Origin of the sequence: Streptomyces sp. NRRL B-24484 (assembly GCF_000717715.1) — a bacterium.
GTDB lineage: Bacteria > Actinomycetota > Actinomycetes > Streptomycetales > Streptomycetaceae > Kitasatospora.
The window spans coordinates 1-57671 of the sequence record NZ_JOAI01000020.1; the positions used below are offsets into that span (position 1 = coordinate 1).

The following is a 57671-nucleotide window of genomic DNA, read 5'->3' on the forward strand; positions in this document are numbered from 1 at the left end:
ACTGCAGGGGGGACCCTGTGGGAGAGTAGGACGCCGCCGAACAATTCTTCTGAGAAGCCCCGCCCGGGGACACCGGGCGGGGCTTCTCGCATTTCCGGGCCGGTTCTTCGCGTGCACGTGTGTGTCGGCGGTACGACAGGTTTCTTGCAGACCTGGAACATTCGTTGACCCGGGAACGGGCCGGCTGGAACGCTGAGAGCGTGAGCCAAGCCGAGAGCCTCGTAGGGCGTCTGCACGTCGATCTCCGACGTCATGCCAGCGCCATCTGTGCCGCCTGCCGTTGACGGGCAGGCCCGCCACCGCGCCATGACGGCGCGCCGCCTCGCCGGCCTCACCTGAGCCTCCTGCCGCACTCCGGCACACCCGGGCTCCGCTCGCCCGACCGTTCCTCCGGCCTTCGTGCCGGCCGTGGTCTTCCACTCGAACTCCCCGTGCCACCGCTCTCCCGTGACGGGCTCTTGCGCGCTGTCCTGCCGTTCGCCGGCGCCGTGCTGCCCGCTTCCCGGAGGAGGGTGTGCCGCCCTTCCCGCAAAGGACCTCCGCCATGCCCGCCACCTCCCGTCGCCAGTTCCTCGCGCTCGCCGCCGTGGGGGTCGCCGCCGCTGCCTGCGGCCGGGCCACCGCCTCCTCCGGTTCCGGATCCGAGACCAAGAAGCTCAGATACCAGGGCTGGGCGGGGCAGGTGACCCTGCCCGAACTCGCCGAGGACCTCGGCTACTTCGGCGATGTGAAGCTCGAATGGGTCGGCAACACCATCAGCGGCCCGCAGGACATCCAGTCCGCGGCGACCGGTCAGATCGACTTCGGCGGCGCCTTCAACGGCGCGGTGGTGAAGCTGATCGCGGCCGGTGCCCCGGTGAAGGCGGTGATCAGCTACTACGGCGTCGACGAGGCCGCGTACAACGGCTTCTACGTGTTGCAGGACAGTCCGATCCGCTCCGCCCGCGACCTGATCGGCAAGAAGGTCGGGATGAACACCCTGGGCGCGCACAGCGAGGCGATCCTCGACATCTACCTGCAGCGCAACGGGCTCTCGCCGGCGGAGATCGCCAAGGTCGAGCCGATCGTGGTGCCGCCGGTGAACACCGACCAGTCCGTGCGCCAGAAGCAGATCGAGGTCGGCGTGCTGGGCGGCGTCCTGCGCGACAAGGCCCTGGCGGCCGGCGGGATCCGCCCGCTGTTCAGCGACTACGACCTGCTGGGCAGGTTCAGCGCCGGAACGTACGTCGTCACCGACCGCTTCCTCAAGCAGAACCCGAACACCGCGCGGACCTTCGTCACCGGTGTGGCCAAGGCGATCGAGTGGACGAGGACCACGCCCCGGGAGGAGGTCGTGGCCCGCAGCGTCGAGATCGTGAAGAAGCGCGGCCGCAACGAGGACACCGCGGCCCTGAAGTACTGGAAGTCCGCGGGCGTGGCGGAGACCGGCGGCCGGATCACCGACGAGGAGTTCAAGATCTGGATCGACTGGCTGGTGGCGCACGGCGACATCAAGGCCGGCCAGGTGAAGCCCGGCGACCTCTACACCAACGAGTTCAACGGCTACCCCGCGACCGCAGCGACGGCCGTGAGCCCCTCCCCGAGCAGGAGTTGAGCGATGAGCGCCGACATCTCCTTCCGTTCCGTCAGCAAGGTCTTCCAGGTCCGAGGCGAGGGCGCCTTCACCGCCGTGGACGGGGTGGACCTCGACATCGCCGCCGGTGAGTTCGCCGTGCTCGTCGGGCCCAGCGGCTGCGGCAAGTCCACCCTGCTCGACCTGCTGGGCGGGCTCACCGAGCCCACCTCCGGCGAGATCCTGCTGAACGGCCGCCCCGTCGCCGGGCCCGGCCCCGACCGCTCCACCGTCTTCCAGCAGTACGCGCTGCTGCCCTGGCGCACCGCGCAGGGCAACGTCGAGTTCGGCCTGGAGTCGATCGGCGTGCCGAGACGCCAACGTGCCGCCCGCGCACGGGAGTACCTGGCGCTGGTGGGCCTCACCGGCTTCGAGGACCGGCACCCGCACGAGCTGTCCGGCGGCATGAAGCAGCGGGTCGCGATCGCCCGCAGCCTCGCGTACGACCCCGAGGTGCTGCTGATGGACGAGCCGTTCGCGGCGCTCGACGCGCAGACCCGCGAGTCGCTGCAGGACGAGCTGCGGCGGATCTGGCAGCGGACCGGCAAGACCGTCGTCTTCATCACCCACGGCATCGAGGAGGCGGTCTACCTCGGCGGGCGGGTGGCCGTGCTCACCTCCCGCCCGGGCCGGGTCAAGCAGGTCGTCCCGATCGACCTCGGCGACCGGAGCGCCGCCCAGGACCTGCGCTCCAGCCCGGAGTTCGCCCGCTACCGGCACGAGATCTGGAGCCTGCTGCACGACGAGGTCAGCCGCGCCCAGCAGTTGGAGAGAGAGGTCAGCGCCGCATGAGCACCGACGTCCGCCCGTCCGCCCCGCCCGTCCTCACCACGCCCAGGCCGTCGGCCGCCGGGACGCCCGCCGCACGGCCCCGGGATGCCGGTCGAAGTACGCGCCGCCCGTCCCGGCTGCCCCGCCTGCTGCTGACCGGTCTCACCAAGACCGTCGCGATCGCCGCCCTGCTCGCGGTGTGGGAGGCCGCCCCGCGGCTGGACCTCGTCGACCCGACCTTCCTGCCGCCGTTCAGCCAGGTCGTCGACGCCTGGTTCGGGCTGCTCGACAGCGGCCAGCTCGCCACCAACACCCAGGCCAGCCTGACCCGTTCGCTCAGCGGCTTCGGTCTCGCCGTCGCCCTCGGGGTGCCGCTCGGCCTGCTGATCGGCTGGTACCGGCCGATCGCCAACCTGCTCGGCCCGGTGCTCGAACTCTTCCGGAACACCGCCGCGTTGGCGCTGCTGCCGGTGTTCGTGCTGATCCTCGGGATCGGGGAGACGTCCAAGATCTCCATCGTGCTGTACGCGTGCATCTGGCCCGTGCTGCTGAACACCATCAGCGCCGTCCGCACCGTCGACCCGACCCTGCTGCGGCTCGCCCGTTCACTCGACCTGTCGCCGTTCCGGCTCTTCCAGAAGGTGATCCTGCCGGCCTCCGTGCCGACCGTGTTCACCGGGATCCGGCTGGCCGGCGCGGTCTCCATCCTCGTCCTGGTCGCCGCCGAGATGGTCGGCGCCAAGGCCGGACTCGGCTACCTGATCAACGCCTCGCAGTTCAACTTCGCCATCCCGCAGATGTACGCGGGCATCGTCACCATCTCCGTGATCGGCGTGCTCTTCAACCAGCTGCTGGTCGTCCTGGAGCGCCGCTTCACCGCCTGGCGCGCACCGGTGGGGGGCTGACGGATGGACGAGACCCTCGAACTGACCACGGACGTCCTGGTGGTGGGCGGCGGCCCGGCCGCCACCTGGGCCGCGCTCGACGCGGCCCGGGCCGGCGCCGATGTCGTCCTCGCCGACAAGGGCTACTGCGGCACCAGCGGCGCAACCGCCGCCGGTGGCACCGGAGTCTGGTACGTGCAGCCCGACCCGGCAGCCCGGGAGGCCGCCATGGCGAGCCGCGAGGGCCTCGGCGGCCACCTCGCCGACCGCGGCTGGATGGCCCGTGTCCTCGACCGCACCTACGCCAACATCAACGAGCTGGCGGAGACCGGCGGATACCCCTTCCCGACCGCGCCCGACGGCCGGCAGCCGCGCAACGGACTGCAGGGCCCGGAGTACATGCGCCGGATGCGGATCAGGAGCCGTCGCGCCGGGGTCCGGATCCTCGACCACAGCCCGGTCACCGAACTCCTCACCGCCGCCGACGGCTCGGTCGCCGGAGCGGCCGGCCACCGCCGGCAGGCCGGGCACCCCTACCGGGTGCGGGCCGGCGCGGTCGTCCTCGCCACCGGCGGCTGCGCCTTCCTCAGCGGGGCCCTCGGCACCGACACCGACACCGGCGACGGCGCCCTCTACGCGGCCGAGGTCGGCGCCGAACTCTCCGGCATGGAGTTCTCCAACGCGTACGGCATCGCGCCCGAGCACACCTCCGTCACCAAGACCGCCTTCTACTCCTTCGCCACCTTCTACCGGGAGGACGGCAGCGTGCTGGAGTGCGCCGCCAGCCAGGGCGGCCGCTCGGTGATCGCCCGCGAACTGCTCGGCGCCAAGGTGTACTGCACCCTCGACCGGGCCGACCCCGCCGCCTGGCAGGCGATGCGGCTCGCCCAGCCGAACTTCTTCCTCACCTTCGACCGGCTCGGCATCGACCCGTTCACCCAGCGGTTCGCGATCACCCTGCTCGCCGAGGGCACCGTCCGCGGCACCGGCGGCATCCGGATCGCCGGCGAGGACTGCCGCACCACCGTGCCCGGCCTGTACGCGGCCGGCGACGCCGCCACCCGCGAGGAGATCTGCGGCGGCTTCACCGGCGGCGGCAGCCACAACGCGGCCTGGGCGATGTCCTCGGGCAGCTGGGCCGGCACCGGCGCCGCGCGGTACGCCCTCGGGCCCGGCCGCGCCGCCCGCACCGGGCCGGTGCGGGCCGCGGGCGGCGCCGGACTGCGGCCGACCGGCGGCGGCAGCGCCGACCACCGCGAGGTGATCGCCGCCGTCCAGGGCGAGGTCCTGCCATACGACAAGAACTACCTGCGGCAGGGCGACACCCTCGGCAGTTCGCTCCGGGTGCTCGACGACGCCTGGCGGCAGCTGCGCGCGGGCCTGCGCGGCGAGGGCCGCGACGCGATCCGAGCCCGGCAGGCCGCCGCGCTCGCCGCCAACGCCCGCTGGATGTACCGCTCGGCGCTCGCCCGCACCGAGAGCCGCGGCATGGCCCGCCGACTTGACTTCCCCGACCAGGACCCGGCCCAGCACCACCGGATCGCGACCGGCGGCCTGGACGAGGTCTGGACCCGCCCCGTGAAGGAGCCCGCGTGAAGGAGCCCGTGTGATCGAACTCGTCTCCGCCGCCCGCTGCATCGCCTGCGACAAGTGCATCAAGGTCTGTCCCACCGACGTCTTCGACCGGGGCGCGGACGGCGTCCCCGTGATCGCCCGGCAGGGCGACTGCCAGACCTGCTTCCACTGCGAGGCCAACTGCCCCGTCGACGCCCTGTACGTCGACCCGCGCACCCGGCCGCAGCCCGTCCCGCACGACGAGGACGACCTCGCCGACGCCGGACTGCTCGGCAGCTACCGGGCCCGGATCGGCTGGGGCCACGGCCGGACCCCCGGGGCGCTGCAGGCCATCGGTCCCGCCTTCGGGACCGCCCCCATCACCTCCTGAACTCCCGACCCGCACCACGAAGAGGAGCACACCCATGACCGCGTTCGAGCTCCACAAGGTCGGCGGCCGGATCGGCGCCGAGATCAGCGGCATCGACCTGTCGCAGCCGCTCGACGAGCCGACCGTCACCGCCCTCAACGACGCCCTCGTCGCCCACAAGGCGCTGTTCTTCCGCGGACAGCACCTCGACGACCCGGGCCAGACCCGGTTCGCCGGCCACTTCGGCCCGCTCACCACCGCCCACCCGACCGTGCCCTCGCTGGACGGCCAGCCCAGCGTCCTCGCCGTCGACAGCGAGGACGGCGGCCGCGCCAACCAGTGGCACACCGACGTCACCTTCGTCCGCACCCCGCCCAAGGCGTCCACGCTGCGCAGCCTGGTCGTCCCGCCCTACGGCGGCAACACCCTGATCGCCGACACCCAGGCCGCCTACCGGGACCTCCCCGAGCAGCTGCGGGAGTTCGCCGACCGGCTGTGGGCCGTCCACACCAACGACTACGACTACGCGCAGGGCAAGGAGCTCGACGACGCCGAGGCCGAGCGTCGCGCCGTCTTCACCTCGCGCACCTACCGCACCGCCCACCCCGTGGTCCGCGTCCACCCCGAGTCCGGCGAACGCGGCCTGTTCGTCGGCGGGTTCGCCGAGCGCATCCTCGGCCTGCCCACCGGTGCCTCGCACGACCTGCTGCGCACCCTGCAGTCGTACGTCACCCGGCCGGAGAACGTGGTGCGCTGGCGCTGGTCGGTCGGCGACGTCGTGCTCTTCGACAACCGCTCCACCCAGCACTACGCGCCGGACGACTACGACGACCTGCCGCGCCGCCTGCACCGCGTCACCGTCGCCGGTGACGTCCCGGTCGGTGTCAGCGGCGAGCCCAGCTACATCGTGGAGGGCGACGACGCCGCGCACTACACCGGCTGAGCCGGGGCACCGAGCGGCACCGCACCGGCCGCGCCGCGGGCACACCGCCCGCGGCGCGGCCGGGTGCGTTCACTTCCCCCAGACCTCCGCGACCTGTCCGGCGATCCGGCGGCCCTGGGCGAGGCCGGCCTCCGCGGCGGGCGTGCGGACGCCGGGGTCGAGCGGGTTCACACCGAACGCGGCCACGGACGCCTCGTCCGGGGTCACCGACAGCACCGCCGCGCCGCGCGCCTCCAAGGCGGCGACCTGCGCGGTCAGCGCCTCGTCCGGCAGGGGCGCCAGCACCAGCACCCGGCCGCCCTCGGCGAGATCGGCATTGGCCGAGCTGCGGACGCCGCCGTCCACGTACCGGGAGCCGCCCACCGAGACCGGCGGCCAGATCCCCGGGACGGCGCAGCTCGCCGCGACCGCATCGACCAGGCCCACCCCGGCCGTCCGGTCGATCAGCACCTCCTCGGCCGTGCCGGCGTCCACCGCCACCAGGGTGAGCGACCAGACCGGCCAGTCGTGCTGCGGCAGCCGCGCGGCGATCACCTCGCGGCGGGCGGGCTCGGAGACCGTCTCGGCGGCCAGTGCCATCTCGCAGACGGAGCGGCGGAGTTCCGCCGGGTCGACGGTCTCCTCGACGAGCTTCCCCCAGGCCGCGGTCAGCGCGGCGACGGCCGCCGGGTCAGGGGTCAACTCGGCGTTCTGCAGGGCGGATTCACTCTGCCTACGGTAGAGCTCGGTGAGCGGCAGCCCGCTCGCCAGCTGACCCGCCACGGTGGAGCCCGCCGACGTCCCCACCACCTGGTCCGCCGTGCCGGCCACGGCGACGCCCTCCGCCTCGAACCCGGCCAACAACCCGGTCAGCCAGGCGATCCCCGCCACACCGCCCCCGCCGAGCACCAATGACTTCCGGTCCGTCATCCCCGCCTCCTCGTCCGTGGGAGCGGGGCATGGGTGCCGCACTCCGAGGATGCCAACGGGCGGAAGTGGGCGGGGTGTTCCGTACCGGGAGCACGCGCCGTGCCGGAGGTGGTCATACCGCAGGGGCACGTGGGGGTACCCCACGTGCCCCTGGGTTCCTCCCCGCGCGGGGGCGGGGTCAGGCCGCGGTGGACCAGCGGCCGGTGGGGCGGGGGAGGCCGTAGTGCTCGCGGAGGGTGCGGCCCGCGTAGCCCTCGCGGAAGAGGCCGCGCTTGCGGAGGATCGGCAGCACCTGCTCGACGAAGTCGGTGAGGCCGTCGGGCAGGATCGGCGGCATCACGTTGAAGCCGTCCGCGGCGCCCCGGGTGAACCAGGTCTCGATGTGGTCGGCGATCTGTTCGGGGGTGCCGACGGCGACCTGGTGGCCGCGGCCGCCGCCGAGCCGGCCGATCAGCTGCCGCAGGGTGAGGCCGTCCCGTTCGGCGAGGTCGCGGACGAGCTCGAAGCGGCTCTTGGCGCCGTTGATCGCCTGAACCGGCGGCAGCGGCGGCAGCGGGGCGTCCAGCGGGTGGTCGGTGAGGTCGACGCCGAGGACGCCGGAGAGCACGGAGACGGCCCGGGCGGGGCTGATCAGGGCGTCGAGCTCCTCGTCGAGGCGGCGGGCCTCGGCCTCGGTGGAGCCGATCACGGGGACGACACCGGGCAGGACCTTCACGTGCTGCGGGTCGCGTCCCGCGGCGGCGGCCCGCCGCTTGAGGTCGGCGTAGAAGGACTGCCCCTCCTCCAGGGTCTGCTGCGCCGTGAAGACGGCCTCCGCCCGGCGGGCGGCGAAGGCGCGGCCGCTGCCGGACGAGCCGGCCTGCACGAGCAGCGGGTGGCCCTGCGGGCTGCGCGGGATGTTGAGCGGCCCGCGGACGCGGAAGTGGGTGCCGGTGTGGTCGATCTCGTGCACCCGGTCGGGATCGGCGAAGGCGCCGGTGGAGCGGTCGAGCAGGAGGGCGCCGTCCTCCCAGCTGTCCCAGAGCGCGGTGACGACGTCGAGGAACTCGTCGGCCCGTTCGTAGCGGAGGGCGTGCTCCTGGTTGGCGTCGCGTCCGAAGTTCTGGGCGGCGCGGTCGCCGGCCGAGGTGACGATGTTCCAGCCGGCCCGGCCCCGGCTGATGTGGTCGAGCGAGGCGAACTGCCGGGCGAGGTTGTAGGGCTCGGAGAATCCGGTGGAGACCGTGCCGATGAGGCCGATCCGCTCGGTGACCACCGCGAGCGCGGTGAGCAGGGTGAACGGTTCGAAGTGGCTGATCAGGCCCCAGCCGCCGTCCGAGCGGGCCTCGACACCGTCGGCGAGGAAGACGGAGTCGAAGGAGGCCGCCTCGGCCTGCCGGGCGAGGTCCTGGAAGTGGCCGATGTCGGCGGCCTGCGCCGGGTCGGTCCGGGGGTGGCGCCAGGCGGCCTCGTGGTGGCCGACGCCCATGAGGAAGAGGTTGAAGTGCAGCTGGCGGTCGTTCTCGGGCATGGCGGAGGGCTCCGGCTCGGAGAAGGGGACGAGGGGTCACCGCCATCCTCGGGGCGGCCCGGCGGGCGGACAACGATTCGTCGGCCCGGCGGAATTAATGCCCCGTTGACGGCCCGTTCGTACGGGTGGGAACGCTGGTCGGGCACTGGTCACGGCCCCGGGCGGAGCCGCCCGGCAGGGGTCAGGACGCCCGGGCGGTGCGCAGTTCCATCGGCCGCCGGTACGCGCTGTCGAGGACGCCCGCGCAGGCGGCGACGGCCAGCAGGTCCAGGCCGAAGGAGCCCGCGGCGACCAGCTGTCCGGGTTCCGGCCGGGCGCGGGCGAGCACCTGCTCGTGCAGGACGCCCGCGAGGTGCGGGGAGACGGCGAGTCCGGCCTCGCTGACCACCAGCACCTCCGGGTTGAGCACGTCGAGCAGCAGGGCGGCGGCGGGGGCGATCAGCCGCAGCCGTTCCTCGAAGAGCTCCAGGGCGTCGGCCCGGCCGGCGGCGGCGCGGGTGAGCAGCAGGTCGAGGTCGGGCTGCGGGACGATGCCGAGCCGGTGGGCGCGACGGACCAGGGCGCGGTCGGAGACGGTCGCCTGGAGGCAACCGGTGCGGCCGCAGGGGCAGGGCTCGGCGGAGCCGGGGACCGGCAGGTGTCCGATGTCGCCGGCCCGGGAGCGCCGCCCCTGCAGGACGCCGCCGCCGGTGGCGATCGCGGCGTCGACGACGTTGCCGACGAAGAGCTGGACGAGGTCGGTGGCGTCGCGGCCGGCGCCGAAGAGGAGTTCGGCCCGGGCGAGGGCGCGGGCGTGCCCGTCGACGTGCACGGGCAGCCGGGTGACTCCGGCGAGCAGGTCGCGGACGGGGACGTCCTGCCAGCCGAGCGGGGCGTGCTCGACGACGACGCCGCGTTCGGAGTCGACCCAGCCGCCGGTGACCACGCCCACGCCGAGCAGGGAGCGTCCGGCGGCGCGGCGGGCGGTGAAGGAGGGCAGGTGGGTGCGGATCGCGCGCAGGACGGCGGTGGCGTCGCCGTGGCGGGGGAGGCGTTCGTGGGCGACGACCCGGCCGCGCAGGTCGAGCAGGGCGAAGGTGATCCACGGCACGCCGATGTGGACGCCGCAGGCGAGGTGGTGGCGGGTGTCGATGTCGAGCGGCAGCCGGGGTCTGCCGGCCCGCGGCGGTCCGTCGGCCGGCGGCAGTTCGCGCAGCAGGCCGAGGGAGACGAGGTCGGTGGTGTGCCGGGAGACGGCGGCGGCGCTGAGGCCGGTGGCCCGCCCGAGCGCCGGGCGGGTCAGTGCGCCGCGCGCCAGGACGGTGCGCAGCACGGCCCCGGCACCGCCGCCCTCGGCGGGCTGGGGGGCTCGGCCGAACGCGGGGGAGGCGACCAGGGAGAGCATGCGGTCGATGGTCGCAGCGGGGTGTTGCACGGGCGTGGCGGCGACGTGAAGCGGTGGCCGGGCCGCCGTCCTGCGGGTGCACCGGCGCGCACGGCAGCGCGGCGCCGACCGGATGCGCCGGAACCGCGCTCGCCGACCACCGGTCGCCGGTCCCGGTCGGTCCCGGTCGGTCCCGGGTGGCCGCGGACCGGCCGTTCCGCCGGTGCGGCGGTCCGGTGTGACCTGCGGCCCTGCCGCAGGGGCCCCGCCACCCGGTAGCCTTTCCGACATGAGTGGTGACATCCGCAGCGACCAGCCGCAGGGCCGCTTCCGACGCATGCTCAACCGGCTGACCTCCTCCACCGAGGAACTGGAGGCCGAGGAGCTGCGCCAGGACACCGCAGAGTCGGGATGCACCCCGATCGCCAGCTGCGGGGACCGTGAAGTGGTCACCGTGGCCGGGACCCTGCGCACCGTGACGATCCGCCCGCGGGCGGGCGTGCCGGCCCTGGAGGCCGAACTCTTCGACGGCAGTGACGCGCTGGACGTGGTCTGGCTCGGCCGCCGCTCGATCGTGGGCATAGAACCGGGCCGGCGGCTCATCGCCTCCGGCCGGGTCAGCCATGCACGCGGGCGCCGCGTGCTGTTCAACCCCCGCTACGAGCTGCGTCCGGTCGGACACGGGAGCGAATCAGCGTGAGCAACCTTCCCGGCGGCGAGTCCGCCGCCCGCACCGCCGACCTGCCCACCGGGATCGAGCCCGCCGTGGCGCACGACCCGGTGCCCGCACCCGGCACGGCGGCGCACGACGCGGCGGCCTCCAAGGAGGCCGCCGAGACGGTGATCAAGGCCTTCGGCGGCGTCCGTGGCATGATCGACATGACCCTGCCGGGCCTGGTCTTCATCGTCGTCTTCAACCTGACGCACCAGGTCGCCCCCGCCGCGTGGTCGGCGCTCGGCCTGAGCGGGCTCTTCGTGGTCGTCCGGCTGGCGAAGCGGGAGACCATCCAGCACGCGTTCAGCGGCGTCTTCGGCGTCGCGATCGGTGCCTGGATCTCGATGAAGACCGGCAAGGCGGAGAACTTCTACCTGCCCGGCCTGCTCTACAGCGTGGGCTACTGCGTGGCGCTGGCGGTGTCCGCGCTGGTCCGCTGGCCGCTGATCGGTGTGATGCTCGGCCCGATCACCGGCGAGATGTTCACCTGGCGCACCCGGAACCCGGGCCGGCTCGCCGCGTACACCAAGGCGACCTGGGCCTGGGTGGTGATCATGGGCATCAAGCCGGTGATCCTCTTCCCGCTGTACTTCACCGGGAACGTCAACCTGCTCGGCTGGATGAAGGTCGCGCTCGGCATCCCGCCGATGCTGCTGGCGATGTACGTGACCTGGCAGATCCTGCTGAAGGCGCCGCCGCCGATCAAGGCGGAGACGGACACGGAGTGACGAGAAGGGGCCGCACCCGCCGGGTGCGGCCCCTTCTCCTCGCCCGGGTGTGCGCTACTGGGCGCCGGAGCCCGCGGACAGCAGGTTCTCCAGCTCCTCCTCGCGCTCCTGGGCGGCCACGAACAGCAGCTCGTCGCCGGCCTCCAGGGTGTCCTGCTTGCCCGGCACCAGCACCCGGCCCTCGCGGATGATCGTGACCAGGGCGGTGTCCACCGGCCAGGGCACCTCCGCGACCCGGGTGCCGACCAGCTCGGTGTCGGCGGCGAGGGTCAGCTCGACCAGGTTGGCGTTGCCCTGGCTGAAGCGCATCAGCCGGACGAGGTCGCCGACGCTGACGGCCTCCTCGACCAGGGCCGACATCAGGCGCGGGGTGGAGACGGCGACGTCAACGCCCCACGACTCGTTGAAGAGCCACTCGTTCTTCGGGTTGTTGACCCGGGCGACCACCCGCGGCACGCCGTACTCGGTCTTCGCGAGCAGCGACACGACCAGGTTCACCTTGTCGTCGCCGGTGGCGGCGATCACCACGTGGCAGCGCTGCAGGGCGGCCTCGTCCAGCGAGGTGATCTCGCAGGCGTCGGCGAGCAGCCACTCGGCCATCGGCACGCGCTCGACCGAGATGGAGTTCGGGTTCTTGTCGATGAGGAGGACGTCGTGACCGTTCTCCAGCAGCTCGCCCGCGATCGAGCGGCCGACCGCACCGGCCCCGGCAATGGCGACGCGCATCAGTGACCACCCTCCTCGGGGCCCTTCGCGAACGCGGCCTCGACCGCGTCCAGCTCGCTCCGGCGCAGGGTGACGTGCACCAGGTCGCCCTCCTGGACGACCATCTGCGGCTCGGGCAGCACGCCCTCGCCGAGCCGGGTGACGAACGCCACCCGGACGCCCGCTGCCTCCTCCATGGCGCTCAGCCGGTGCCCGACCCAGCTCGGGGCGTAGGCGATCTCGGCGAGCTGGATGCTGCCGCTCGGGTCCTGCCACAGCGGCTCGGCGCCGCTCGGCAGCAGCCGGCGCAGCATCTGGTCGGCCGTCCAGCGGACGGTGGCCACGGTCGGGATGCCGAGCCGCTGGTAGACCTCGGCACGGCGGGGGTCGTAGATCCGGGCGGCGACGTGCTCGACGCCGAAGTTCTCGCGGGCGACCCGCGCCGCGATGATGTTGGAGTTGTCACCGCTGGAGACGGCGGCGAAGGCGCCCGCCTCCTCGATGCCCGCCTCCCGCAGGGTGTCCTGGTCGAAGCCGACGCCCGTCACCCTCCGGCCGTTGAACCCGGCGCCGAGACGGCGGAACGCCGTCGGGTCCTGATCCACCACGGCCACCGAGTGACCCTGTTTCTCCAGGGCTCTCGCGAGGGCCGAGCCCACGCGTCCGCAGCCCATGATGACGATGTGCACGGGACGCTACCTCACCCGGTCCGTTGGGGTCATGACCTGCGCAAACACCGCTCATCATCCTTCCACACCCCCGCATTCCGGGGGTGGATCGTCGTCGGCGCCTTCGACCTCGGCACCTGGGGCAACCAGGGTGTTGCCCGCAATCCCTTCATCCGACACGCTAGCCGGTCCGCCGAACACAGTCTCGACGGAGGGGGCACCGGTCGTCGGAGCACATGTCGGCAGCCCCTACGATTCCTTGATGTGCCTATGCCTGCCGATCTCCCGAAACGCATCCTGATCGGGCGAGCGCTCCGCAGCGACAAGCTGGGGGAGACGCTCCTGCCCAAGCGGATCGCGCTGCCCGTGTTCGCCTCGGACGCGCTGTCCTCCGTCGCCTACGCCCCCGAGGAGATCCTCCTCACGCTCTCCATCGCCGGGGCCTCGGCGATCCACTTCTCCTGGCAGATCGGCCTCGTCGTGGCCATCGTGATGCTCGCGGTGGTCGCCTCGTACCGGCAGAACGTGCACGCCTACCCGAGCGGCGGCGGCGACTACGAGGTCGCCACCGTCAACCACGGCCCGAACTCCGGCCTGGTCGTGGCGAGCGCCCTGCTCGTCGACTACGTGCTGACCGTCGCCGTGTCCACCACCTCCGGCGTCGCCAACGTGGTCTCCGCCGTCCCCGCGCTGCGCGGCCACGAACTGCCGCTGTCGGTCCTCGTGGTCATCCTGCTCATGGGCATGAACCTGCGCGGCGTCCGCGAGTCCGGCAGCGCCTTCGCCGTGCCCACCTACGCCTTCATGGCCGGTGTGATGGGCATGGTCGTCTGGGGCGCGATCCGCTCCGGCCTCGGCCAGACGATGAACGCCGAGAGCTCCGGCTTCCACCTGCAGGCCACCCCCGGCAACGACTCGCTGGCCGGCTTCGCGATGGTCTTCCTGCTGCTGAAGGCCTTCTCCTCCGGCTGTGCCGCGCTGACCGGTGTCGAGGCCATCTCCAACGGCGTCCCGGCCTTCCGCAAGCCCAAGAGCAAGAACGCCGCCACCACCCTGCTGATGATGGCCTCCGTCGCCGTCGTGATGTTCATGGGCATCATCTGGCTGGCCCGCCTCACCCACGTGCAGATGGCCGAGGACCCGGCCGAGCAGCTCGTCGGCGCCGGCGCCGGCTACCACCAGAAGACCGCGCTGGCCCAGATCAGCGAGGCCGTGTTCTCCAACTTCACGCCCGGCTTCTACTTCGTCGCCACCGTGACCGGCCTGATCCTGGTGCTCGCCGCCAACACCGCCTTCAACGGCTTCCCGGTGCTCGGCTCGATCCTCGCCCAGGACCGCTACCTGCCCCGCCAGCTGCACACCCGCGGCGACCGCCTGGCCTTCTCCAACGGCATCATCCTGCTGGCCGGCGTGGCGATCCTCTTCATCATCGCCTTCGACGCCGACCCGACCCGGCTGATCCAGCTCTACATCGTCGGCGTTTTCGTCTCCTTCAACATGAGCCAGTCCGGCATGATCCGGCACTGGACCCGCCTGCTGCGCACCGAGACCGACCCGAAGAAGCGCTCGCACATGCAGCGCAGCCGGGCCATCAACACCTTCGGCCTGGTGATGACCATGGCCGTGCTGATCGTCGTCCTCGCCACCAAGATCAGCCACGCCTGGATCGCCATCGCGACCATGGTCGTGCTCTTCGTGATGATGAAGGCGATCCGCCGCCACTACGAGCGGGTCTCCGCCGAGCTCGTCGCCGCCGAGGAGCCCGAGGACGTCGCCCCGCCGACCCGGGTGCACGCCATCGTCCTGGTCTCCAAGCTGCACAAGCCCGCCCTGCGCGCGCTCGCCTACGCCCGGCTGGCCCGGGCGCAGACCCTGGAGGCCGTCACCGTCAACGTCGACCCGGCCGACACCGAGGCGCTGCGCAAGGACTGGGACGCCCGCGGCATCGAGGTGCCGCTGAAGGTCCTCGACTCGCCGTTCCGCGAGATCACCGGCCCCGTCCTCGACTACGTCAAGAACCTGCGCCGCAGCAGCCCCCGCGACGTCGTCTCCGTCTACATCCCGGAGTACGTGGTCGGCCACTGGTACGAGCACCTGCTGCACAACCAGAGCGCGCTGCGCCTCAAGGGCCGCCTGCTGTTCAAGCCCGGCGTGATGGTGACGTCCGTACCCTGGCAGTTGGAGTCCTCCGAGCGGCGCAAGCCGCAGAAGGCCTGGTCGGCGCCGGGCGCCGTCCGCCGCGGCGAGCCCCGCCACCAGAGCGGGCGGCCGTTCGAGACCTCCGACACCACCCGGACCGGCAACAAGGACGGATCATCGTGACCCGCAACAACCCGCCCCGATCGGGCGGCTCCGCAGGCCGCTCCGGCCGCTCCGGCGGCCGCCCGGGCCAGGTGGCCCACCCCAAGTGGAGCAACCGCTCCGCCCGGCCGGCCGCCACCGACCGCGAGGGCTACACCGCCCAGACCGCGCCCCTCGCCCCGCGCGAGGAGGCGCCCGCGGACGAGCGGACCGCCCGCCAGGGCCGCGGCGCGGGCGCGAAGGACCAGCCCGCGGGAGCCAAGGGCCGCGGGCCGGCCAAGCAGGGCGTCCGCCCGCCGAAGGCGCTGCGCACCGGCGAACCGAAGTCCGGCGCGGCGCCGAAGCGGGCGTCCAAGCCGTCGTCCAAGCCGTCGTCCGCGCCCAAGGCCGAGCAGAAGCCCAGGGTGCCGAGCGGCGACCCGCTGGTCGGCGAGCGCTACGAGGTCGAGGTCGGCCCGGTAGCGCACGGCGGCGGCCACTGCGTCGCCCGGCACGAGGGCCGGGTGCTGTTCGTCCGGCACACCCTGCCCGGCGAGCGCGTGATCGCGGAGATCACCGAGGGCACCACCACGTCCCGCTTCCTGCGCGCCGACGCGGTGGAGGTCCTGGAGCCCGCCAAGGAGCGCATCGAGGCGCCCTGCCCGTTCTCCGGCCCCGGCAAGTGCGGCGGCTGCGACTGGCAGCACGTCACGCCGGGCGGCCAGCGCAAGCTGAAGGGCCAGGTGCTCACCGAGCAGCTCGCCAAGCTCGCCGGGCTGACCCCGGCGGAGGCCGGCTGGGACGGCTCGGTGGAGCCGGTCGGCGGCAAGCTCCCGGCGGGCGAGGTCCCGGCCTGGCGCACCCGGGTCCAGTACACCGTCGACCCGGAGACCGGGCGGGCCGGGCTGCGCCGGCACCGCTCGCACGACGTCCAGCCGATCGACCGCTGCCTGATCGCCGCCGAGGGCGTCACCGAACTCGGCGTCGAGGCCCGGGAGTGGGACGGCGTGGCCGCCGTCGAGGCGGTCGCCGCGACCGGCTCCTCGGACCGCCAGGTCATCCTGCGGCCGCGTCCCGGCGAGCAGCTGCCGCTGGTCGAGCTCGACCGGCCGGTGTCCATCTCCCGGGTCGACGAGCAGGGCCTCTTCCACCGGGTGCACGGCCGCACCTTCGTCCGCGAGCGGGCGGTCGGCCGCACCTGGCGGGTCTCCGAGGGCGGCTTCTGGCAGATCCACCCGGAGGCGCCGGAGACCCTGGTCGAGGCGGTGCTGGAGGGCCTGGACCCGCAGTGGGGCGAGATGGCCCTCGACCTGTACTGCGGCGTCGGCCTGTTCGCCGGCGCGCTGGCCGACCGGGTCGGCGAGGAGGGCGCGGTGCTCGGCATCGAGTCCTCCAAGCAGTCCGTGGCCGACGCCCGGCACAACCTGGCCGCCCTGGAGAACGTACGGATCGAGTGCGACCGGGTCGAGACGCTGCTGCCGCGCACCGGCATCACCGCCACCGACCTGATCGTGCTCGACCCGCCGCGCTCCGGCGCCGGCCGCGAGACCGTCGCGCACCTGGTCGGCCTGGAGGCCCGCCGGATCGCGTACGTCGCCTGCGACCCGGCGGCGCTCGCCCGGGACCTGGCGTTCTTCCGCGCGGGCGGCTACCGGCCGGTCTCGCTGCGGGCCTTCGACCTGTTCCCGATGACCCATCACTTCGAGTGCGTGGCGATCCTGGAGCCGGTCGGCGAGGGCCACGGCGGGAACGAGTAGCCGCTGCCGCGGGCAGGAACCGCTGCGATCGGCGGTCCGGGGGCGGAGGGGCCCCCTCCTGCGGGGCGGGGCGGGGGGTCGCCCGGCACAACCTGGCCGCCCTGGAGAACGTACGGACGCGCCGGGCTGGTTTCCGGTGGGGCGCGAACGGACATCTGAGGGGGGCGGGCACGGCGAGGCGGCCGGAATGCGCCCTTGCTGTGCTAGCACCCCAGCGCTAGCTTGAATTCATGGCCAAGAAACAACTCAACGTCCGGGTGGACGCCACCACCGCCGAGATGGCCCGGGAACGGGCCGAGCAGCAGGGGATCAGCATGAACCAGTACATCGAACGGCTCGTCCAGCAGGACATGGGCGAGGCCGGACGCCTCTTCGTGGACACCGCGGCGCAGTTCATGAAGGAGTACGAGACGGCCTTCCTGGCCGAGTTCGGGGAGCCGGGCGCCCAGGATGTGCGCCGTTGAAGCTCGAGGTCGACCTCTCGTGGCTGCTCATGACCGCTGAGCAGTACACCCCGGGCGACCCCCAGGTCACCGACTACGGGTCGCTGCTGGCCGCGGTCGCCCGGCACCAGGCCGAGATCTTCGACATCGCCGTCTACCCCGAACCGCACGACCGGGCCGCGGCCCTGATGCACCAGCTGATCCGCATCCCCTCGCTGGAGCGGAACAACGAACTGTTCGCCACCGCCGTCGCCTACGCCTACCTGGTCGCCAGCGGCTGCAGCGTCGCCACCACCGCGCGCGAGGTCCGCAGCCTCGCCCGCGGCATCCGCGAGGGCAAGATCGGCGTCAGCGGGGTCGCCGAACGGCTCTCCGCCTGGGTCGTCGACGAGCCCGAGGAGGAGGAGGTCAGCGGCGAGGACGACGAGGACGACACCGACTGACACCTCGGGCGCCACCGACTGACGCGCCGGGCGCCACCGGCCGACTCGTTAGGCTTGGGCCCCACCCCCGAGCCCGACGAGGAACGCCACGTTGCTGCAGGACATCGAGCCCCACCTGGCCTGCCCGCACTGCGCGCAGCACCTCGCCCTCGACGGCCGGACCCTGCGCTGCCCCGCCGGGCACAGCTTCGACCAGGCCCGGCAGGGCTACGTCAGCCTGCTCCCCGGCGACGCGCACACCGGCACCGGCGACACCGCCGAGATGGTCGCCGCCCGCAGCGACTTCCTCGCCGCCGGCCACTACCTGCCCGTCGCCGAGGCGCTCGCCGACGCCGCCGCGGCCGCCCCCGGGGACCTCTCCGACGGCCTGGTCGCCGACCTCGGCGCCGGCACCGGCCACTACCTCGCGCACGTCCTCGACCGCCTCGACGGCCCGGCCGGCGCCGCCCTCGACATCTCCAAGTACGCCCTGCGCCGCGCCGCCAAGGCCCACCCCCGGATCGGCGCCGTGGTCTGCGACGCCTGGCGCCCGCTGCCCCTGCTGGACGGCTGCGCCGACCTCGTCCTCAACGTCTTCGCCCCGCGCAACGGCCCCGAGATCCGCCGCGTGCTGCGCCCCGGCGGACGCCTGCTGCTGGTCGCACCGACCCCCCGCCACCTGCGCGAACTCGTCTCCGGGCTCGGCCTGCTGTCGGTGGACGAGGAGAAGGAGCGCCGCATCGACGAGAAGCTCAGCCCCTGGCTGGGCCTGGTCGACCGCACCGAGGTGGAGTTCACCCTGCACCTGTCCCGCGCGGACGCCGCCGCGGTCGTCGGCATGGGCCCCAACGCCTGGCACACCGACCCCGCCCGGCTCGCCGCCGCACTCGCCGACCTGCCCGAGCCGGTCGAGGTCACCGGCTCCGTGCTGCTCGCGGTGTACGGCTGACGCACCGTCGGGGTGGGGCGGCTCGGTTGTTCGGGCGGGTGGTGCTCGGCGGTGGTTCGGTCGTGAGGGGTGGTGTTCGGCGGTCGTTCGAGCGGGGCCGGGGTGGCCCGGCCGGGCGGTGCGCGTGGACCCGCCGAGGAGGCGGTGGGGGCGGTGTGCGAATGCTGAGCCGTTCGTGTGAACCGGCCCGAGCAGGGACGTTTCGTCTGGCCCCCCGGCCGCTAAGGTCCCCCGGGTGACCAGCGAAGCCGCCGCTCCCGCAGCCCCGATCGCCCGTCCCACCCGCCGTCCCGCGGTCGAGGAACTCCGGCTGACCTCCTTCAAGTCGTACCGCCGCACCACCCTGCCGCTCTCCCCGCTGACCGTGCTGCACGGCCCGTCCGGCGTCGGCAAGTCGAACGCGCTGGACGCCCTGGCGGTGCTCTCCCGGCTGGCGATCGGCGAGGAGATCGGGCCGTCCCTGGACGGCGTCGGCGGGACCGTCGGCCCGCTCGCCGGGCCGGTGCGCGGCGGCCTGATGGGCTGCGTCCCGCACGGCCGCAACGCGATCATCCTCGGCTGCACCGTCCGCTCCTGCGCCGGACCGATCCGGCTGGAGCTGGTCGTCCGCACCGACGGCCGCGTCCGGGTCGCCCGGGAGTGGCTGACCCTCGCGGGCGAGACCCTGGTCGAGACCGGCGAACAGGACATCGCCCAGGGCCGGGTCAACGTCACCTGGCACAACGACACCCGGCAGGGCGACATCCGCGCGCCCTTCCCCAGCGACAGCCTGATCACCGCTCAGATCCCGCTCCGGGTGGCCGGCTCCTCGCCGGGCGAACGCAAGGTGCTCGCCGCCACCGAACAGCTGCTCACCGCCCTGCGCGAGGTCTTCCCGCTGCACCCGGTGCCCGCCGCGATGCGCAGCTGGACCAGGCCCGAACCGCAGGCCAGACTGGTCGGCACCGCCTCCAACATCTCCGCCGTGCTCGCCCGGCTGGAGAACGAGTGCAGCCGCCGCTACGGGCGTCTGCTCAAGGCCGTCCAGGCCGCGGCACCCCACCCGCTGCTCGGGCTGGAGGTCGCCCGCCGCGGCGACGACGCCCAGCAGCGGCTGATGGCCGTCTTCGACGAGGGCGTGCTCGGCCGCACCGGCGCCGACCAGGCCTCCGACGGGATGCTGCGGCTGCTCGCGTTCGCGGCGGTGCTGCTCACCGGGGCCGGTGTGCTGGACGTGGACGCCGCGGCCGAGGTGCCCTCCGCCCACCGGCAGCTGACCGTCCTCGCCGAGGACCTGGGCGCCGGGCTGGGCACCGAGCAGGTCGCCTCGCTGCTGCGGGTCGCCCGCGAGGTCTGCGACAAGGGGGACGTCCGGCTGCTGGCGGCACTGCAGGAGCCGGCCGCCACCGCCGAGGTGGAGGGACTGGACCTGGTCGAGTGCCGGCGCGACCCGGCCACCGGCCACAGCGTGCTCGTCCTGCCGGACCGGACGCCGCGGGTCCCGCAACAGGCCGGGAGGGGCGACGCCGATGGGGTAGACCTGGGGGCGTGAGCGACAACGACGACCACGCCCGCGGCCTCTCGGCCGACCTTCCCGTGGACCTCCCCGTAGACCTCCCCGCGGACGGCCCTGTGGAGCCTCCCGCCGACCGTGCGGCTCCCGGCCGCGGCGGGTCCGGCCGGCCTGCGCCCGACCGCGGACCGGCGGCGGGCGAGGACGCGCTGGTCCGGCTGACCCGGCGTCTCGACGCGTTCGCGGCGGCGCGGAGCTGGCAGCCGTACCACACGCCGAAGAACCTGGCCGCGGCGCTCAGCGTGGAGGCCGGCGAGCTGCTGGAGATCTTCCAGTGGCTGACGCCGGAACAGGCGGACGCGGTGATGACCGACCCGGACCGGGCCCACCGGGTCCGGGACGAGGTGGCCGACGTGCTGGCGTACCTGCTGCAGTTCTGCAGCGTGCTGGGCGTGGACCCGGCCGAGGCACTGGCGGCCAAGATCGAGCGGAATGAGGAGCGGTTCCCGGTGCCCGGGCGGGGGACGGGTGCGGGCGGGGAGGCGGACCCGGGCGGGGGTGCGGCTGTGGATCAGTCCGTGGATTCGTCGGACGATCGGACCGGCTGAGTCCCCTGTTCGGGGTGATTCGTCCCCCGTGCGGGTGAGGCCGGTTGTCCACAGGGGCGGGTTGTCCACAGGTTCGCGGTGGGTGGCCGAGGCGGACGGGGCCGGCCAGCACGCTTGCGTCGAGACACACCGTCGGCAACGGCGGTCCGATGCGAGCGAGGGGAGCGGCGGTCATGGACGCGCTGCGACTGATCAAGACGACCCGGCACGCGCTGGCCGAGGCCAGGACGGCACAGGACGTGCTGCTGGAGGCCCGTCAGGCCGGGCTGCTCACCGAGGCCGTCGGCGCGCGGATCGCGGAGCAGGACTCGGGTGAGATCGGTGCCCTCGGCCAACTGCTCTGCGACGCGGGCTCGCACGCGGCGGGCTGCCTCGACGATCCGCCGACCGTGCCCGACACCCTCGACTCCCTGGACGCATTCGGCCCGCCCGGCACGGACTGGTCCGGCGGCCGGGCGCGGCGCCTGGACGACCTCGGCGAGCTCGACCCCGTCCTCTGCGAACTCTGCTTCCTGCTGCACGAGGTGGCCGAGGCGCTCGTCGTGCTCGCCTGCGGGGCCGACGCGGAGAGCGTCTACTGGCGCTGCATCGACGGGGTGGACGCCGGCGCCGACTGCAAGGAGGTGGCGGCCGACCTGCTCCGCGCCGTCCGCCGGGAGAACGGGCTCCCGCCGCCCGAGGAGGACGGACCGGAGTACCTCGACGAGGGCGTCCCGGAGGCTCTGCCGGCGCGTCCGGCGGCCCCGACGGCCGACCCGCTGTCGGTCGACGCACTGTCGGTCGACGCACTGCCGGGCCCGCTGCCGGTGACGTCGGGTCCGAGCGCTGCTCCTGAGGACCCGGCGGAGCGGATCGGTCCGCTGCTCTCCGTCCGCCTCGGCCCGCCGGTCGCTGCCGGTGCCGCTGCCGCTGCCGGTGTCGGTGTCGGGGTCGGCGCGGGTGCCGGAGCGGTGGGTCAGCCGTGAGCGTCCGGCAGGCCGGCCTCGTCGTCCGACGCGTCGTCCCGGCCGGCGGAGGAGCGCAGATCGGCGCCGAGCCCGGCCAGGCTGGCGCTCACGGTCGCCAGCAACTCCTCCATCTGCTGCAGCAGGTCCTTCGAGGCCTCGGCCGCGGGCAGATCGTGCGCGAGGTGCTCGGACGCGTTGCCGGACGCGTCGTCGGACGCGTCGCGGATCGACTCGGGCAGGGAGTCGGACAGGGGATCGGACATGGGGGTGCCCTTCCAGCTCGACGGTGCGGAGTGCGGCGTCCGGTACCGGCGCCGCCCGTCCAACGACCCCCGCCCGCGGGCGGTCACCGGGGACCACCCGTTGAGGTCCAAGAGCGCCGCCGGGTCAGCCCCGCGGGTGAGCGCGGCTTGCGGCCCGGGTCCGGCCTCGGCCAGGCCCGATGCCGACGCAGCCCTCGAACGCCGGCGGGCCCGGGCCGCGTACGCAGAGGTACGCCGCCCGGGCCCGCCCGGAGCACAGGGGATCAGTTGTGCGCGTGCAGCTCCGCGTTCAGGCCGCCCCACGAGCCGGACCGCGCGATGACCTCGACGGCGCCGCTCTGCGAGTTGCGGCGGAACAGCAGGTTGTCCTGGCCGGACAGCTCGACCGCCTTGGCGATCTTGCCGTCCGGGGTGGTCACCCGGGTGCCGGCGGTCACGTACAGACCGGCCTCCACCACGCAGTCGTTGCCCAGCGCGATGCCGATGCCGGCGTTGGCACCGAGCAGGCAGCGCTCGCCGACCGACACGACCTGCTTGCCGCCGCCGGACAGCGTGCCCATGATCGAGGCGCCGCCACCGATGTCGCTGTGGTCGCCGACCACGACACCGGCGCTGATCCGGCCCTCCACCATCGAGGTGCCCAGCGTGCCGGCGTTGAAGTTGACGAAGCCCTCGTGCATCACGGTGGTGCCCTCGGCGAGGTGCGCGCCGAGCCGGACGCGGTCCGCGTGGGCGATCCGCACGCCGGTGGGGACGACGTAGTCGGTCATCCGCGGGAACTTATCCACGCCGTAGACGGCCAGCTGACCGCCCTGCGCGCGGACCGCCAGGCGGGCCTGCTCCACGTTGGCCACCGGCACCGGGCCGATGCTCGTCCAGGCGACGTTGGCGAGCAGACCGAAGATGCCGTCCAGGCTCTGCCCGTGCGGCTCGACCAGACGGTGGCTCAGCAGGTGCAGACGCAGGTAGGCGTCGTGCGCGTCGAGCGGCTTGTCGTCCAGGGAGGAGACGGTGGTGCGCACGGCGACGACCTCGACGCCGCGGCGGGCGTCGCTGCGCAGCGCCTCGGCCGCGCCGGCACCGAGCGCGGCCTCGGCCTGCTCGGCGGTCAGCCGGACGGTGCCCGCCGGGCCGGGCTCGGCCGTCAGCTCGGGCGCGGGGAACCAGGTGTCCAGGACGGTGCCGTCGGCGGCGATGGTCGCCAGGCCGGCCGCGACGGCGCCACGTGCGGGGGAGGAGGTTTCAGCAGTCACATCGTGCACGTTAACGAATCGGGGGTGGCCGTGCCGAACGCGCTCACCGAGCGGACATCGCGACAGGGCGGCCGCGCGCCCCCTCCGAGGCACGTGCCCGGCCCGGCCCGCGCCCCGCCGATGCCGCGGACCCCCGCCACGGCGGGCCGTCACCGAGCCGCCCAGGACTTGCTCACCAGCGCAAAATCCGGTGACCGGCCGATCATCCGTCGGCGATACTCGACCGGGTGTTCATCTCGATCTCCACCACCGCCACAGCCGAACGCCCGGCCACTGACCTGGGCTTCCTGCTGCACAAGCACCCGGAGAAGGTGCAGCGCTTCTCCACCTCCCACGGGGTGGCGCACGTCTTCTACCCGGAGGCCACCGAGCAGCAGTGCACGGCGGCCCTGCTCCTCGACATCGACCCCGTCGCCCTGGTCCGCCAGGGCCGCGGCCGGGGCAAGTCCGGCTCGCCCGACCTCGCCCTCGCCCAGTACGTGAACGACCGGCCGTACGCCGCGTCCTCGTTGCTGGCGGTGGCACTGCGGACGGTCTTCCGGTCGGCGATGAAGGGCTCCTGCGAGAAGCTGCCCGGACGGGCCGACCTGGCCATGCCGCTGCGCATCGCGCTCCCCGCCGTCCCCGCGACGGGGGCGGGCGAAGGCGGCGGCCCGGCGATGGTGCGGCGGCTCTTCGAGCCGCTCGGCTGGCAGGTCGACGCGGTGGCGGTGCCGCTGGACGAGGTCTTCCCCGAGTGGGGCGAGTCCCGCTACGTCCGGGTGGAACTGACCGGTGAACTGCGTCTGGCCGACGCCCTGCAGCACCTCTACGTGCTGCTGCCGGTGCTCGACGGCGCCAAGCACTACTGGGTGGCGCCCGACGAGGTCGACAAGCTGCTCGCCGCGGGCGAGGGCTGGCTGGCCGACCACCCCGAGCTCGCCGTGATCACCCGCCGCTACCTGGCCCGCCGCTGGTCGCTGACCCGGCTCGCCATGGAACGGCTGGCCCTGGCCCGGCTCGCCGAGGCGGACGACCGCGAGGCGGAGGAGCTGGACAACGCCGTCGACGACGACCAGTCCGCCGAGGACGGTGCCACCGGCGCCGCTGTCTCGGACACCCCTGCCGACGACACCCCTGTCAGCGACACTGCCGCCGCCCCCGCTCCGGCCGGCAGCCCGTCGAACGGCAACGCCCGGGCGGTCGAGACACCGGACACCGAAAAGCCGGACGCCGGGAAGCCGGACGCCGACGGTCGGCCGGTCCCGCTCGCGGTGCAGCGGCGCACGGCCGTCCTGGCCGCGCTCGCCGAGACCGGCGCCGCCCGGGTGCTCGACCTCGGCTGCGGCCAGGGCGAGCTGGTGGGTGACCTGCTGAAGGACGCCCGGGTCACGGAGGTGCTCGGCGTCGACGTCTCCTCGCGGGCGCTGGCCGCGGCCGAGCGCAAGCTGCGGCTCGACCGCATGAGCGAGCGGCAGGCCGCCCGGGTCCGCCTCGTCCAGGGCGCACTCACCTACACCGACGCCCGGCTCAAGGGCTACGACGCCGCGGTGCTGTCCGAGGTGATCGAGCACCTCGACCTGCCCCGGCTGCCCGCCCTCGAATACGCCGTCTTCGGCGCGGCCCGTCCGCAGACCGTCGTCGTCACCACCCCGAACGTCGAGTACAACGTCCGCTGGGAGACCCTCCCGGCCGGCCACGTCCGGCACTCCGACCACCGGTTCGAGTGGAACCGGGCCGAGTTCGCCGCGTGGGCCGAGCGGGTCGCCCGCACCTACGGCTACACGGTCGCGCTCCGGCCGGTCGGCCCGGTCGACGAGGAGGTCGGCGCGCCGACCCAGCTCGCCCTGTTCCGCACGGCCACCACCGACAATGCCCCTGAAGGGAGCGTGACCCGATGACCTCCGACGTCCGGCCCACCGGCGGCACCGCCGACGACGGCCTGCCCGCCGACACCACTGACACCGCCGGCACCGGCGGCATCGGCGGCATCGCCGGCGCGGCTGCCCACGCAGCCGCCGCCGAGGCCGCGCAGCCCGCCCGCCGACTGCCCGTCACCGACGTGTCCCTGGTCGTCCTGGTCGGCACCAGCGGCTCCGGCAAGTCCACCTTCGCCCGCCGGCACTTCCTGCCCACCCAGGTCGTCTCCTCCGACTACTGCCGGGGCCTGGTCGCCGACGACGAGAACGACCAGTCGGCGTCCACCGACGCCTTCGACGTGCTCCACTACATCGTCGGCAAGCGCCTCGCGGCCGGCCGGCTCACCGTCGTCGACGCGACCAATGTGCAGCCGGAGTCCCGCAAGGCGCTGATCAAGCTGGCCCGGGAGCACGACGTGCTGCCGATCGCGATCGTGCTGGACGTGCCGACCTCGGTCTGCGCCGAGCGCAACAGCCACCGGCCGGACCGGCAGCTGCCCGCCCACGTCCTGCCGCGCCAACAGCGCGAGCTGCGCCGCTCGCTCAAGGGGCTGGAGCGCGAGGGCTTCCGCAAGGTGCACGTCCTGCGCGGCGAGGCCGAGGTCGCCGCCGCCGAGATCGTGCCGGAGAAGCGGTACAACGACCTGCGGCACCTCACCGGCCCGTTCGACATCGTCGGCGACATCCACGGCTGCCGTTCCGAGCTGGAGACGCTGCTCGTCCGACTCGGCTACCGGATCGACCGCGACGACCGCGGCCGCGCCGTCGACGCCGCCCACCCCGAGGGCCGCACCGCGGTCTTCGTCGGCGACCTCGTCGACCGCGGCCCCGACACCCCGGGCGTGCTGCGCCTGGTGATGGGCATGGTCGCGGCCGGCCACGCCCTCTGCGTGCCCGGCAACCACGAGAACAAGCTCGGCCGCCACATGGACGGCCGCAAGGTCACCGTCTCGCACGGCCTGCAGGAGTCGATCGACCAGCTCGCCGCCGAGCCGGAGGAGTTCCGGGCCGAGGTCCGGGCGTTCATGCGCGACCTGGTCAGCCACTACCTGCTGGACGGCGGAGCCCTGGTGGTCTGCCACGCCGGCCTGCCCGAGAAGTACCACGGCCGCAACTCCGGCCGGGTCCGCTCGCACGCGCTCTACGGCGACACCACCGGCGAGACGGACGAGTACGGCCTGCCGGTCCGCTACCCGTGGGCCGAGGAGTACCGGGGCCGGGCGCTCGTCGTCTACGGCCACACCCCCACGCCCACGGCGAGCTTCGTCAACAACACCATCTGCCTGGACACCGGCTGCGTCTTCGGCGGCCACCTCACCGCGCTGCGCTACCCGGAGCGCGAGCTCGTCACCGTCCCGGCCGAGCAGGAGTGGTACGCCCCGGTGCGTCCGCTGCACACCGACGCGCCCGGCGGCCGCGAGGGCCGTCCGCTGGACCTCGCCGACGTGGCCGGCCGCCGGATCGTCGAGACGGCGCACCACGGCCGGGTCTCCGTCCGCGAGGAGAACGCCGCCGCGGCGCTCGAAGTGATGAGCCGCTTCGCGCTCGACCCGCGGCTGCTCGCCTACCTGCCGCCGACCATGGCGCCCTCCGCCACCTCCCGGCGCGAGGGGTACCTGGAGCACCCGGAGGAGGCGTTCTTCGCCTACCGCCACGACGGCGTGCAGCAGGTGGTCTGCGAGGAGAAGCACATGGGCTCCCGCGCGGTCGTCCTGGTCGCCCGGGACGCCTCGGCGCTGGAGAAGCGGTTCGGCCTGGCCGGCCCGGGCGCGATCTGGACGCGCACCGGCCGCGCCTTCCTCGGCGACGAGGAGCTGACCGGCGCCGTCCTGGAGCGGCTGCGGGCCGCCGCCGAGCGGGCCGGCCTGTTCGACGAGCTGGCCACCGACTGGCTGCTGCTGGACGCCGAGCTGATGCCGTGGTCGCTGAAGGCCGCCGAGCTGCTGCGCCGTCAGTACGCGGCGGTCGGTGCGGCCGCGGGCGCCGCCCTGCCCCAGGTGCTCGACGCCCTCGACCGGGCCGCCGAGCGCGGGCTGGACGTCGCCGACCTGACGGCCCGGCAGCGGCAGCGCGCGCTCGACGCCGAGGCCTTCACCGCGGCGTACCGGCGCTACTGCTGGCCGACCGAGGGTCTCAGCGGCATCAGGCTCGCCCCGTTCCAGCTGCTGGCCGCCGAGGGCGCCAACCTCGCCGTGCTGACGCACGACCGGCACCTCGCCTGGATCGACCGGCTGGTCGAGGCCGACGACCCCGACGAGCCGATCCTGCAGCGCACCGGCCGGCTGGTCGTCGACACCACCGACGAGGCCTCCGTCGCGGCGGGCATCGCCTGGTGGGAGGAGCTCACCGCGGCCGGCGGCGAGGGCATGGTGGTCAAGCCGCTGGCCTCGCTGGTCCGCGACGCCGGCGGGCGGCTGGTGCAGCCCGGCGTGAAGGTCCGCGGCCGGGAGTACCTGCGGATCATCTACGGCCCGGACTACACCGAGTACCTGGACCAGCTGCGCCAGCGCTTCCTCGGCCACAAGCGCTCGCTGGCGCTGCGCGAGTACGCGCTCGGCCTGGAGGCGCTGGACCGGCTGGCCGCCGGCGAGCCGCTCTGGCGGGTGCACGAGCCGGTCTTCGCGGTGCTCGCGCTGGAGTCCGAGCCGGTCGACCCGCGGCTGTGACCTGCCCGTGCGTGCGACCGCCGTCCCCGTGACGCCGTCCGGCCCGCCCCCGCGCCACCCGCGGGGGCGGGCCGGGTCGCCCGCATCACACCGCCGACCCTGCATACAAATTCCGGTGGTCGTATACACTTCCCGTCTCGACATCGGACGACCCAGGAGCCCGGCATGGCGTTCAACCTCCGGAACAGGCACTTCCTCAAGGAGCTCGACTTCACTCCCCAGGAGTTCCGCTTCCTGGTGGACCTCGCCGCCCAGCTCAAGGCCGCCAAGTACGCCGGCACCGAGCAGCCCCGGCTGCGCGGCAAGAACATCGCCCTGATCTTCGAGAAGACCTCCACCCGGACGCGCTGCGCCTTCGAGGTGGCCGCCCACGACCAGGGCGCCGCCACCACCTACCTCGACCCGGCGGGCTCCCAGATCGGCCACAAGGAGTCGATCCGGGACTCGGCCCGGGTGCTGGGCCGGATGTTCGACGGCATCGAGTACCGCGGCCACGGCCAGGAGATCGTCGAGGAGCTGGCCGCCCACGCCGGCGTCCCGGTGTGGAACGGACTGACCGACGAGTGGCACCCGACCCAGATGCTCGCGGACGTGCTCACCGTCCGCGAGCACTGCGCCAAGCCGCTCGGCGACGTCGCCCTCGCTTACCTCGGCGACGCCCGCAACAACATGGGCAACTCGCTGCTCGTCACCGGCGCCCTGCTCGGCATGGACGTGCGGATCGTCGCCCCGCGGCAGCTCTGGCCGGCCGACGACGTGCAGAAGGCCGCCCAGGACCTCGCCGCGACCACCGGCGCCCGGATCACCGTCACCGAGTCGGTGGCGGAGGGTGTGGCCGGCGCCGACTTCCTCTACACCGACGTCTGGGTCTCCATGGGCGAGCCCAAGGAGGTGTGGGCCGAGCGGATCGCCCTGCTCAAGCCGTACCAGGTCTCCATGGACACCGTCCGGCTGACCGGCAACCCGGCCGTCAAGTTCCTGCACTGCCTGCCCGCGTACCACGACCTCGGCACCGCGATCGGCCGCCAGATGTACGAGGAGACCGGCCTGACCGAGCTGGAGTGCACCGACGAGCTCTTCGAGTCCGCGCACTCGGTGGTCTTCGACCAGGCGGAGAACCGGCTGCACACCATCAAGGCCGTCCTGGTCGCCACCCTCGGCGACTGACCGCACACCCGAGGACCGGGCCGGGCCGGACGCACCGCCGTCCGGGGCCCGCCCGCCCGGGACGCTCAGAAGTCGACGTTCACGCACGCCACCCGGGCGCCCGCAGCGCGGGCGCCCTCGGCGTGCACGGTGTGCAGCACCAGTGACCTCGCCCCGTCCGGCCGGAACCGCCACGGCACCGCGGCCCGGGCCGCCGCGTCCCCGTGCGCGTCGGTGCGCAGGGCGAGCCGCAGCTCGTTGCGGTCGTTGGCGTAGGCCGGGTCGGTGGAGGGCTGCACCGGGTCCACGGCGTCCTGGTAGTGCGGGCCGGAGGCCGCCGGGTCGGCTCCGCAGCGGGCGGTGTGCACGTGGGCGGCCAGTTCGGTGGCGGGCGCGACCCCGGTGAGCTCCACGGTGACGGCCGTCCCGGCGCCGCTCCGGGCCTCGGTGACGCGGACGTGCGCCCCGTACGGCACCACGTCCGGGGCGTGGCTGATCGCCGCCGGCGGGACGAAGGCCGAGGCCGGCGCGAAGTCCGCCTCGACCACCGTGCCGGGCCCGCCGAGGGCGGGCAGCAGCAGGAGGGCGGGCAGCGCGGCGGTGAACGGGACGGGCATCGGCGCACCTCTCGACGGGCCGCGGCGCAGGGGCGCCGGGCGGGGACAGCACCCCACCGTGGCGGCCCGCGGCGCCCGGTGCACGGCGCCGTGCCGTCGGGTCACCCGGACGAGCGGTCGCCCCCGGTCGCGCCGTCCCCGGCCGCGGGGCCGGGCCGGATGCCGCGGATCTCGCAGCGCGGCCCGCTCGCCCGCATCAGCCGCAGGTCCGCGGTGACCAGGGGCGCCCCGAGCTGCTCGGCGAGGGCGACGTACGCGGCGTCGTCCGGGGTGAGGTTGTCCTTGAGCGCCCAGACCCGCCCGAGCAGGGGCGTCACGTCGATCCGCCGGAGGGCCAGGGACGGCAGCCGGTCGGCGATCCCGGTGACCTGCTCGGCGGTGAGCTCGCGCGCGAGGTAGAGCCCGCGCAGCGACTGCATCACTTCGATCAGCACGTGGTCGGGTGCGGCCCAGTCGTCGTCCCGGGCCAGTTCGGCCCGTGCGGCCCGGCCGCGGTCCCCCTCGTCGGCCAGCGCCAGCACCAACGCGGACGCGTCCACCACGATCATTCCGTCTTCCCCCGGCCGTCGTTCCGTCCGGTCGGCCCGTCGTGCCGCCGGATCGGTTCCACGGTAGCCGCCCGGTCGTGCACCGGGCTCCGGACCTGCGGTGCCCCCGGCCCGGTTCAGCGGGCCGCCAGCAGCCCCACCAGGACGGAGCTCGCATTGGCGGTGAGCGCGGCGGCGCCCAGCAGCGGCCGGGGGAGCGGGGTCAGGCGGGGGCGGCCGCCGGGGCCGACGGCGGGTCCGGTCCGGCGCGCCGTCAGCAGCCCGGTCACCGCGGCCTCGACGAGGCAGACCGAGGCCTCGGCGAACGCGAAGGCCGTCCAGTAGGCTGCGGCGGGCCCGGCGGCGGCATGCCGGAGCGACCACCAGAGCACCGGATGCGTCAGACCGTTCACCGCGGCTCCCGCCAGCGCGGCCCGGGCGGGGCGGACGCGGCCGAGGCCGGCGAGCGCCGCGGTGTACAGCGGTACTTCGACGAGCAGGGTGAGCGCGAGGGCGAGCGGATACGGCACGGGCGTGATGGTGCCACGGGCGGGACGGCGGGGGAGGCCGGGCATGGCGGTGGGTGCGGTGCCGGCGGCGCCGGCGGTGTCGACGGCGCGGACGCCGGGCACAGCGCTGCCGACGGCCGGGTTCGTGCTGGCGGCCGCGGTCGCCCTGGCGTTCGCGCTGCGGGCCCCCGCCGGTCTGGCGGTGCTCGGCCTCGCGACCTTCGGCATCCTGCACAACGTGCTCGAACTGCGCTACGTCTCGGGCCGCTTCGAGCAGGTGCTGGCCGGGCGGTTCCTTCGGCTGCTGCTGGTGCTGATCACCGGGATCGTGGTCTGCCGGCTGCTGCCGCCCGGGCCGCTGTCGCACACCGCGGAGATCCTGCTCGCGTACGGGCTGCTGGCGGCCGCCTGTCTGCAGGCGCTGCGCGGGCGGCCGGTTGCGCTGGCCGTGGCCGCGGCGGTGCTCGGGTCCGCCGCAGCGCTCTCGCTGGCCTTCCCCGCGTACCACTTCGTGGTGCTGGCGCACCTGCACAACCTGGTGCCGCTGGTGTTCCTGTGGGAGTGGTCGCGCCGGCTGCCGCGCGGCCGGGCGGCGTTCCTGGCGGTGCAGTGCGGCTGGGTGCTGGCGGTGCCGGCGCTGCTGCTGCTCGGCGCGCTGGACGGCGTGCTGGCCCCGGCCGACGGGGGAGTGGCGCGGCTGGCGGCCGCGTACACGCCGCCGGCCTGGCTGCACACCGCGGCGGGGCTGCGCTTCGTCGCGGTGTTCGCCTTCCTGCAGACCATGCACTACGTGGTGTGGGTGTGGTTCCTGCCGCGGTACGCGCCGGACGCGTCCGCGGCCTTCGAGCGGCGGGTGCCGCTGCTGCGCGGCCGCCGCGCCTGGCTGCTCGGTGCGGGGGCGGGGGCGGCGCTCGCCGTGCTCTTCGCCACCGACTGGACTCAGGGCAAGGCGCTGTACGCGGCGGTGGCGAGCTACCACGCCTACCTGGAGTTCCCCGTCCTCCTGCTGCTGGTGGCGGGGCTCGCCCCGGCGGCGTCCGACCGTCGAAAGGACCTCTCGTGAACGCAACGGCCGTGCTGCTGGCGGACATCGCCCCGGACCCGGCGGACTCCGCCGGGCCGCTGGTGATCGTGGTGGTGGGGGCCCTGGTGGTGGCCGGTGTGCTGGCCCTGGTGTGGTTCGCGCGATCGCGCCGCAGGGGCTGACCTGCTGCGGTTGCGCAGGGGCATCGCCGGGTGAAGTTTGGACGCAGCCATGCACTATGGTTTATCTCGACATCGAGATAACTACGCACTATGATTTATCTTGACGTCAAGATATCTGCCGAGAGGCGCACGCCTTCCATCATCGGCGCGGTGAGCTTAGCTAAGGCTTACCTTACCACCGGGTGGACCCAGAAGGAGTCAGTCGTGTCCGCGAACAGCTTCGACGCCCGCAGCCCGCTGCAGGTGGGCGACGAGTCGTACGAGATCTTCAAGCTCTCCGCCGTCGAGGGTTCCGAGCGGCTGCCGTACAGCCTCAAGGTCCTGCTGGAGAACCTCCTCCGCACCGAGGACGGCGCGAACATCACCGCCGACCACATCCGTGCCCTGGGCAACTGGGACGCGACGGCCGAGCCGTCCGAGGAGATCCAGTTCACCCCGGCCCGCGTGATCATGCAGGACTTCACCGGTGTGCCGTGCGTCGTCGACCTCGCCACCATGCGCGAGGCCGTGAAGGAGCTGGGCGGCGACCCCTCCAAGATCAACCCGCTGGCGCCGGCCGAGCTGGTCATCGACCACTCCGTCATCGCCGACAAGTTCGGCACCCCGGACGCCTTCGTCCAGAACGTCGAGATCGAGTACGGCCGCAACAAGGAGCGCTACCAGTTCCTGCGCTGGGGCCAGACCGCCTTCGACGAGTTCAAGGTCGTCCCGCCCGGCACCGGCATCGTGCACCAGGTGAACATCGAGCACCTGGCCCGCACCGTCATGGTCCGCAACGGCCAGGCGTACCCCGACACCTGCGTCGGCACCGACTCGCACACCACCATGGTCAACGGCCTCGGCGTGCTCGGCTGGGGCGTCGGCGGCATCGAGGCCGAGGCCGCGATGCTCGGCCAGCCGGTCTCCATGCTGATCCCGCGCGTGGTCGGCTTCAAGCTCAACGGCCAGCTCCCGGCCGGCACCACCGCCACCGACCTGGTGCTCACCATCACCGAGATGCTGCGCAAGCACGGTGTGGTCGGCAAGTTCGTCGAGTTCTACGGCGAGGGCGTCTCCGCCATCCCGCTGGCGAACCGTGCCACCATCGGCAACATGTCGCCGGAGTTCGGCTCGACCTGCGCGATCTTCCCGATCGACGCCGAGACCATCAACTACCTCAAGCTCACCGGCCGCGACGAGCAGCAGCTCGCCCTGGTCGAGGCGTACGCCAAGGAGCAGGGCCTCTGGCACGACCCGTCGGTCGAGCCGGTCTACTCCGAGTACCTGGAGCTGGACGTCTCCACCGTCGTCCCGTCGATCTCCGGCCCGAAGCGCCCGCAGGACCGCGTGGTCCTGGCCGAGGCCGCCGCCAAGTTCGCCGAGGCGCTGCCGACCTACTCCGCCGAGGCCTCGAAGCCGACCGCCGTCACCGCCCCCGACGGCTCGTCCTACGAGATCGACAACGGCGCGGTCGTGATCGCCTCGATCACCTCCTGCACCAACACCTCCAACCCCTCCGTCATGCTGGGTGCCGCCCTGCTGGCGAAGAAGGCCGTGGAGAAGGGCCTGCACGTCAAGCCCTGGGTCAAGACCACCCTGGCGCCCGGCTCCAAGGTCGTCATGGACTACTACGAGAAGGCCGGCCTGCTCCCGTACATGGAGAAGCTGGGCTTCAACCTGGTCGGCTACGGCTGTGTCACCTGCATCGGCAACTCGGGCCCGCTGCCCGAGGAGGTCTCCGCCGCGGTGAACGAGTCGGACCTGGCGGTCGTCTCGGTGCTCTCCGGCAACCGCAACTTCGAGGGCCGGATCAACCCGGACGTCAAGATGAACTACCTGGCCTCCCCGCCGCTGGTGGTCGCCTACGCCCTCGCCGGCAACATGAACGTCGACATCGCCCGTGACGCCCTGGGCCAGGACGCCGACGGCAACGACGTCTTCCTCGCCGACATCTGGCCGTCCGAGCAGGAGGTCGCCGACGTCGTCGCCAGCTCCATCGACGAGGCCATGTTCGACAAGGGCTACCAGGACGTCTTCGCCGGCGACCACCGCTGGCAGTCCCTGCCCGTGCCGACCGGCAACACCTTCGAGTGGGACGCCGAGTCCACCTACGTCCGCAAGCCCCCGTACTTCGAGGGCATGGCCCAGACCCCGAGCCCGGTGACCGACATCGCCGGCGCCCGCGTCCTGGCCAAGCTGGGCGACTCGGTCACCACCGACCACATCTCCCCGGCCGGCAACATCAAGCCGGGCACCCCGGCGGCGCAGTACCTCACCGAGCACGGTGTGGAGAAGCGTGACTTCAACTCCTACGGCTCGCGCCGCGGCAACCACGAGGTCATGATCCGCGGCACCTTCGCCAACATCCGCCTGCGCAACCAGATCGCGCCGGGCACCGAGGGCGGCTACACCCGCGACTTCACCCAGGCCGACGGCCCGGTGTCGTTCATCTACGACGCCTCGCAGAACTACCAGGCCGCCGGCACCCCGCTGGTCGTCCTGGCCGGCAAGGAGTACGGCTCCGGTTCGTCCCGCGACTGGGCCGCCAAGGGCACCGCGCTGCTCGGCGTGAAGGCCGTCGTCGCCGAGTCCTACGAGCGCATCCACCGCTCCAACCTGATCGGCATGGGCGTCCTGCCGCTGCAGTTCCCCGAGGGCCAGACCGCCGACACGCTGGGCCTGACCGGCGAGGAGACCTTCTCCATCACCGGCGTCACCGAGCTCAACGAGGGCCGCACCCCGAAGACCGTCAAGGTCAAGGCCGGCGATGTCGAGTTCGACGCGGTCGTCCGCATCGACACCCCCGGTGAGGCGGACTACTACCGCAACGGCGGCATCCTGCAGTACGTGCTGCGCAGCCTGATCGGCTGAGTCCCGCAGTAGAGCACGAGCGGCCGGGCCGCACCCCCTGCGCGGGGGTGCGGCCCGGCCGTCGCCGTAGTAGCACGGAAGCATGGCGGCGCGATCGGACGTGTGGGACCTCGTCCACACCGAACGGCGGGCCCTGCTGGCGGACGTCCGGGGCCTGACCGCCGAGCAGTGGGCGGTGGAGCCGCTGTGCGCGGGACGGACCGTCCGCGACACGCTGGCGCACATGGCGGCGACGGCCCGGATCACCCCGCCGCTGTTCTTCCTCAAGACGGCCCGGGCCGGCTTCCGCTTCGAGGTGATGGCCGCCCGGGAGATCGCCGCACTGACCGTCGGGGAACCGGCCGCCACCGTGGCCGCCTTCGAGGCGGAGCTCGACTCGGTCCGCCACCCGCCCGGCCCGGTGGACACCTGGCTCGGCGAGACGGCGGTGCACGCCGAGGACATCCGCCGCCCGCTCGGCATCACCCGCGCCTACCCGCCGCGGGCACCGACCCGCTGCGCCGACCTCTACCTCCGCTCCGACGTCCTGATCGGGGGCAGGCGCCGGGCCGCCGGACTGCGGCTGCGGGCCGCCGGCACCGCCTGGATCGCCGGGGACGGGCCGGAGGTGGTCGGCCCGACGCTCTCCCTGCTGCCGCCCGTCACGGGCCGCCCCGCCGGCCTCGCCGGGCTCTCCGGGGACGGCCTGCCGGTGCTCGCCTCCCGGCTCTGAGACCCGTTCCGGCGCGAGGTCGCGGCGCACCGCGCCAACGCCCTTGCACGACCGCCCCCTTGTGCGCACCGGCCCCAGTGGACTAAACCTCTGTCTCGGCTTGGTTCAGACCAATTGACGCCGACTCAGAGAAGGCCACGGCATGCCCAGACGCACCTCCGCAGTCCTCGCGATGGCAGTCGCCGCCGCACTTGCCGCACCCACCGCCGCACAGGCCCACGACCACGGCCCCCGCCTCAAGGGCGAGCGGGTCGGCTACTTCACCCAGTGGGGCATCTACGGCGGCTACTCCGCCAAGAAGGTGCAGGACTCCGGCCAGGCCGGGAAGCTCACCGTCCTCAACTACGCCTTCGGCAACGTCTCCGCCGACGGCACCTGCTTCGAGGCCAACGCCGCCGGTGTCGGCGACGCCTGGGCCGACTACCAGCGCCCGGTCGGCGCCGAGGAGTCGGTGGACGGCGTCGCCGACACCGCCGAGCAGCCGCTGAAGGGCAACTTCAACCAGCTGCGCAAGCTCAGGGCGAAGAACCCGCAGCTGCGCCCGGTGATCTCGCTCGGCGGCTGGACCTGGTCCAAGTACTTCTCGGACGCCGCCGCGACCGACGCCGCCCGCAAGAAGTTCGTCTCCTCCTGCATCGACCTGTACCTCAAGGGCGACCTGCCGCAGCTCGGCTCCGCCGAGGGCGGCGCGGGTGCGGCCGCCGGGGTCTTCGACGGCATCGACATCGACTGGGAGTACCCCGGCGGCGGGGGCGACGCCGGCAACGTCGTCCGCCCGGAGGACGGCCGCAACTACACCCTGCTGATGCAGGAGTTCCGCCGCCAGCTGGACGCGCTCGGCCGGCAGCGGCACAAGCACTTCCTGCTGACCGCCGCCGTGCCGGCCGGCGAGGAGAAGGCCGACCGGCTGGAGGTCGGCAAGGTCGCCAGGTCGGTGGACTGGCTCAATCTCATGACGTACGACCTGCACGGCCCCTGGGAGGCGCAGGGACCGACCAACCACCAGGCCAACCTCTACTCGGACCCGGCCGACCCGTCCCCGGCGAACGCCGGCTACAGCGCGGACCGGGTGGTGCGGCACTACCTCGCGAAGGGCCTGCCGGCGGCCAAGGCGGTGCTCGGCGTGCCGTTCTACGGCTACGGCTGGACGGGCGTGCCGGACGGCCGCCGGGCCGGCCTGTACCAGAGCGCCACCGGCCTCGCCCAGGGCGGCAACCTGCCCTGGAACCGGATCAAGGACCTGCCGGGCACCGTCCACGAGGACCGGCGGCACGGCGCGACCTGGAAGTACGACGGCACCGAGTTCTGGACGTACGACACACCCGATCTGCTGACCCGCAAGGCGCGCTACGTCGCCGTGAACGGCCTCGGTGGTGTGATGGCGTGGTCGCTCGACAACGACGACAGCCGGGGGACGCTGGTCGCCGCCCTGGACGCCGGCCTGCGGAGGTGACGGGCGGGCCGCCCGCGGGTAGTGGTCCGCGGGCGGCGCCGCGGAGGTGACGACCGGAGGTCACGGTCGGAGGTCACGGTCGGAGGTCACGGTCGGGGGTGGCGGCCGGCTTCCGGCCGTGACGGACGCGCAGTTTCGGGCATCACGATTTCGGTTCGTTGATGCGCGAAGCTGCGCGTTTCCATGTTCAAACGCGCAAGAACGCGCTACCTTCTCGGTACCGGCCGGACGGCCGCAATGGGCAGGCTCCCTGCGCATTGCACATGCTGCACCGCCCGCAACGCTTTGACTCCCAACCTGACCCATCCGGCGGCCCGACTATTGCCGGAGGGTGAACAGTGGACTATACCTGTGCGCATCGACCGCACGCCTCTGACCGGCGCAGTTGCCGCTAGGCGGGCCTGAAAGACCGGGAATTGACATCTCGTCATACCCCGCGGCATCACCATCTTCTTGGACATCGAGGGGCTAGGGGCACACTTCATGGGCTCTGCAACCGAGTACAACCGCCGGGACATCTTCAAGCGCGCCGCCGGCATCGCCGTGCTCGCTGCGACCGGCGGCTCCCTGCTCACCGCGTGTGCCGGCGGCACCGGCGGCAGCAGCGACAAGGGCGCCAAGGGCGCCGCGGGCTACAACCTGACCGACGCGAAGAACCCGTTCGGCGTCAAGGACGGTGAGGCCCTCGAGGTCTTCATCTTCGACGGCGGCTACGGCAACGAGTACGCCAAGCGGTTCGAGGAGATCTACTCCAAGAGCTACCCCGGCGCGAAGATCAACCACCAGGCCGACAAGGACGTCACCGGCAAGCTCCAGCCGCGCTTCAACGCCGGCTCCCCGCCGGACGTCATCGACGACTCGGGCGCCAAGCAGATGAAGCTCGACGTCCTCGCCGACTCCGGCCAGCTCACCGACCTCGCCCCGCTGCTGGACGCGCCCTACATCGACGACCCGTCGAAGAAGATCCGTGACGTCCTGATGCCCGGCACCATCGAGTCCGGCACCGTCAAGGGCAAGGTCTACAACCTGTCCTACGTCTACACCGTCTGGGGCTTCTGGTACTCCGGCAAGCTCTTCAAGGACAACGGCTGGACGGCGCCGAAGACCTGGGCCGAGTTCATCGACCTCTGCGGCAAGATCAAGGCCAAGGGCATCGCCCCGCTCGCCCACCAGGGCAAGTACCCGTACTACATCAACGTCGTCATGATGGACATGATCGCCAAGCAGGGCGGCCTGGACCTCATGAAGCGGATCGACAGCCTCGACGCCGCCGCCTGGGACGACCCGGCCGTGAAGACCGCCGTCGAGTCGTTCTTCCAGGTCGTCGACAAGGACTTCCTGCTGCCCGGCACCAACGGCATGACCCACACCGAGTCGCAGACCGCCTGGAACCAGTACAAGGCCGCGTTCATCCCCTCCGGCTCCTGGCTGGAGAACGAGCAGCTGCCGACCACCCCGGCCGACTTCGACATGAAGTTCCTGCCGATCCCGTCGCTGCCCGGCGACAAGCTGCCCTTCGAGGCGATCCGCGCCGGCGCCGGCGAGCCCTTCATCGTCCCGGCCAAGGCCAAGAACGTGGCCGGCGGCCTGGAGCTGCTGCGCATCATGCTGACCAAGGAGGCCTCGGGCAAGTTCGCCCAGACCGCCAACAGCCTCACCTGCCTCAAGGACGGCGTCGGCCCCGAGGTGCAGCTCAAGCCCGGCACCGCGTCGACCGTGGTCGCGCTGAAGGCGGCCGCCGCCAACACCTTCAACTTCCAGTACCCGAACACCGCCTCCAAGTTCGACGAGGACCTGCAGAACGCCTCGGGCGAACTCATGGCCAAGCGCATCACTCCCGCGGAGTGGATCAAGCGCGCCAAGGAGTCGGCCACCAAGAACAAGACCGCCTGACCGGTCGGACTCGAACAGCGCACCGGGGGCCCCGAACCGCCCCCGGTGCGCCCGCCTGACGGACAGGAGAAGTGACCGCATGCGTCACGGCAAGTACCCCTTCATCGTGGGGTTCCTCTTCCTCCCGATCGTGCTGTACGTCGGCCTGGTGCTCTGGCCGTACGCACAGACCTTCGGATACTCCCTGACCGACTGGTCCGGGGCGAGCCAGGAGATGAATTTCATCGGCCTGGACAACTACACGAGACTCCTCGATGACGAGGTCTTCGGCGGGGCGCTGTGGCACAACCTGCTGCTGCTGGTCCTGCTGCCGATCGTGACGATACTGATCGCGCTCTTCTTCGCCTTCATGCTCAACGTCGGCGGGAAGACCGGCACCGGCGGCGTGCAGGGCGTCCGCGGCGCCGGCTTCTACAAGGTGGTCTTCTTCTTCCCGCAGGTCCTGTCGATCGCGATCCTCGCCGTGCTGTGGGGCGCGGTCTACCGCACCGACGAGAGCGGCCTCGCCAACGGCATCCTGATCAAGATCGGCCTGGCCTCGGCGAACGACCCGGTGCAGTTCCTGTCCAACCCGGACATGGTGCTCTGGTGCGTGCTCGCCGTCCTCGTCTGGTCCGGCGTCGGCTTCTACCTGGTGCTCTTCTCGGCCGCCATGCAGTCGATCCCCAAGGACATCTACGAGGCGGCCCTGCTGGACGGCGCCAAGCGCGCCCAGACCTTCTTCCGAATCACCCTGCCGCTGCTCTGGGAGACCGTGCAGACCGCCTGGGTGTACCTGGCGATCGTCGCGATGGACGCCTTCGCGCTCGTCTCCAGCATCACCCCGGGCGCCTACTTCGGCGGCGGCCCCGACCACCACAGCGAGCTGATCTCCACCTACCTGATGCGCAGCTTCCTGCGCAACGGCGAGGCGGGCTACGCCTGCGCCATGGGCGTGGTGATCTTCTTCTTCACGCTGATCCTGACCATCGTCTCGCTCTGGGTCACCAAGCGCGACAAGATCGAGTACTGAGCGGGGACGGCGACATGAGCACTCTCGACAAGGCCGCGAGCCTCCCTGGCCAGCGCACCGGCAGCCGGCCCGGCGACCGCCCGCAGCGCTTCGCCGAAGGCGGCGGCGTGCTGAACGTCTTCTCGCACGGCTTCCTCGCCCTGTGGGCCGCGATGATCGTCCTGCCGCTGGCCTGGGTCGTCCTCGGCTCCTTCAAGACCGACTCCCAGATCAACGGCTCCGCCTGGAGCTGGCCCGACACCTTCAAGTTCGACGCCTTCGGCCGCGCCTGGGAGAAGGGCATCGGCGGATTCTTCGTCAACACCCTGATCGTCCTGTCGGGCTCGCTGACGCTGACGATGCTGCTCGGCTCGATGGCCGCCTACGTACTGGCCCGCTACGAGTTCAAGGGCAACAGGGTCATCTACTACCTGTTCGTCGCCGGCGCGATGTTCCCGGTGTACCTGGCCCTCGTCCCGCTGTTCTTCATGGTCCGCAACCTGGGCGAGGTCAGCCCGCTGCTCGGCCTCAACAGCTACCTCGGCCTGATCCTGGTGTACGTGGCGTTCTCGCTGCCGTTCACCGTCTTCTTCATGTACTCGTTCTTCCGCACCCTGCCGACCGCCGTGCACGAGGCGGCCATGCTGGACGGCTGTTCGCACACCCGGGCGTTCTTCCGGATCATGGTGCCGATGGCCAAGCCCGGCCTGATCAGCGTCGGCATCTTCAACGTGCTCGGCCAGTGGAACCAGTACATCCTGCCGGTGACGCTGATGCAGCCCACCACCGCCGGCGAGGCCGACCACTCGATGCTCGCCCAGGGCCTGGTCAACCTCGCCTTCCAGTCCGGCTACAAGAGCGACGCCCCGGCCCTGTTCGCCGGCATGACGATCGCCATGCTGCCCGTGCTGGTCGTCTACCTCTCCTTCCAGCGCCAGGTCCAGGCCGGCCTCACCTCGGCCACGCTCAAGTAGCGGGGACCGGGCAGGAGGACGGGCGCGCGCGGGGGAGCCCCGCGCGCGCCCGTCGGCGTTCCGTCAGCCCCGGTCGCAGGCCTGCGCCCGCAGGGCCCGGGCCAGGTCGTCACGGCACTCGATCACCAGGCGCCGCAGCGCCGGCGCGGCGTCCTTGTGCTCCGACAGCCAGGCGTCCGCCGCGTCCAGGGTCGGCTGCCCGGTCTGGTACTTCGGGAAGAAGCCGCCGACGATCCGCATCGCGATCTCGATCGAGCGCTGCTCCCAGACGTCCTCCAGCATCGCGAAGTACGGCTCGGTGTACGGCGCCGTCAGCTCCCGCTGACCGGCCTGCGCGAAGCCCGCGATCTGGGCCTCCACCAGGGCGTTCGGTAGCTCGTCGGAGTCCACGACGGCCGTCCAGGCGGCGGCCTTCGCCCCGGGCGTGGGCAGCGCGGCCAGGCACTGGGTGAGCTGGCGGCGGCCGCTCGCGGTGTTGTCCCGCTGCAGCTCCTGCTCCATCTCCTCACCGGTCGCCGCGCCCGCCGCGGCCAGCGCCAGCCAGAGCGACCACCGCAGCTCCTGGTCGACGTCCAGGCCGTCGATCCGGGCGGTGCCCTCCAGCAGGCCGCGGACCAGCCGCAGCTGCTCGGGGCCGTGCGCCGCGGCGGCGGTGAACCGGGCCCAGGCCAGCTGGTGGTCGCTGCCCGGCAGCGCCGCGCGCAGCTCCCGGACGGCGCACTCGGCGAGCAGCCGGCCGCCCTCCTCGCACCACTCGGGGTCGGCGTACAGGTCCAGCGCGGTCTGCGCCTGCAGGTGCAGCGACTGCAGCACCCCGATCTCGGACTCCCGGCCGGCGAAGTCCAGCACCAGCGCCAGGTAGTCGCGGGCCGGCATCAGCCCGTCCCGGGTCAGGTTCCACACCGCGGACCAGGCCAGCGCCCGGGCCAGGTCGTCCCGGACGTCGCCGAGCGCGGCGCGAAGCGTCGCCAGCGACACCTCGTCGAAGCGGACCTTGCAGTACGTCAGGTCGTCGTCGTTGACCAGCACCAGCGCCGGCCGGTGCAGCCCGACGGCGTCGGCGACCACCGTGCGGCCGCCGGTCACGTCGAGTTCGATCCGCGCGGTGCGCACCAGCGCCCCGGTCTCGTCCCGGTCGTACAGGCCGACGGCGATCCGGTGCGGGCGCAGCACACCGCCGTCCTGGACGACCGCGAGCTCGGTGATCCGGCCCTCGGCGTCCACGGTGAGCTGCGGGGCCAGGGTGTTCACCCCGGAGGTCTGCAGCCAGGCGGCCGACCAGGCGGTCAGGTCGCGGCCGCTGGTCTCCTCCAGCGCGTCCAGTAGGTCGGTGAGCACGGTGTTCCCGTACGCGTGCCGCTTGAAGTAGGTGCGGGCGCCGGCCAGGAAGGGCTCGCGGCCGACGTACGCCACCAGCTGCTTGAGCACCGAGGCGCCCTTGGCGTAGGTGATGCCGTCGAAGTTGAGCTTGGCGTCCTCCAGGTCCCGGATGTCCGCCGTGATCGGGTGGGTGGTCGGGAACTGGTCCTGCCGGTACGCCCAGGCCTTGCGGCGGTTCGCGAAGGTGATCCACACCGCCCGGTACCTGGTCGCCTCGACCTGCGAGAACGAGCCCATGAAGTCCGCGAAGGACTCCTTCAGCCACAGGTCGTCCCACCACTTCATGGTGACCAGGTCACCGAACCACATGTGGGCCATCTCGTGCAGCACCACGTTGGCCCGGCCCTCGTACGCGGCCTCGGTGACCTTCGAGCGGAAGACGAACTCCTCGCGGAAGGTCACGCAGCCCGGGTTCTCCATCGCACCGATGTTGTACTCCGGGACGAAGCACTGGTCGTACTTGCCGAAGGGGTACGGGTAGTCGAACTCGTCGTGGAAGAAGTCCAGGCCCTGCTTGGTGACGGTGAAGATCTCGTCCGAGTCGAAGTACGGCGCCAGCGAGCGGCGGCAGGTCGCGGCCAGCGGGATCTCCAGCACGGTGCCGTCCGGCAGCGTGCGGCTGTAGTGGTCCCGGGCCACGTGGTACGGGCCGGCCACCACCGCGGTCAGGTACGTCGAGATCGGCTTCGTCGGGGCGAACCGCCACGTCCGGGTGCCGCTGCCGTCCGCGGTGACCTCCTCGTGCACCGCGTTCGCGTACACGTCCCAGGCCGCCGGGGCGGTCACCGCGAAGGAGAACGGGGCCTTGAGGTCCGGCTGCTCGAAGTTCGCGAACACCCGGCGGGCGTCGGCCGGCTCGAAGTGGGTGTACAGGTAGGTCTCGCCGTCCGCCGGGTCGACGAACCGGTGCAGGCCCTCGCCCGTGCGGCTGTACGCGCAGTCCGCCTCGACGACCAGCTCGTTCTGCTCGGCCAGGCCCGGCACCGCCACCCGGGCGCCGTCGAACACCTCGGCCGGGTCCAGCGCGAGGCCGTTCAGCACCACCGAGCGGACCGCAGGCGCGAGCAGGTCCACGAAGGTGTCCGCGCCGGGCGCGGAGCAGCGGAAGACGACGGTCGTGGTGGAGCGGAAGACGTCGACCGCCGGGTCGGCCGCGGAGGAGACGTCCAGCTGGACGCGGTAGCCCTCCACCTCGATCAACTCGGCCCGTTGCTGGGCTTCTTCGCGGCTCAGGTTCTTGCCCGGCACGGCGGTACTCCTTTGTCCGGATCGCACGCTGTGTGGAGATCTGCACGGCCGCGCCGGTGGGCCCGGCCGGGGGCATCCTTTCACGCGCGACCCGCGCCACCCCGGCACGGCACCGGGCGGTGCGCACGGAATCAACCGGGCCGCCGCACGGTTGGCACCGCGGGGTGCACCCTGCACCGCACCCCTGCACCACACCCTGCATCCGAACGCCGACCGAAGGACGCCGTCCGTGACGACTGCCGACTCCCGCAAGATCGCCGACTTCTGGTTCGACCCGATCTGCCCCTGGGCCTGGATGACCTCCCGCTGGATGCTGGAGGTCGAGCAGCTGCGCCCGGTGGACACCCGCTGGCACGTGATGAGCCTGTCCGTGCTCAACGAGGGCCGCGACGAGCTGCCCGAGAAGTACAAGGAACTGCTCGCCAAGGGCTGGGGCCCGGTGCGCGTTCTGATCGCCGCCGCCCAGGCGCACGGCGACAAGGTGCTCGGCCCGCTCTACACCGAGCTCGGCCTGCGCTTCCACAACCAGGGCCTGCCGAACGAGCGGGCCACCATCGAGGCCGCCCTGGAGGCCGCCGGCCTGCCGGTCGAGCTCGCCGACGCCGCCGACACCGACGCCCACGACGACGCCCTGCGCGCCTCCCACCGCGAGGGCATCTCGCTGGTCGGCGAGGACGTCGGCACCCCGGTGATCGCCGTCGACGGCCCGGACGGCGACCGGATCGCCTTCTTCGGCCCGGTGGTCACCCCCACCCCGCGCGGCGAGGCCGCCGCCCGCCTCTGGGACGGCACCCTGCTCGTCGCCGCCACCCCCGGCTTCTACGAGATCAAGCGCACCCGCACCGCCGGCCCGTCCTTCGAGTAGGACCCCGGCCGGGAAGCCCCCGGAACACCGAAGGGCGCGGGGAGCCGCGCGGTCGGTGGGACACCGTACGTGTCCCACCACCACGCGGCTCCCCGCGCCCTTCGCAGTGCCGGCAGGGGCGCGCCTGCTACTGGGCCGTCACGGCCCGCCTCTGCTTCATCCAGCCGGCCACGGCCAGCGCGACCGCCAGACCGCCGGTGAAGTACAGCTGGATCCGGTTGTTCTCGTCCAGCAGCATCAGCGCCAGCACTCCCAGGATGCCGACCAGCGCCACCCAGGTCAGGTACGGGAAGGCCCACATCCGCACGGACAGCTGCTCCGGCGCCTCGCGCTCCAGCCGCCGCCGCATCCGCAGCTGCGCCACCGCGATGAACGCCCAGACCACCAGCACCGAGGCGCCGACCATGTTGAGCAGCCAGGTGAAGACGGTGTCCGGCCACCAGTAGCTCAGCAGCACCGCCAGGAAGCCGAAGCCGGAGGAGGCCAGTACGGCCCGCCGCGGCACACCGCCGCCGATCTTCGCCAGCGCCTTCGGGCCCTGCCCGCGCTGCACCAGCGAGTACGCCATCCGCGAGGAGCCGTAGATGTTGGCGTTCATCGCCGACAGCAGGGCGATCAGCACGACCACGTTCATGACCTGGCCGGCGCCCGGGATGCCCAGGCTGTTCAGCACCGCCACGTACGGGCCGGGGCTCAGGATCGAGGAGTCGTTCCACGGGACGAGGGTGACGATCACGACCATCGAGCCGACGTAGAACAGCGCGATCCGCCACATCGCGGTGCGCACCGCGCCCGCCACGCTGCGCCGGGGGTCCTTGGACTCGGCGGCGGCGATGGTCACGGTCTCCAGACCGCCGTACGCGAAGACGGAGGCCAGCAGGCCGGTGACCAGGCCGGTGGTGCCGTGCGGGAGGAAGCCGCCGTGGCCGGTCAGGTTGGCGGCGCCGGGGGAGTCGGTGCCGGGCAGCACGCCGGCGATGGCCAGGATGCCGATCACCAGGAAGGCGGCGATCGCGGTCACCTTGATCGCGGCGAACCAGAACTCGAACTCGCCGAAGTTCTTCACCGCCGCCAGGTTGCTGCCGCAGAAGAAGGCCATGAAGACGGCCACCCACACCCACAGCGGCACGCCCGGGAACCAGCCCTGCATCACGTGCGAGGCGCCGATCGCCTCGGCCGCGACGCCGACGCACAGCAGCGTCCAGAACATCCAGCCGACGGTCAGACCGGCCCACGGCCCGATCTCCCGCTCGGCGTGCACCGAGAACGAACCGCTGGACGGGCGGGCGGCGGACATCTCGCCGAGCATCCGCATGACCAGCATGACGAGGACGCCCGAGACGGCGAACGCGAGGATGATCGCCGGGCCGGCGGCCGCGATGCCGGCGCCGGAGCCGACGAAGAGGCCGGCACCGATCACGCCGCCGAGCGCGATCATGGACAGATGGCGAGGCTTGAGGCCCGCGGCCAGCGTGCCCTCGGCGGCGGGCTCGGTGGCCTGCCGCTCCAGGGTGGGCGTGGGGGTGGTCGTCATCGGCGCATCCAGAGTTCGTCGAATATCGGAACGAGTTGTCCACTATTCGGCAGGCCGGATGGACACGCCAAGAAATCCCGGCGAGAGACCGCAATTCGGACACTCCGGTGACGCTGCGTACCGGACCTTTCACCATGGCACCGGGGCGCCGCGGGAGTGCCGCAGGCAGGACCCCACAAAACCCGGGCCTGACGCTTTGTCGGGGACGGCGCCGTCAGTTCGCACACCTGCGCGTAGGTTCACAACTGTTCACTGATCATCGAGCAGATGCGGAGCCCTCCCGATGGCCACGGCCGCGCCGATCACCGGCACCCCCGTTCTCGCCGACCTGCTGCCCCGCGCCACCACCCGCCTCGGCGGCCAGGTGCGCGAACTCGCCCTCGTCGCCGGCGGCGCCGCCCTCACCGGCCTCGCCGCCCAGCTGTCCGTCCCAGTGCCCGGCTCGCCCGTCCCGGTCACCGGCCAGACCTTCGCCGCCCTGCTCGTCGGCACCGCCCTCGGCGCCCGCCGCGGCATCGCCTCCCTCGGCCTCTACCTGCTCGCCGGCATGGCCGGCCTGCCCTGGTTCGCCGAGGGCACCTCCGGCTGGGCGGCGCCCAGCCTCGGCTACGTCCTCGGCTTCGTGCTCGCCGCAGGCCTCACCGGCGCCCTCGCCCGCCGCGGCGCCGACCGCAGCCCGCTGCGCACCGCCGGCGCCATGGTCCTCGGCAACCTCGCGATCTACGCCGTCGGCGTGCCCTACCTCGCCGCCGCCCTGCACGTCCCGCTGGCGAAGGCGGCCGACCTGGGCCTCTACCCCTACCTGGTCGGCGACGCCCTCAAGGCCGTCCTCGCCATGGGCGCCCTGCCGCTCGCCTGGAAGCTCCTCGGCCGCACCCGCTGACCCGGGCGGACCGGCGCGCGGCCGCCCCCTCCGCCGGGCCGGTGCACGCGCATGCCACACTCGTGGTCATGCGCGTGTACCTGGGCTCCGACCATGCCGGATACGAACTGAAGAACCACCTCGTCGAGTGGCTGAAGGGGGCCGGCCACGAGCCGGTCGACTGCGGCCCGCACATCTACGACGCCGAGGACGACTACCCGCCGTTCTGCCTGCGCGCCGCCGAGCGCACCGCCGCCGACCCCGAGGCCCTCGGCGTCGTCATCGGCGGCTCCGGCAACGGCGAGGCGATCGCCGCCAACAAGGTCAAGGGCGTTCGCGCCGCGCTCGCGTGGAGCGAGCAGACCGCCGCCCTCGGCCGCGAGCACAACAACGCCAACGTCATCTCCGTCGGCGGCCGCATGCACACTCTCGACGAGGCCACGAAGTTCGTCGAGATCTTCCTCAACACCCCCTACAGCGGCGAGGCCCGGCACACCCGCCGGATCGAGATGCTGAGCGAGTACGAGACCACCGGCGAGCTCCCGCCCATCCCGGCCCACCACCCCCAGGGCTGACCCTCCTAGACGCCTGGGCCGCACGGGCCGTCAGAACCCGTGCGGCAGCCAGGGCGCCACGTCCGAGGCGAAGGCCCGCGAGGCCGGCGCCAGGGCTCCCTGCCGCAGCTCGGTGACCAGACCCGCCCGGGCCAGTGCCGCCAGCGTCTCCCCGCCGAGATAGGCGGACCCCAACTCCCGTACGTCCAGGGCCAGATCGGCCGGCGCCCCGGTGCGGACACAGCTCGTCGCCCGGCCCGGGCCTGCCGTCCGCAGCCGCCAGCGCCCCGCGTTCCACGGGCAGAAGCCGTCCGCCACCTCCAGCACCGCGTCCAGCGGCTGCGCGTAACCCCGCGACTCCAGCGCCGCCCCCACGTCCACCAACCGCAGGTGCAGCGCGTCGCTCAGCCGCGGCTCCAGCCGGCGCACGTCCGACACCAGGTGCAGCAGCGGATCGTCCACCGGCAGGTTCCCGGCCTCCACCGTGTCCACCAGGTCCAGGTCGAGCAGGTAGCGCCACAGCCGCGCGTACACCTCCGGCGTCAGCGCCTCCACGTCCCGGACCTTGACCCGGCCCACCGCGTTGTCCCCCGCAGACCAGTCCACCTTCGCCGAGTAGCGGGCGTAGCCCAGCAGCCGGCCGCTCCCGGTGTCCTCGGCGAGCACACACTGCCGCGGCGAGAAGCCGCCCCGGGAGGACGGCACGTCCAGCAGCGGATGCCGCTCCCAGCCGGGGCGGCGCTCCAGCCGGCCCGGCCGCGACGGCACCAGCGCGGCGTACAGCTCCTCGCAGGCCGGCGAGGACTCCACCGGGTCGGCCAGCCGCAACCGCAGCGCCGGGTTCTCCGCCACCGGCAGCGACACCCGGTGGCAGGGCACCTTCACCGCCGTCCTCCAGGTGGCCCGCCCGAACCCGAACCGACCATAGATGCCCGGCTCCGACGCGGTCAGCGCCGACAGCGGCTCGCGTGCGGCCCGCACGTCGTCCAGCATCCGCCGCATCAGCACCGTCAGCCCGCCGCGACGCCGGTGGGTGGGCAGGACACCGACCATCGTGACGCCCGCCACCGGCAGCACCGCCCCGCCGGGCACCGCCATCCGGAAGCTGAACACCGAACCCCCGCCGACCGGCTCCGCACCGTCGCAGACCACCAGGGAACGCCCGACCTCGGTCAGCGAGCGGTACAGCGCCCGCTCCTCGGCGTCCTCCTCCGCACCGCCGAACGCGACCTCCAGCCGGCGGTACCAACCGTCCCACTCCTCCGCGTCGAGCGGACGGACCATCAGCGCACCGGCGTCACCTGTCGTCATGCCGCCCACCCTCGCACCCGGCGCAGGCCGTGTGCGACCGACGTACCGCCGGAGCGTCACCGTCCGGCGCCCGGGCGCCGCCGTGCGCCCCCGGAGCGCGGACGGCGGCGCACTCCCGCCACCCGGCCGAAACCCGCTGCGCAGCACCGGGGCGCCCGCGCAGCCCCGGCGCAGGCGTCGACGCAGACCCGCAACCGTGGATAAGGTCGGACCCCATGGCTGGCAGCACGCAGGGCACCGAGCCCCGGACGACTGCGACGGGCCCCACCGCGAGCGCGGCCAGGGAGCCCGTGACGGCCCGGTTGCGCACGAGGCTCCGCCGGGCCCGCCGCACCATGCGCCGAACCGGTGTCGACTACTTCCGCGGCGCCGCCCCCGACTGGCTCGCCTTCGCGCTCTTCCTGGCTGCCGTCCCGCTGCTCGTCGTCCTCAACATCTGGATCCCGGCCTGGGTGCCGCCCACCTCCCTGGTGCTCCCCGTCCTCGCCGGCTCCCTGCTGCTGCGCCCCGGCACCCTCGTCCTGCTCTACGCGGCCGCCGCGGTCGGCCTGTCCACCGAGTCGCTCATCCACACCGGCGAACGCGTCGCCAGCGAGAACCCCGACGCCTACGTCTACGGCGTCACCCCCGGCGCCGCCCTGGTCGTCGGCGCGGTCGGCGTCGCCGGCCTGCTGCTCGCCCAGTTCCGCAGCCGGGTCGGCGTGCCCTGGCGCGGCGGCGGCACCATGCTCTTCGACCTCCGCGAACGCCTCCGGGTGCAGAGCCAGTTGCCCCGGCTGCCCGAGGGCTGGTCCGCGGACATGGCGCTGCGCCCGGCCGGCGGCCAGTCCTTCTCCGGCGATTTCGTGGTGGCCGCCCGCACCGGCCCGGGCGGCCGGACCCTGGAGGTCGTCCTCGCCGACGTCTCCGGCAAGGGCATGGACGCCGGCAGCCGCGCCCTGCTGCTCTCGGGCGCCTTCGGCGGCCTGCTCGGCTCGCTGCCCGCGCACGATTTCCTGCCCGCCGCCAACGGCTACCTGCTCCGCCAGGAGTGGGAGGAGGGCTTCGCCACCGCCGTCCACCTGGTCCTCGACCTCGACACCGGCCAGTACGAACTGCTCTCCGCCGGCCACCTGCCCGGCATGCAGCGGCACGGCGGCACCGGCGTCTGGGAGTCCAAGGAGTCCGAGGAGGGGCCGCTGCTCGGCATCTACGACGGCGCCAAGTTCGAGGGCCTGCGCGGCCGGCTCGACAGCGGCGACGTGCTGATGCTGTGCACCGACGGCATGGTCGAGATCCCCGGCCGGGACCTCGCCGAGGGCATGGACCGGCTGATGGGCGAGGCCGACCGACTCGTCGTCGGCGGTTTCCGCGGCGCCGCCGGACGCCTCATCGAGTCGGTCGCCAAGGACGTCAACGACGACCGTGCCGTGCTGCTGGTGTGGCGCCAGTAGCCCCTGTCAACCCCCGGGAGTGATCTTCGGCCAATCCTGACAACCCCTTCACGCGGCGGATCACGGCCCCGGGCCTGCCGATTGGCCATTCCGGCGCGTTCCACCCCGCCCCCGGCGACGGTTCGTCAGAAGACATCGGCTATCGTCTCGGTCGGCGGAAATTCGTCTCACATGGCAGGATCTTCGCTCCGGGCTCCCGGCTAGTCCTTTACGCAGGCAGCACGAACGACCACACTGAGTCCGGGTGGGCTGGTCGATGCTCGGGGGACGGGGGGCGAGAGGTGCGGCAGACAGCAGGCGTCACCGGCGCCGCGGACGCCTCCACGGCGGCGGGATCGGTCGACTCGTGCCAGGGACGGTCGGCGCACGCCGCGGTCCGGTTCCGACACGGGGTTCCAGCACGAACCCCCGCCACAGATTGAGGAAGTGAGTCCGGGTGGCCTTCTCCGTCTCCGCGCTGTTCCTGTTCGGCGTCATCGTCGTCATCTTCATCCGCAACAAGCAGCTGAAGACCAGCCACGCCATCATCGCGGCGCTCTTCGGCTTCATGGTGAGCCAGTCCACGGCGGCCCGGCCGATCCAGGACTTCCTCAACCAGCTGGCGAAGACCATCTCCTCCGTCGCGAGCTGACCGCCCGGCCGGCAGACCCTCCGCCGCGGGCCGTCCCCGCCCCGGGCCGACCGCCCCTGCGAGCCGTCCGGCCCGGACCTACCGTCCGGCCCTGGCCCGCCGCCAGCGGGCCAGCACCCCGAGCCGCACGGCGGGCACGGCGACCGGGGCCGCCCCGGCGGCTCCGGCGTCCCCGACCGCGGAGACCGCTGCCGCCGGAGGCTCCCCGGCAGGCAGGCCGTCCGGCACCAGCAGGACGAACAACCGCGCCCAGCACAGCCGTTCGCCGCGCGGCCAGCCGAGCGCGCGCAGCGCCGCCGAACCCGGCCCGGACACCTCGCCGTTGACCCGGACCTCGGCCACGTCCTCGCCCGCCCGGCCGCCGAGGAACAGCTTCACGCCCGTCACGGCCGGCTCCGCGCCCTCGACCGCGAGCTCGGGGGCGATCGCCCCGGCGAGCTCCGGCAGCAGCTGGTGGTCGGCGAGCCACTCCGACAGCGCTTCGCTGCCGAAGCCGAAGACGGCCGCCGGCCCCTGCACCGCGTGCCAGCCCGGCAACTGCGGCGGGCGGACGTGGTCGCCGTGCGTGCCCCGGCCCTCCTGCAGCTCGACCAGGGCCGCCGCGGTGGTGGTCGCCCACATCCGCACGGCGCTCTCCAGCCGCTCCTCCTCCGTCCGGCCGAGGCCCGCCGTGCAGTCCCACACCACCGGGCCGTCCGCCCGCCCGACGTCGAGGGCGAAGCCGAGGTCCACGTGCCCGGCACCGCCGCCCTCGCCCGGGTGCTCGCGGACCGCCACCGCCGTCGTCCCGGGCCCGCGCACCACGCTGCCCTCCACCGCGAACCGCTGACCGAACCGCGCCATCTCCCGGACGACGCTGCGCTGGATCACATCCAGCCGGGACTGCGCGCGCACCCGGGGCTCCTCGCTCGAAAAGGGGTCGAACACCGCTCGGGAGGGAGGCTATCGGCCCCCCGGGTGACCAGTGTCACCGGGCGGGCCATGATCCGTGCCGGGCCGCGAGCGGGCCGCCACGCGGGGTGTCCGATTTGCCTGACTGCTGATGATACGGACACGTACGGTCACTGCGGCGACTGCGCTCTGCCCACCGGCGGCGGGCGGAGAGTCACCTCCGCAGGGGCCCTCGGGGGCCTCCGGGGACGGGGAGCTTGCCACCGGAGGGCCCCATCGGTTTTCCTCGGAGCCTGCCCGGCCACAACGGCTGGGCGGGCCACCGGGCGGAACGCCGAGTCCTGCCGCCGCCCGGGGTCACGCACCCTTCCGTGCACGGCAGGAGCGGGGGACCCAAGGTAAGTGCCGCACCCGGTGATCCGGGGACGGCTTGGGGTGAAGTCGCGTCATTTTCCGCGACCGGGCGAACTCCCCGCCCGAACCCGACAGCTCACCTCGTAGGCGTCGGAGAGGAACAACTCGATGTCCGTTCTGGGCACCCGTCTGTCTCGCGTCGCCGTCGCCACCGGTGTGGCCGCCGCCGCCATCGCCATCCCCGTCACCGCCGCCTCCGCCGCGAGCGCCCACACCGCCGCCCCGGCTGCCGCTCCGGCCGCCGCCGCGCCGGCCGCTGCGCACGCCGAGGCCCCCGCCGCCGCTCCGGCTGCCGCCCCGGCCGCCGACGCCAGCTACAAGGTCGTCCGCGGTGACACCCTGTCCAAGATCGCCGGTGCGCAGCACGTCGACGGCGGCTGGAAGAAGCTCTACCAGGACAACCGCCAGGTCATCGGCGGCAACCCGAACCTGATCTTCCCGGGCCAGAAGCTGACCGTCGGCGGCCACGCCGCCGCGCCGGCCGCTGCTGCCGCGCCGGCCGCTGCCGCCCCGCAGGCCGAGACGAAGAAGTCCGACGCCGCCGCCTCCCGCTCCGAGAAGCGCACCCCGGTCCAGGCCGCGCCGAAGCCGGCCGCCCCCAAGACCGAGGCCGCCAAGCCCGCCGCGCCGGCGCCGGCCGCCGCCCCGAAGACCGAGGCCGCCAAGCCCGCCGCCGCTGCCTCCGGCTACGTCGCGCCGGTCGCCGCCTCCCTGGGCACCCCGTACCACAAGGCCGGCTCCAACTGGTCCAGCGGTTACCACACCGGTGTCGACTTCGCCGTCAGCACCGGCACCTCGATCCACGCCATCGCCGCCGGCACCGTCGTCGAGGCCGGCTGGGGCGGCGCCTACGGCAACAACGTCGTCATCAAGCACGCCGACGGCAAGTACTCGCAGTACGCCCACTTCTCGGCCCTGAAGGTCTCGGTCGGCCAGACCGTCACCGCCGGCCAGATCATCGGCCTCTCCGGCGCGACCGGCAACGTCACCGGCCCGCACCTGCACTTCGAGGTCCGCACCACCCCGTCGTACGGCTCCGACATCGACCCGGTGGCGTACCTCGCCGCCCACGGTGTCCGCGTCTGACGCACGCCGCCGACGCGCAACAGCCGAGGCAACGAGGCCTAGGCACACCGCGCCGCATCCGAAGGCCCGGCCCGGGGATCCATGATCCCGGGGCCGGGCCTCGGCCGTTCCCAACGTCCTTGGCCACAGCGGTACTTCGGTACCGGGGGCGGCCCGCCAGGCGGGCCTGCGGCCGGCCGAACGTTCCCGGAGACCCGACCGCGGCGACCCGCCGTCGCAGCCCCGACATCCCCGTCGCACCACCACCTGGGCTGACCGGTCACCACGACGAAGGCGCAGACCCGGTACCCCGGCGACCGAGCAGGGGCCGTCGTCACGTTGCCGTCGGTGCTGTCGGGGCCGGTGTCCCCCGTACAGGGGATCTTCGGAACGGCCGGTCGCCGAACCGGCGTGCGGACCGCCCGTCCTGGCCGGTGGGGTCCTGACCCGTCACCACCAGGAGCAGGGACAGCGCCGCGGCAAGGAAGACCACGACGGGAACCAGCAGGAAGATCGATCCGAAAATCGGAAGAAACATCCGCATCGACGGATTCACCCGGGGAAAGTCGGCCCGCTCGGCGCCGGGATGCAGCGGCCCGGCCCGCAGGCCACGGAAGTCGAACGGCGCGACCGCACCCACCGGCACCCCGAACCTGTCCTCCAGGTGCGAGCACCGACGGATCCTGCGCCGGGTCACATCCCAGGTCCGCTGCCGGTCGGCCGCGACACGGATCGCCTTACGCGGTGCTCCGGGAGCGCTCCCTACGACAGAGGCCCCAGCTCCGCGATCATGTCGCTGAGCTGGGGCCTTTGCTGTGGAGCGGGCGACGGGAATCGAACCCGCGTGGCCAGTTTGGAAGACGACGGCACCGGATGTGGGCTGAGCTGGCGACTCGCTGACCTGCGGGGGAGCGGAGCGCCTCGCCGTCGTTCCCCGCGACTCCCCGCCGGCTCCTGGCCTAACGGGCACGACAGGGGCACGGGGCGGCTCACAGAAGCTTGTACGCCCACTGCTCAGTGGCCACGTCCGGCGGTCGCGCTCGACGCCTCCGGGGCCCGCAGACCAGCCATGGGGATTCCTCGGTTGACACCTGGCCACCCGGCAGGGCGAGCGGCTGGTTCAGCGTGAAAACGTAGCAACCGGGCTCGACGTCGACCCGTTTGAGTAGGAGCATCCTCGGAGCAACGATCGCGAGCCCATGAGCACCATGCCGGTCATGATGCCGAGGCATGTGTCATGAGGTCCAGCGGATTTGCTGACTGCTGAAGGAATCGGACTGGCGACCGGCGCCTGTGGGGCCGCCACTGGTTCGGATCATGGTCAGGACATGCACCCTGACAGGCTGGCCTCGACTGGTCTCTTCGACCTGAAGCAACACTGACACGCGCCTGACCGGCGGGTGCGACAAGCACTTTGTCATAGTCGTTGGCCGACCCCGGCAATGACATCCGTGCAAGTTCGCCCGGACTTGCGTAGCTGCGCGGAGGGCGCTCACCCCATTACCGCGTTGCCTCACGAAACATCATCTACAAGTACGGGCAGACGGGCCGCTGCGCTCGCCTGAGCTAGGCGCGCGCCCGCACAGCCAGTCGAATAGCCGTCACCGATCCCCGTCGTTTGTGCTGGATGCAAGATTCTTGTCAGCCTCCATTTTGCTGCTGGTCCTCCGAGTTGCGAGGATTCCCAGTGGATTCAATCTGCTGGCCACTCTCGCCATCCGGCGGTGCATTTCCGCCAAGTGTGCCGATTTGGCGACTAATCCGTCCGAGGGAAATCAGCAGAGATGCCATGACGCGTTCGGATCCGTCGTGGCGGCGAAGGTGCTCTAGTGCTTCTTTATATGAAGCGTGGGCCTCGCTCAAGCGACCTTGGGCCTTGTGTACGTCTCCGATGTCTCTCAATACGGTGGCGTAAGAGCCGGATTCAATTTCGGGGTTGATTAGCTTAAGTGAGGCCTGGTAGTTATTCAAGGCCTTAGTGTAAGCATCCTTTATGCCGCGATTCCCAAGCCGCTCATAGGCCAGGCCCAGATCGCGGAAGCCGACGGCTTGCCTTGTGGCCTCCCGGACTTGGCCGATAATTTCTCCGGCCTGGTCCAGTGCGGCCAGTGCTTCGACTGGCTCGCCGCAGTCGATGAGACAATCGCCGAAAGCAATCATGGTTGTGGCTAGATCGGCAGGACTGTCGGCGCGATATTTGTACTCGATTGACTGTCGATAGTACGCGGCAGCCTGCGGATTGTCACCCACAGCCCGGTGCGTGTCGGCGATGTCGTGCAGGATGACCCCGTAAGAGCCTGGATCCTTGTCGGGATCGGTTAGATCTAGGGCTCCTTGGAAGCAGGTGAGGGCCTGTCCAAACCACGAGGGCCCCTGCGGCTCGCGATCGTCTGGCATTTTCTTGACACTTCCTTCTATTGTGGGTGGGCTGGAGCTGTTGGTATTGACTAGCTGCCGGCCGCGCTTGACGAGCATGCCGACGAGGTTGATTCGGGCACCGAGGGTGTCGGGGTGGTCCGGGCCCAGCACCCGCTCCCGGTCGGTCAGCAGGTCCTCATAGGCGGTGATGGCGCCGGCCCCGTCCCCTGTCTCCCCTCGCCAGTAGGCGAGATTGCCCCGGGTGGAAAGGGTGTCGGGGTGGTCTGGGCCCAGCACCTGCTCCTGGTCGGTCAGCAGGTCCTCATAGGCGGTGAGGGCGCCGGCCCCGTCGCCTGTCTCCCCTCGCCAGTAGGCGAGATTGCCCCGGGTGGAAAGGGTGTCGGGGTGGTCTGGGCCCAGCACCCGTATCCGATCGGCTAGTACTTGTTCCAGGGCAGCAACCGTGCCGGCCGCATCCCCAGCCTCCCCGCGCCAGTGGGCGAGACTGGCCCGGGTGGAAAGGACGCGGGGGTGGTCCGGGCCCAGCACCTGCTCCTGGTCGGTCAGCAGGTCCTCATAGGCCGAGACTGGCCCGAGTGGAAAGGGTGTTGGGGTGGTCCGGGCCCAGCACCCGCTCCTGGTCGGTCAGCAGGTCCTCATAGGCGGTGATGGCGCCGGCCCCGTCCCCTGTCTCCCCGCGCCGGTAGGCGAGATTGCCCCGGGTGGTCAGGGTGTCGGGGTGGTCCGGGCCCAGCACCCGCTCCCGGTCGGCTAGTACTTGTTCCAGGGCAGCAACCGTGCCGGCCGCATCCCCAGCCTCCCCCCGCCAGTAGGCGAGGTTTCCCCGGGCGGTGAGGGTGTCGGGGTGGTCCGGGCCCAGCACCCGCTCCCGGTCGGGCAGCACCTGTTCCAAGGCAGCAACGGCCCCGTCTACATCCCCAGCCCGCCCACGCCACAGGCCGAGGTAGCCCCGAGTGGTCAGGGTGTCGGGGTGGTCCGGGCCCAGCACCCGCATCCGGTCGGCTAGTACTTGTTCCAGGGCAGCAACCGTGCCGGCCGCATCCCCAACCTCCCCACGCCAGTAGGCGAGGCTATGGCGAGTGGTCAGGGTGTCGGGGTGGTCCGGGCCCAGCACCCGCTCCCGGTCGGCTAGTACTTGCTCCAGGGCAGCAACCGTGCCGGCCGCATCCCCAGCCTCCCCACGCCATTCGGCGAGATCCTGCCGGGTAGTAAGAGAATCTGGATGGTCGGAACCGAGGCGGCGCTGGGCAGTGTCCTCCAGGCGCTGGAAGTAGGCGGCGGCAGCAGCGCTCTGGCCGCTGCTGCCAAGGCTGGTGCCGGCGCGGAAGAGCACGGGATGGGCACCGGAGTGCCACAGGGTGTCTTCGGCAGCGCGTCGGAGGGCATCGGCGTTGGAGCGAAGGGCCTGCGCGAGGGTGGTATCTCGCTCTATGGCGGGCCAGGCGGCGATCAGGGCATCGGCGGCGGTAGAGGCGGCCTGTTCGTACTGGCCGGCTGGAAGGGGGTCGCGGACCGTACGTTGAATGATCTGGTGGACACGAACAGCCTGATGCGGGGTCTCAGGGGTGTGGTCAATGAGGCTAAGTTGATGGAGGTTCCACAGACCGTCGCTAGCATCTTCAACAGTAATGTGGAGGGGGGCTGGCGGTTGGGCAATCGCGCGCGTAGGACCGGTGGAATCGGCGCGGCGATTTTCGAGGTAAGTCAGGACGAGTGGGCCGGTCAGGACGCGGTGCGGGATGCCGTTGGGATCCAGCATCGCGGCCAGTTCCAGCAGCGGGCGTGCCAAGCCCTGCGGAGGGAGTTGGTCGGCGAGGGCGACGGACAGGGACCAAGCGGCGGCAACGGTGAGTTGTTGGTCATCGGGCAGACCTCCGATGCCGGGCAGCAGAGCGGTTAAGGTCCGCCGCTGGTCAGCCAGGCGTCGCCGGTAGGCGGCACAGTCCAAGTGCCGATTGATCATGTAGGGCACGGCCTGAGCCAATGCGAGCGGCAGATTTCCGAAGTCGGCGGCGAGTCCGGAGAGTTGGTCAGCCGGCTCGCTGCGGCCGGCAGCAGCGAGACGAGCGGTGAGATAGGAGAGGGCCTCGGCCGAGGTGAAAAGACCGATGTCGATACGATGTCGTCCGTTGCCGAAGAAGGCGGCATCGCGATTTCGAGTGGTCACCACTGTCCGCCCTGATGGATGGTTGGGTGGCCATAGTCCGGTCATATCCGACGGGCGGGAAACGTCGTCCAGAACAACGAGCCAACGCTTGCTGCGATTGGTGTCCAGCCAGGCCAGAAATGCTGATGCAGCCTGGTCCGGCTCCTGGGAGTCGACTCCCAAGACCTCCGCCCCAGCTTGCGAATAGCGCGAGATCACTGCCTCGGGACTGCTGGCTGTAGCCCAGACGAGGAGATCGAGGTCACCGGCGTTCCAGGCGCGGCGAGCGTAGTGGGCAGCGACCTGACTCTTGCCCACTCCGCCCATTCCGGACAACACCTGGCACACCACCGTGGTGCCCCCGCTGGCT

The 57671-nt window shown here is 72.5% G+C and carries 51 protein-coding genes and 1 riboswitch; of the genes, 34 read left to right on the forward strand and 17 right to left on the reverse strand.

Annotated features, from left to right (window positions below; genetic code table 11):
- Positions 1–200: 200 nt before the first annotated feature.
- The 7 genes from IE98_RS52615 (at position 201) to IE98_RS0119000 (ending at position 6134) form a co-directional block, all read left to right on the forward strand.
- The gene (locus tag IE98_RS52615; RefSeq protein ID WP_359984401.1) at positions 201–284 is read left to right on the forward strand and encodes a putative leader peptide; all 84 of its coding nucleotides are present in this window, start codon (positions 201–203) and stop codon (positions 282–284) included.
- 260 nt (positions 285–544) lie between these two features.
- Complete coding sequence (locus IE98_RS0118975; RefSeq protein WP_043174570.1) at positions 545–1594, forward strand: ABC transporter substrate-binding protein; 1050 nt, start codon at positions 545–547, stop codon at positions 1592–1594.
- A gap of 3 nt (positions 1595–1597) precedes the next feature.
- Entirely contained in the window at positions 1598–2404 is an 807-nt protein-coding gene (locus tag IE98_RS0118980; protein ID WP_030270421.1) for an ABC transporter ATP-binding protein, read from the forward strand.
- Positions 2401–3288, forward strand: coding sequence for an ABC transporter permease (locus tag IE98_RS0118985; RefSeq protein ID WP_052390691.1), 888 nt, complete (start codon positions 2401–2403; stop codon positions 3286–3288). The genes IE98_RS0118980 and IE98_RS0118985 overlap by 4 nt, the downstream gene beginning before the upstream one ends.
- Positions 3289–3291: 3 nt before the next feature.
- Positions 3292–4863 (forward strand): FAD-binding protein, encoded by a 1572-nt coding sequence (locus IE98_RS0118990; RefSeq protein WP_030270424.1) that lies wholly within the window; start codon positions 3292–3294, stop codon positions 4861–4863.
- A 10-nt stretch (positions 4864–4873) separates the two neighbouring features.
- On the forward strand, positions 4874–5212 hold the full coding sequence (locus tag IE98_RS48055; protein WP_030270425.1) for a 4Fe-4S dicluster domain-containing protein: 339 nt from the start codon (positions 4874–4876) through the stop codon (positions 5210–5212).
- 34 nt (positions 5213–5246) lie between these two features.
- Complete coding sequence (locus tag IE98_RS0119000; RefSeq protein WP_030270426.1) at positions 5247–6134, forward strand: TauD/TfdA dioxygenase family protein; 888 nt, start codon at positions 5247–5249, stop codon at positions 6132–6134.
- Between the two features lie 69 nt (positions 6135–6203).
- Here IE98_RS0119000 and IE98_RS0119005 read toward each other — a convergent pair whose 3' ends face one another.
- From IE98_RS0119005 to IE98_RS0119015, 3 genes are all read right to left on the reverse strand, one after another.
- Complete coding sequence (locus tag IE98_RS0119005; protein WP_030270427.1) at positions 6204–7043, reverse strand: patatin-like phospholipase family protein; 840 nt, start codon at positions 7041–7043, stop codon at positions 6204–6206.
- Positions 7044–7221: 178 nt separating this feature from the next.
- Positions 7222–8553, reverse strand: coding sequence for an LLM class flavin-dependent oxidoreductase (locus IE98_RS0119010; RefSeq protein WP_030270428.1), 1332 nt, complete (start codon positions 8551–8553; stop codon positions 7222–7224).
- 181 nt (positions 8554–8734) lie between these two features.
- A complete protein-coding gene (locus IE98_RS0119015; protein WP_063748965.1) occupies positions 8735–9937 on the reverse strand; it encodes an ROK family transcriptional regulator in 1203 nt (400 codons plus the stop codon).
- A gap of 268 nt (positions 9938–10205) precedes the next feature.
- On the opposite strand from IE98_RS0119015, the gene IE98_RS0119025 reads away from it, so the two are divergent.
- Both IE98_RS0119025 and IE98_RS0119030 read left to right on the forward strand, forming a co-directional pair.
- The gene (locus tag IE98_RS0119025) at positions 10206–10616 is read left to right on the forward strand and encodes an OB-fold nucleic acid binding domain-containing protein (RefSeq protein WP_030270432.1); all 411 of its coding nucleotides are present in this window, start codon (positions 10206–10208) and stop codon (positions 10614–10616) included.
- The gene (locus IE98_RS0119030) at positions 10613–11359 is read left to right on the forward strand and encodes a DUF3159 domain-containing protein (RefSeq protein ID WP_234443595.1); all 747 of its coding nucleotides are present in this window, start codon (positions 10613–10615) and stop codon (positions 11357–11359) included. The genes IE98_RS0119025 and IE98_RS0119030 overlap by 4 nt, the downstream gene beginning before the upstream one ends.
- Positions 11360–11413: 54 nt before the next feature.
- Here IE98_RS0119030 and IE98_RS0119035 read toward each other — a convergent pair whose 3' ends face one another.
- Positions 11414–12085 (reverse strand): potassium channel family protein, encoded by a 672-nt coding sequence (locus IE98_RS0119035; RefSeq protein ID WP_030270436.1) that lies wholly within the window; start codon positions 12083–12085, stop codon positions 11414–11416.
- A complete protein-coding gene (locus IE98_RS0119040) occupies positions 12085–12753 on the reverse strand; it encodes a potassium channel family protein (protein WP_030270438.1) in 669 nt (222 codons plus the stop codon). The genes IE98_RS0119035 and IE98_RS0119040 overlap by 1 nt, the downstream gene beginning before the upstream one ends.
- 249 nt (positions 12754–13002) lie before the next feature.
- On the opposite strand from IE98_RS0119040, the gene IE98_RS0119045 reads away from it, so the two are divergent.
- The 8 genes from IE98_RS0119045 to IE98_RS0119080 all read left to right on the forward strand — a co-directional run bounded on the left by IE98_RS0119045 (position 13003) and on the right by IE98_RS0119080 (position 21648).
- A complete protein-coding gene (locus IE98_RS0119045; protein ID WP_030270439.1) occupies positions 13003–15054 on the forward strand; it encodes an APC family permease in 2052 nt (683 codons plus the stop codon).
- A gap of 383 nt (positions 15055–15437) precedes the next feature.
- The gene (locus IE98_RS0119050) at positions 15438–16769 is read left to right on the forward strand and encodes a class I SAM-dependent RNA methyltransferase (protein WP_030270441.1); all 1332 of its coding nucleotides are present in this window, start codon (positions 15438–15440) and stop codon (positions 16767–16769) included.
- Positions 16770–16999: 230 nt separating this feature from the next.
- Positions 17000–17233, forward strand: a complete 234-nt coding sequence (locus tag IE98_RS0119055; RefSeq protein WP_030270443.1) for a toxin-antitoxin system HicB family antitoxin — start codon at positions 17000–17002, stop codon at positions 17231–17233.
- Complete coding sequence (locus IE98_RS0119060) at positions 17230–17655, forward strand: hypothetical protein (RefSeq protein WP_043174571.1); 426 nt, start codon at positions 17230–17232, stop codon at positions 17653–17655. Before IE98_RS0119055 ends, IE98_RS0119060 begins: the two co-directional genes overlap by 4 nt.
- Before the next feature lie 91 nt (positions 17656–17746).
- Positions 17747–18583 (forward strand): putative RNA methyltransferase, encoded by an 837-nt coding sequence (locus tag IE98_RS0119065; RefSeq protein ID WP_030270447.1) that lies wholly within the window; start codon positions 17747–17749, stop codon positions 18581–18583.
- Between the two features lie 235 nt (positions 18584–18818).
- Positions 18819–20114 carry an AAA family ATPase gene (locus IE98_RS0119070; protein WP_052390692.1) on the forward strand — a complete coding sequence of 432 codons (1296 nt, stop codon included), beginning with the start codon at positions 18819–18821 and terminating at the stop codon, positions 20112–20114.
- A 170-nt stretch (positions 20115–20284) separates the two neighbouring features.
- On the forward strand, positions 20285–20683 hold the full coding sequence (locus IE98_RS0119075; RefSeq protein WP_106976636.1) for a nucleotide pyrophosphohydrolase: 399 nt from the start codon (positions 20285–20287) through the stop codon (positions 20681–20683).
- Positions 20684–20856: 173 nt separating this feature from the next.
- Positions 20857–21648 carry a DUF6099 family protein gene (locus tag IE98_RS0119080; protein ID WP_030270452.1) on the forward strand — a complete coding sequence of 264 codons (792 nt, stop codon included), beginning with the start codon at positions 20857–20859 and terminating at the stop codon, positions 21646–21648.
- Here IE98_RS0119080 and IE98_RS0119085 read toward each other — a convergent pair.
- Complete coding sequence (locus IE98_RS0119085; RefSeq protein WP_030270453.1) at positions 21639–21893, reverse strand: hypothetical protein; 255 nt, start codon at positions 21891–21893, stop codon at positions 21639–21641. The genes IE98_RS0119080 and IE98_RS0119085 overlap by 10 nt on opposite strands.
- Positions 21894–22156: 263 nt before the next feature.
- Positions 22157–23146, reverse strand: a complete 990-nt coding sequence (gene dapD / locus IE98_RS0119090; protein ID WP_030270455.1) for a 2,3,4,5-tetrahydropyridine-2,6-dicarboxylate N-succinyltransferase — start codon at positions 23144–23146, stop codon at positions 22157–22159.
- Positions 23147–23373: 227 nt separating this feature from the next.
- On the opposite strand from dapD, the gene IE98_RS0119095 reads away from it, so the two are divergent.
- The 3 genes from IE98_RS0119095 to argF all read left to right on the forward strand — a co-directional run bounded on the left by IE98_RS0119095 (position 23374) and on the right by argF (position 28877).
- On the forward strand, positions 23374–25026 hold the full coding sequence (locus IE98_RS0119095; RefSeq protein ID WP_043174572.1) for a 3' terminal RNA ribose 2'-O-methyltransferase Hen1: 1653 nt from the start codon (positions 23374–23376) through the stop codon (positions 25024–25026).
- Complete coding sequence (locus tag IE98_RS0119100; RefSeq protein ID WP_078661128.1) at positions 25023–27710, forward strand: polynucleotide kinase-phosphatase; 2688 nt, start codon at positions 25023–25025, stop codon at positions 27708–27710. Before IE98_RS0119095 ends, IE98_RS0119100 begins: the two co-directional genes overlap by 4 nt.
- Positions 27711–27875: 165 nt before the next feature.
- Positions 27876–28877, forward strand: a complete 1002-nt coding sequence (gene argF / locus IE98_RS0119105; protein ID WP_030270461.1) for an ornithine carbamoyltransferase — start codon at positions 27876–27878, stop codon at positions 28875–28877.
- A 65-nt stretch (positions 28878–28942) separates the two neighbouring features.
- Here argF and IE98_RS0119110 read toward each other — a convergent pair whose 3' ends face one another.
- The 3 genes from IE98_RS0119110 to IE98_RS0119120 all read right to left on the reverse strand — a co-directional run bounded on the left by IE98_RS0119110 (position 28943) and on the right by IE98_RS0119120 (position 30530).
- A complete protein-coding gene (locus IE98_RS0119110) occupies positions 28943–29473 on the reverse strand; it encodes a hypothetical protein (protein WP_043174574.1) in 531 nt (176 codons plus the stop codon).
- Positions 29474–29574: 101 nt separating this feature from the next.
- Positions 29575–30021 carry a type II toxin-antitoxin system VapC family toxin gene (locus tag IE98_RS0119115; protein WP_052390693.1) on the reverse strand — a complete coding sequence of 149 codons (447 nt, stop codon included), beginning with the start codon at positions 30019–30021 and terminating at the stop codon, positions 29575–29577.
- A 116-nt stretch (positions 30022–30137) separates the two neighbouring features.
- Positions 30138–30530 carry a hypothetical protein gene (locus IE98_RS0119120; RefSeq protein WP_159400975.1) on the reverse strand — a complete coding sequence of 131 codons (393 nt, stop codon included), beginning with the start codon at positions 30528–30530 and terminating at the stop codon, positions 30138–30140.
- A gap of 43 nt (positions 30531–30573) precedes the next feature.
- Here IE98_RS0119120 and IE98_RS0119125 point away from each other — a divergent pair, with 43 nt between their 5' ends.
- The 8 genes from IE98_RS0119125 (at position 30574) to IE98_RS0119160 (ending at position 40588) form a co-directional block, all read left to right on the forward strand.
- Positions 30574–31572, forward strand: coding sequence for a hypothetical protein (locus IE98_RS0119125; protein ID WP_052390694.1), 999 nt, complete (start codon positions 30574–30576; stop codon positions 31570–31572).
- Complete coding sequence (locus IE98_RS49235) at positions 31569–31715, forward strand: hypothetical protein (RefSeq protein ID WP_159400976.1); 147 nt, start codon at positions 31569–31571, stop codon at positions 31713–31715. The genes IE98_RS0119125 and IE98_RS49235 overlap by 4 nt, the downstream gene beginning before the upstream one ends.
- A gap of 204 nt (positions 31716–31919) precedes the next feature.
- The gene (gene acnA, locus IE98_RS0119135) at positions 31920–34565 is read left to right on the forward strand and encodes an aconitate hydratase AcnA (protein ID WP_030270471.1); all 2646 of its coding nucleotides are present in this window, start codon (positions 31920–31922) and stop codon (positions 34563–34565) included.
- 82 nt (positions 34566–34647) lie between these two features.
- A complete protein-coding gene (locus IE98_RS0119140) occupies positions 34648–35277 on the forward strand; it encodes a maleylpyruvate isomerase family mycothiol-dependent enzyme (RefSeq protein WP_030270474.1) in 630 nt (209 codons plus the stop codon).
- 142 nt (positions 35278–35419) lie between these two features.
- Positions 35420–36730 (forward strand): glycoside hydrolase family 18 protein, encoded by a 1311-nt coding sequence (locus IE98_RS0119145; RefSeq protein WP_030270476.1) that lies wholly within the window; start codon positions 35420–35422, stop codon positions 36728–36730.
- Between the two features lie 483 nt (positions 36731–37213).
- Positions 37214–38623, forward strand: coding sequence for an N-acetylglucosamine/diacetylchitobiose ABC transporter substrate-binding protein (ngcE, locus tag IE98_RS0119150; RefSeq protein ID WP_030270478.1), 1410 nt, complete (start codon positions 37214–37216; stop codon positions 38621–38623).
- A 79-nt stretch (positions 38624–38702) separates the two neighbouring features.
- Positions 38703–39635, forward strand: coding sequence for a carbohydrate ABC transporter permease (locus IE98_RS0119155; RefSeq protein WP_030270480.1), 933 nt, complete (start codon positions 38703–38705; stop codon positions 39633–39635).
- Positions 39636–39649: 14 nt separating this feature from the next.
- The gene (locus tag IE98_RS0119160; protein ID WP_030270482.1) at positions 39650–40588 is read left to right on the forward strand and encodes a carbohydrate ABC transporter permease; all 939 of its coding nucleotides are present in this window, start codon (positions 39650–39652) and stop codon (positions 40586–40588) included.
- 63 nt (positions 40589–40651) lie between these two features.
- Here the strand turns inward: IE98_RS0119160 and pepN are convergent, their stop codons facing one another.
- The gene (pepN, locus tag IE98_RS0119165) at positions 40652–43216 is read right to left on the reverse strand and encodes an aminopeptidase N (RefSeq protein ID WP_030270484.1); all 2565 of its coding nucleotides are present in this window, start codon (positions 43214–43216) and stop codon (positions 40652–40654) included.
- 229 nt (positions 43217–43445) lie between these two features.
- Between pepN and IE98_RS0119170 the strand changes: the two genes are divergently transcribed.
- Positions 43446–44081 (forward strand): DsbA family protein, encoded by a 636-nt coding sequence (locus tag IE98_RS0119170; protein WP_030270486.1) that lies wholly within the window; start codon positions 43446–43448, stop codon positions 44079–44081.
- Positions 44082–44208: 127 nt separating this feature from the next.
- Here the strand turns inward: IE98_RS0119170 and IE98_RS0119175 are convergent, their stop codons facing one another.
- Entirely contained in the window at positions 44209–45615 is a 1407-nt protein-coding gene (locus tag IE98_RS0119175; protein ID WP_043174575.1) for an amino acid permease, read from the reverse strand.
- Positions 45616–45898: 283 nt separating this feature from the next.
- Here IE98_RS0119175 and IE98_RS0119180 point away from each other — a divergent pair, with 283 nt between their 5' ends.
- Positions 45899–46498, forward strand: coding sequence for a biotin transporter BioY (locus IE98_RS0119180; protein WP_030270488.1), 600 nt, complete (start codon positions 45899–45901; stop codon positions 46496–46498).
- 68 nt (positions 46499–46566) lie between these two features.
- The gene (locus IE98_RS0119185; protein WP_030270489.1) at positions 46567–47052 is read left to right on the forward strand and encodes a ribose-5-phosphate isomerase; all 486 of its coding nucleotides are present in this window, start codon (positions 46567–46569) and stop codon (positions 47050–47052) included.
- A gap of 30 nt (positions 47053–47082) precedes the next feature.
- Here IE98_RS0119185 and IE98_RS0119190 read toward each other — a convergent pair whose 3' ends face one another.
- Positions 47083–48342 carry a GNAT family N-acetyltransferase gene (locus tag IE98_RS0119190; protein ID WP_030270490.1) on the reverse strand — a complete coding sequence of 420 codons (1260 nt, stop codon included), beginning with the start codon at positions 48340–48342 and terminating at the stop codon, positions 47083–47085.
- A 215-nt stretch (positions 48343–48557) separates the two neighbouring features.
- Between IE98_RS0119190 and IE98_RS0119195 the strand changes: the two genes are divergently transcribed.
- Complete coding sequence (locus IE98_RS0119195) at positions 48558–49775, forward strand: PP2C family protein-serine/threonine phosphatase (protein WP_199922933.1); 1218 nt, start codon at positions 48558–48560, stop codon at positions 49773–49775.
- A gap of 436 nt (positions 49776–50211) precedes the next feature.
- A complete protein-coding gene (locus IE98_RS0119200) occupies positions 50212–50406 on the forward strand; it encodes a hypothetical protein (protein ID WP_030270493.1) in 195 nt (64 codons plus the stop codon).
- Positions 50407–50484: 78 nt separating this feature from the next.
- On the opposite strand, the gene IE98_RS0119205 is transcribed toward IE98_RS0119200, so the two are convergent.
- Positions 50485–51300, reverse strand: coding sequence for a DUF6348 family protein (locus tag IE98_RS0119205; protein WP_030270495.1), 816 nt, complete (start codon positions 51298–51300; stop codon positions 50485–50487).
- A gap of 349 nt (positions 51301–51649) precedes the next feature.
- Positions 51650–51814: riboswitch (cyclic di-AMP (ydaO/yuaA leader) on the forward strand.
- 5 nt (positions 51815–51819) lie between these two features.
- On the opposite strand from IE98_RS0119205, the gene IE98_RS0119210 reads away from it, so the two are divergent.
- Positions 51820–52797, forward strand: a complete 978-nt coding sequence (locus IE98_RS0119210; RefSeq protein WP_030270497.1) for a M23 family metallopeptidase — start codon at positions 51820–51822, stop codon at positions 52795–52797.
- A 313-nt stretch (positions 52798–53110) separates the two neighbouring features.
- Here IE98_RS0119210 and IE98_RS0119215 read toward each other — a convergent pair whose 3' ends face one another.
- From IE98_RS0119215 to IE98_RS46470, 3 genes are all read right to left on the reverse strand, one after another.
- Positions 53111–53416 carry a hypothetical protein gene (locus IE98_RS0119215; RefSeq protein ID WP_159400977.1) on the reverse strand — a complete coding sequence of 102 codons (306 nt, stop codon included), beginning with the start codon at positions 53414–53416 and terminating at the stop codon, positions 53111–53113.
- Between the two features lie 1001 nt (positions 53417–54417).
- Positions 54418–55683: a tetratricopeptide repeat protein gene (locus IE98_RS45730; RefSeq protein WP_063748966.1), complete on the reverse strand. Its 1266-nt coding sequence runs from the start codon at positions 55681–55683 to the stop codon at positions 54418–54420.
- A 25-nt stretch (positions 55684–55708) separates the two neighbouring features.
- Positions 55709–57619, reverse strand: a complete 1911-nt coding sequence (locus IE98_RS46470; RefSeq protein ID WP_159400978.1) for a tetratricopeptide repeat protein — start codon at positions 57617–57619, stop codon at positions 55709–55711.
- Positions 57620–57671 lie beyond the last annotated feature (52 nt).

What these genes read in the sequence shown, in the direction of transcription:
- IE98_RS0119035 (WP_030270436.1), bottom strand. Translation starts at nt 12,085, where the DNA reads ATGCGCGTCGCCATTGCCGGGGCCGGTGCGGTCGGCCGCTCGATCGCG.
- IE98_RS0118975 (WP_043174570.1), top strand. Translation starts at nt 545, where the DNA reads ATGCCCGCCACCTCCCGTCGCCAGTTCCTCGCGCTCGCCGCCGTGGGG.
- IE98_RS0119000 (WP_030270426.1), top strand. Translation starts at nt 5,247, where the DNA reads ATGACCGCGTTCGAGCTCCACAAGGTCGGCGGCCGGATCGGCGCCGAG.
- IE98_RS0118980 (WP_030270421.1), top strand. Translation starts at nt 1,598, where the DNA reads ATGAGCGCCGACATCTCCTTCCGTTCCGTCAGCAAGGTCTTCCAGGTC.
- IE98_RS0119025 (WP_030270432.1), top strand. Translation starts at nt 10,206, where the DNA reads ATGAGTGGTGACATCCGCAGCGACCAGCCGCAGGGCCGCTTCCGACGC.
- IE98_RS0119010 (WP_030270428.1), bottom strand. Translation starts at nt 8,553, where the DNA reads ATGCCCGAGAACGACCGCCAGCTGCACTTCAACCTCTTCCTCATGGGC.
- IE98_RS0119155 (WP_030270480.1), top strand. Translation starts at nt 38,703, where the DNA reads ATGCGTCACGGCAAGTACCCCTTCATCGTGGGGTTCCTCTTCCTCCCG.
- IE98_RS0119005 (WP_030270427.1), bottom strand. Translation starts at nt 7,043, where the DNA reads ATGACGGACCGGAAGTCATTGGTGCTCGGCGGGGGCGGTGTGGCGGGG.
- IE98_RS0119125 (WP_052390694.1), top strand. Translation starts at nt 30,574, where the DNA reads ATGGCGGTGGGTGCGGTGCCGGCGGCGCCGGCGGTGTCGACGGCGCGG.
- IE98_RS0119195 (WP_199922933.1), top strand. Translation starts at nt 48,558, where the DNA reads ATGGCTGGCAGCACGCAGGGCACCGAGCCCCGGACGACTGCGACGGGC.
- IE98_RS0119210 (WP_030270497.1), top strand. Translation starts at nt 51,820, where the DNA reads ATGTCCGTTCTGGGCACCCGTCTGTCTCGCGTCGCCGTCGCCACCGGT.
- IE98_RS0119100 (WP_078661128.1), top strand. Translation starts at nt 25,023, where the DNA reads ATGACCTCCGACGTCCGGCCCACCGGCGGCACCGCCGACGACGGCCTG.
- IE98_RS0119175 (WP_043174575.1), bottom strand. Translation starts at nt 45,615, where the DNA reads ATGACGACCACCCCCACGCCCACCCTGGAGCGGCAGGCCACCGAGCCC.
- IE98_RS0118990 (WP_030270424.1), top strand. Translation starts at nt 3,292, where the DNA reads ATGGACGAGACCCTCGAACTGACCACGGACGTCCTGGTGGTGGGCGGC.
- IE98_RS0119110 (WP_043174574.1), bottom strand. Translation starts at nt 29,473, where the DNA reads ATGCCCGTCCCGTTCACCGCCGCGCTGCCCGCCCTCCTGCTGCTGCCC.
- IE98_RS0119185 (WP_030270489.1), top strand. Translation starts at nt 46,567, where the DNA reads ATGCGCGTGTACCTGGGCTCCGACCATGCCGGATACGAACTGAAGAAC.
- IE98_RS0119080 (WP_030270452.1), top strand. Translation starts at nt 20,857, where the DNA reads ATGGACGCGCTGCGACTGATCAAGACGACCCGGCACGCGCTGGCCGAG.
- IE98_RS0119140 (WP_030270474.1), top strand. Translation starts at nt 34,648, where the DNA reads ATGGCGGCGCGATCGGACGTGTGGGACCTCGTCCACACCGAACGGCGG.
- IE98_RS0119180 (WP_030270488.1), top strand. Translation starts at nt 45,899, where the DNA reads ATGGCCACGGCCGCGCCGATCACCGGCACCCCCGTTCTCGCCGACCTG.
- IE98_RS0119015 (WP_063748965.1), bottom strand. Translation starts at nt 9,937, where the DNA reads ATGCTCTCCCTGGTCGCCTCCCCCGCGTTCGGCCGAGCCCCCCAGCCC.
- IE98_RS0119045 (WP_030270439.1), top strand. Translation starts at nt 13,003, where the DNA reads ATGCCTGCCGATCTCCCGAAACGCATCCTGATCGGGCGAGCGCTCCGC.
- IE98_RS0119055 (WP_030270443.1), top strand. Translation starts at nt 17,000, where the DNA reads ATGGCCAAGAAACAACTCAACGTCCGGGTGGACGCCACCACCGCCGAG.
- IE98_RS0119085 (WP_030270453.1), bottom strand. Translation starts at nt 21,893, where the DNA reads ATGTCCGATCCCCTGTCCGACTCCCTGCCCGAGTCGATCCGCGACGCG.
- IE98_RS0118985 (WP_052390691.1), top strand. Translation starts at nt 2,401, where the DNA reads ATGAGCACCGACGTCCGCCCGTCCGCCCCGCCCGTCCTCACCACGCCC.
- argF (WP_030270461.1), top strand. Translation starts at nt 27,876, where the DNA reads ATGGCGTTCAACCTCCGGAACAGGCACTTCCTCAAGGAGCTCGACTTC.
- IE98_RS0119190 (WP_030270490.1), bottom strand. Translation starts at nt 48,342, where the DNA reads ATGACGACAGGTGACGCCGGTGCGCTGATGGTCCGTCCGCTCGACGCG.
- ngcE (WP_030270478.1), top strand. Translation starts at nt 37,214, where the DNA reads ATGGGCTCTGCAACCGAGTACAACCGCCGGGACATCTTCAAGCGCGCC.
- IE98_RS0119160 (WP_030270482.1), top strand. Translation starts at nt 39,650, where the DNA reads ATGAGCACTCTCGACAAGGCCGCGAGCCTCCCTGGCCAGCGCACCGGC.
- IE98_RS0119145 (WP_030270476.1), top strand. Translation starts at nt 35,420, where the DNA reads ATGCCCAGACGCACCTCCGCAGTCCTCGCGATGGCAGTCGCCGCCGCA.
- IE98_RS0119115 (WP_052390693.1), bottom strand. Translation starts at nt 30,021, where the DNA reads ATGATCGTGGTGGACGCGTCCGCGTTGGTGCTGGCGCTGGCCGACGAG.